Origin of the sequence: Modicisalibacter coralii (assembly GCF_004117855.1) — a bacterium.
In the GTDB taxonomy this organism is placed as follows: Bacteria; Pseudomonadota; Gammaproteobacteria; order Pseudomonadales; family Halomonadaceae; genus Modicisalibacter; species Modicisalibacter coralii.
In genome coordinates this window covers 1-56,995 of the sequence record NZ_QWBW01000027.1, presented here as the reverse complement: position 1 = coordinate 56,995, position 56,995 = coordinate 1, and the positions used below count along the sequence as shown (strand labels likewise).

The following is a 56,995-nucleotide window of genomic DNA, read 5'->3' as shown; positions in this document are numbered from 1 at the left end:
GACCAGGCTGGGGCCGTACTCCTCGCTCAGCCAGAAACTGCCGTCCGCCAGGCGCACCAGTCCTTCGGGGTCCAGGCCCTCGGGGTCGAGCGGCAGCTGTGTGCCGTGGGCGTCGTAGCCGTTCTCGGTGTCGGTCACCGTCAGGGGGTTGCCGATGCCGCTGATCGGCTGGCCCTGGCTGTCCTTGAGGTCGATGCGACGTTCGACCCGGGCGGTGAGGTGGCCGTCGGCGTCCGCGCCAAGGCGGATGGCCGTGATCTGCGGCGTGAAACCGGGCATCGGGAAGATCTTGCCGTCGTTGTCGACCCCCTGCGGCCCCTTGCAGAAATCCGCCACGCCGACGACCTTGCCGCTGTCGTCGCAGTGGATGTTGGGCCCGCGGTCGGTCAGTGCATAGACGAGATCGGCGGGATCGCCGTCGCGATGGGTGGCGCTGCTGGCGTAGCCCAGGGTGAGGGCGAGGGTCTTGCCGTTATCGAAGGCGATATCACCGAGCGGCGTGTCCAGGGCCGTGCTGCCCGTACCGATGCCGGCATCGCTGGCGTTCGGGGTGGCGGCCCCGGCGGTGCCAGCGATGGCCAGCGTCAGGGTCAGCGACAACAGGGGCGCGGCCCCCCGGGTGAAACAGGGCATGTGAGCTTCCTCTAATGGGGAGAAAGCGTCCAGCCTCGCCGAGAATCATGTCGGAACGATGGCAGGTTGATGTCGCGCTCAATCCCCGGTGCCGGGAATCCGCTCGGCGGCGGCGTCTGCCGCCGCTGCGCCGGGAAACGCGCCCAGGCTCTGCCCCATGCGCACGAAACTGCCGTCGGCCTGCAGGTCCTGACGAAAGGCCACGGGGTCGGCACAGCACAGGATCACCGTCGAGCCCAGCTTGAAGCGTCCCATCTCCTCGCCCCGGGCGAGGCGGATCGGTGCGTCGAAGCGCGTGGTCTGGATCTCCCCGGATTGCGGCGTGACCTGGCCGGCCCATACGGTCTCGATCGCCGCGACGATCATCGCGCCCACCAGCACCATGGCCATGGGGCCGTGGGGGGTATCGAAGAAGCACACCAGGCGCTCGTTGCGGGCGAACAGTCCCGGCACGTGATCGGCGGTGGCCAGGTTGACCGAGAACAGCCGCCCGGGGACATAGACGGTCTCGCGCAGGGTGCCGTCGAGCGGCATGTGCACGCGGTGATAGTCGCTGGGCGAGAGATACACCGTGGCAAAGCTGCCGTCGCGAAAGGGGGCGGCCTGGTCGGCGTTACCGCCGAGCAGGTGGGTCAGCGAATAGTGCTGCCCCTTGGCCTGGATCAGCGTGCCGCGCTCGATGCGCCCCGACTGCGAGAGGAAACCGTCGGCCGGCGAGACCAGACCGTCGCCGAGCGGCCGGGCATCGGGCTTCAGTGCGCGAGTGAAGAAGTCGTTGAAGCAAGGGTAGGCGCGCGGATCGGGTTCGACGGCCTGGCTCATGTCGACATCGAAGGCGCGGATGAAACGCTCGATGAAGGTGTTCTTGACCCAGGGGGTGCGACAGCGCGCCAGATAGCCGATCAGGCGCGAGATCAGGTGCTGGGGCAGGGGGTACTGGCTCAGGGCGAACAGCTTGGCGCGATCCACGGCTCGGCATCCACAGCAACGAAAGAGAGCCCGCCACCTTAGTCGCCGCAGCGGGGCGGTGCAATAGAGTGGCTACGGCGAACTGACACCGGCCCATGCAAAGCCCCTGTGCAAAAGGCCTCAGAGGCTAGGTGTTTGGTCCCGCAAAGAAGTGGCTTGGGTCCTCCTGCCTCGTCATCTCCCTTTTTAGCTGGGCATGAACGAATTTGGAGGTCTGATCCTCGGCGACGAACAGGTAGACCTTGCCCTCGCCGATACGGGGCTCGCTGATATCGATGTGCAGGTAGCCAATCGGGTAACGCTTAAACCTCTTCTTCTCGCCCTTCCGGCCGCCCACCAGGCGTAACTGACTGATGCCGTGGTGCGGTATAGCTGATGCAGGTTCGACCGGGTGAGCGAAGGGATCTCTCGCTGAAAGGCATGGAAGCAGTCATCGAGGGGCAGCAGGGTCTTCTGCCGGAAGGTGACGGCCGACGCTTCCTCCTGAGGTGTGAGTAATGTGGAGCAAGCCGCCTTGGGGCCATCCGAGAGTCTTCTACGGTAGCCCGGCTGCGTCACTTGCGGACCGTCTTGGGGTTGATGCCGTAGCGGCGGCTCAACGTCGCGAGCGAAGCTGTCGATCGTTGTATCTCTGCTCGGATGGTGTGCTTGGTTGTGGCACGTTGATGAAGAATCGGTGCCATGGGCCGTCCTCCGAGAGTGGCTCGTGAGATAGACCATCACTCCGCAGGACCACACATTAGGTTGAAGAGGTTTTCAGGGATAAATCTTTTTTAAATTCATTGGCTTATGACAATCATTTCGGGGCGTGTAGATTAGGGTTGATTCACGATTGTTTGAGTACTATCTTTTATTGAAACGATGCGCAGCGTATTGAATGTGCGAAATAAAGCTCATGCTTGGCAAAAGAGCGGGCACTGGCAAGGCCCTGGAATGAGTGGTGTTGCATTGCTCGGCGTTGGGTGGTTTTGGAGGCCGACGTAGAAACAAGATAGAAACGTGGATACTGTCTATTTAACTTTTAGTTATCAGGTTCTAGGAGGTGAAGGATGGTGGTTGGTTCTGGCACACCTACTCCTGCATATACTCTCTTTGACCCAATATGTAATGAATGTTTAGAGAAAGGAGACTTGATCAGGATTGCAAACGGGACGGCATCTGTATTGCGAGTAAAAAATTTCTTTGACCATGGCTTGTGTGGCACTATTAGTGCCAATCTAACAAAAGCTGAGCTTGGGGCTTATGATGAGAAAGTAGTAACGCCGCGCATCGCTAAATTAGGCCCGGCTGTTTATGACTACTACTTAGATGCTGAGCTTGGGGAAGATTACTGGCGTCATCGAGACCAATCTAATGATCATCGAGCCCGCCTCTTAGAAACTGGCGACCCACTAGATATTGCGATTAGGGGGTTGTCTAGGGCATGGGGGGGACCGGTAGAAAAGGCGACGATCGGAGGAGAAAAGCTGTTTGCCGGCATGGTTCGTGAGATAAATAGTAGTGCTCGCATTCATTTTGATGAAATCGAAAGAGAACTGCCGGGCAGTCTAGATTGCTCCCCATTAGTTCAGCTGGCTTTTAACTGTTTTATAGACATGCCCCGAGAGGGTGGTGAGGTAACAGTTTTTCGCCGTAAGTGGCTCCCGAGTGATGAGAATCATCGTGATGGATATGGTTATTCAGAATTCTTAGTAAAAAATGAGCCTGCTATTTCCATTCGGCCTGAAATAGGAGATGCCATCTTTTTCGATCCAAGGAATTATCATAGGGTTGAATCTAATAGGAGTGAAGGGAGGAGAATAACGCTGTCGTTCTTCGTTGGAATTAAATCCGACGGGAGTTTGATGATATGGTCTTGAGTAAAGAGGCTGAATAATAGGGTGTTTTTAAATGAGTTTTAATAATGCTCGCTGATGTTATCAACTGGGCCTTGGTTATGGCGCTTCCGGGGCCCGATATCTTAGCAATCGCTACGTGTGCGATTAAATATGGCCGTAGCGCTGGTTTTAGAGCTGCTGCTGGCGTTACTCTTGGGGTGGCTACTTGGTCCTTGCTTTCAATGATTGGAATTGCGGCTATCTTAAAGGCGGTTCCTGTTCTGAGAGAGATTCTACCTATCATAGGCGCTTTGGTCCTTGTTGGTCTGGGGTTTTTAAACCTTCTTAAGAATATTCCTTTGGCCAAGCATTCGAACGATAAAAGCGATGGTTCGCGTGTCTATGCACATGGTATCCCTAATGCATTTGGATATGGCCTGCTGACTAATGTTTCGAATCCAAAGGCTCTCGTTTTCTTTACGGCAATATTTACTCCAATGATGGCGAGCTACAGCGGGGTAGTGGATAAGCTGCTTGTGTTTTTAATACTTATTTCCGTTAGCTTTTTGGTCTTTGGTGTCATGGCGGTCATGTTTAGTCTTTTTTCATTAAATAGATTTTTCCATAATAATGTTTTTGGTGTAATTCCTGGTGTTGTTTTTGTTTTTATCGGGCTTTATTATTTGGTAGATATTTTGTAAGTTGGCCCGAGGTGTTGCTTGGTTTTAGCTATTGTCAGTGGTGGCTTTAGATTGTTTTATTTGGGGTTGAGTGTAATTTTACTGGTAGAAAATTGTTGTCGGTGCTCTAGTAGAATTTTTCAGTAATGGTGTTGCGGTGCTGTTTTTATTTTTATTATATTTAGCTATGTCTGATGTAAAAATCAAAGATTTGGGAGAGGTGATATGACTATACGGCGTTATCTTGAAAATTCAGCTCTGACCGGTGAAGTCACGGTCACTTCGGTCATAACCGGCGAAAAGGTAATTATAAGAACTTCCGAAACATGGTTCCATCCCCAGGGAGGAGGACAAAGAGGGGATCGTGGAAAGATCGGTGACGCTCAGGTTCTCGATACCCGTTTCTCAGCGGATGGACAGATCGATCATATCGTCAGTGATGCGGGGCGGATCCAGCCTGGCATGAAACTCCCCTTCACCATCGACGAAGAACAGCGCATGATCAACATGCGCATGCATAGTGCTGGTCATCTCATTGCGGGTGTCGTCGAAGCCAGCTTTCCTGGTCTGATCGCAGTTTCTGGACATCATTGGCCAGGGGAGGGGCGCGTCGAGTTTCGAGAAGAAAAGCAAACCGACATTACCCAGGCCGAGGTGGCGCGTTTGGTAGGCAAGGCAATTGAGGCTGATCTGAAAGTAGCCATCAGTGGTGACCCTTATACCAATCGTGTATGTTCTATCGAGAATTATCGTCCTATTCCATGTGGCGGTACACACGTTAGTTCAACGTCAGAGATTTTTGATATTGAAATAAAAGGAATTAAGAGAAAGAAAGGAAAGCTCAGGATTGGGTACGATATACTTGGGTGCTGACCTTTGCGTGTGGCAGAGAATGGAGCGGAGTATCACGTAACTATTGAGCACTTGTTGGTATTTGAATTCATTGGTTTACACCATTGGTGATTGCTTTTGCTTCAAGCGTAACGGAAAAATCTCATGACTTCGCTGTTAACGCTGACTCCTGTTTTTGGGCTTCTCTTTGCATCACTTATCACCCCAGGGCCCAATAATTTTATAGTGTTGTTTGCTGCTAAGAAACATGGGTTGGGGTTCGTCGCGAAACCAATTAGCGGTATCATTTTGGGTGGGGTGACAGTCATTATTTTGACATTGCTTGGGTTAGACAAGATAGTCCATGCTTATCCCGTCGTTAGAAAAGTCATGGTTATTGTTGGTGGCGGTTATCTTCTATATATGGGGTACCTTATGTTTCGAGAAACAGGTTCGACATCTGATGTTTATAACTCATATGGATTCTTCAGTCTTGCATTGTTTCAGATCATTAATGTCAAGACCTGGGTGATGGCTGTCACTGTATCCTCCTCCGCTATAACCGTCCTAAATATATGGCAAGCCGTCGTCGTTGTTTCTGCCATGTTGGTTGCCTTGGGGTATGTTTGTTTATATTTTTGGGCCTCTTTTGGTAGGCTTGTTGATCATTTGTTGAATTCTGAGAAATCGAGAAAAACAGTTAACCAAATGTTAGGGGGTGTATTGATGGTGTCATCTGCATGGCTTGTGGTGTCAGAAATTATTTAATTGAGGTTGTGTAAATATTTTGCGCTTTAATCAGACATGGAGAGCTGAGTGCAATGAAAGGCTTTGCGGATCGGAGGCGGTCTTTTCTAATGGGTTGCGGGCTTATGGCGCTGATGACACCTGGATAGCGTCGCTCATACTGTTCCCCTAATGACTTTGCTTATACCCTTTAAGCTTTGAGGTGGGCCGCATCATATATACAGAGCACTACTTCGGCAATGGCGCTAAATTAATCGCCAAGGCAATCGCGCAGGCGGTCCAGTATTATTTAATTGAGTTCACAGTACGCTGTAAGCGCGCCATCTCTCAGGGCAGGGAGCGCTCTGCCATAGACTGAGCACGGCATCACTTGCCGGGAATAGTGGCGTGGGGAGTGCTGCTTGCGGAAACCACGCCCAGCGGGCGAAGACATCTGGCTCGGTCACTTGCGGTTCGGCGAGGTTGTCCTCGAGGGATACTTGCGCCGCGCCGGTGATCGCCGTATGACGAGCGGTCAGTTGTTGCAGGATAGCGAAAATGTCGGCCGGCCGTTGCGTGACAATGCCGGTTTCTTCGCGAAGCTCGCGCAGGGCGGCGGTCTCGAATGTCTCGCCGGGTTCGACGTGGCCGCCCGGCAAACACCAACTGGGCGTTTCACCGGCCTTGATCCGGTAGCCGAGCAGGAGATTGCCATCGGCACGGGTGACGATGACACCGACGCCGACTCTTGAAGCAACTGGCGGAGACATTCAGGCATATTCCTCGAGTGTTTCCAGCACGGAGCTGGCTGCGTAGTGGCCACTGATGAAGGCCGCTACGATACCACGAAATAAGCCGCAGGCGTCGCCGACGACCCAGGTGGGGCGATTCGGGATGCGTAACGTGCCATCGACCTTCGGGTACCAGCCGATACCCTCCAGGGTCGGGCCGATCAGTTTGGTCTCGTCATGCTCGATGGCTGGGAATCTGTGAATGAGTTGCCGCAAGCCCTGGAGCATGGCTTGGGCCACCTCCTTGCCGTAAACGGTGTCCATCGTCGAGGTGGCGCCTTCTTGCCCTTCGAGCCATGCCTTGAGCGGCATCTCGTAATAGGCGCTGGGCTCGCGCAGTGCGGTCCTGATTGTTTCGATGGTACGCCTTGCCAAGGCTTCATCGAGAATGCGCGTGTTGAAGCCGACGTTGGAACGCTGCGAGGGCGGGCCATCGGAATGTCCGGAGACCGTCCACAACCCTTGTGTCTGGGTGAGAACGGTCCGGCCGTTGCGACAGGCACAGAAGGTTCGCCATTCGGTGGCATCGGATGCGGAACGCAGTGTCAGCTTGGGATCTAGATTGGAGAGAGGCCGAAAGAATGCGCGTTCGCTGGGTTGTTCGATGCGAAACCCGACCTCCAGCCGGCGGAAGGTTTTTTTGATGTCATCACCAATGTCGAGCGCGCCAAAACGACCGGTCGCCCAGATCAGCGTTCGGGTGACGATTTCGTAATGCCGTCGAGTGTCTTGCAGCCCTAGATGGTGTCGTTTCGTCGACTCATCATAGCGATCACTCGTCAGGCGAGTCCGTGGGGCGATGTCGGCCTCGAGCCCGCTCACCAGACCGAACACTAGCTCCAGGCGCGCTTGGAGTGAAAGATAGTCGGAAGGATAGTCCTTGAGCGCCCAGTCACCGACACCCGGGGTATAGGCATTGGCATCGACCGGGAAGGGCGGGGTATCCAGGCCATAGGCGTTGAGCAGTTCACAGGTCCAGGCATAGGCATCATGCAGCGCTTCATGCCTGGGTAGATGCCAAAGGTGAGTCGCGGAAGGGAAGAACGAGAACTTGCCGTCCGAATACAGCCCGGCGCCACCATGGCCTTGGGTCAGTTCGGCTTGCCTCGTCTTGTCCCGCTCGCCGATTTCGCGGCCCTGGTCGATGAGGATGACCCGACGCCCCTGGCGAGAGAGTCTTTGCGCGGCGGCCAAGCCTGCTGGGCCGGCGCCGATGATGGCGACATCGTAGCGCTGCATGATGGGCGCTCTCGGCTAGCTGATGGAGGTCATGAGCCCCGAAAAGGCGTGAAATGGCCGCTGCAAAGCGTGTCGTGGTATCGTTGAGCCGCTGACAATAGCATCGATACGAGCCGTTTCGTATCAGGAAGTATCCTAATCCTCTCGCGTGGCTTTCGGCAAGGGTGTCATCAATGTCTTCAGTTTCCTCTCCAAGACCGGGTCGGCCGCGCAGCGCCTCGGCGGCCCCGAAGGCCATGCGGGCAGCGTTGGACCTGGCGCTCGAAGGGGGCCTTCCGCATGCCACCGTCGAGCGCGTCTCCGCCGTGTCGGGGGTGGCCAAGTCGACCCTCTACCGGCGCTGGCCGAATGCCCCGGCGATCGTCATGGATGCCTTCTTCGACGAGGTGGGGCCGATGATCGCCTATGATGCGCAGTTGCCCATCATCGAGAGCTTCTGCCAGAGCGTCGGGGCATTGGTGGGGGCCCTGGAAGGGCCGCGCGGGCAGCTGCTGCGGGAGTTGTTGGGGACCGCACAGGCCGACCCCGACCTGCGCGAAGCGTTCGTGGAACGCTGGATCGCGCCCAGGCGCCAGTTGGGCCAAGAGGCCATCGAGGCGGCCATCGCGCGAGGCGAACTGCGCCCGGACATCGATCCCGCTTTGGCCCTGGATCTCATTTACGGAGCGGTTTACTACCACTTGACGGTGTCATTCAGCGATATCGACCGTTGCTTCGTGGCCACGCTGGTGGATCGGGTGCTGAGCCCCTATCTCACCGCCCGGGCATGATGTCCGTTCACTACGTCTCGATCGGCGTGTCGTCGCGGTTGCCCCATTCCTGCCAGGAGCCGGGGTAGCCGCGGATCTTCTCGAAGCCCAGCGCCTTGCCCACCAGCCAGGTGAAGCCGCTGCGGTGATGGCTCTGGCAGTGAGTGACGACTTCCATGTCGGGGGTGAGCCCCAGCGCCTCGAGTTCGGTGATCAGTTCGGCGTAGTCGCGGATACGCAGGTTGCGCTCGCGATCCATGGCGTCGGTCCACTGCATGTTGACCGCGCCGGGGATGTGCCCCAGGTGCTTGTTCTGGCCCTTCTCGCCGCGGTACTCCTCGGGCGAGCGGGCATCCCAGACCGCCAGCGTCCTGTCGGCGAGGCGCTCGGCGATTTCCTCGCGTTCGATCATCACCGCGGGGTTGAGGATCTCGGCGCGATAGTCGCTGGGCGTGGGCTCGTGCGGCGTGGTGGATTGTTCCAGGCCGGCGGCCCGCCAGGCCTGGATGCCCCCATTGAGGTAGGAGTAGCGGGTATGGCCGATCAGCTCGAGGGTCCACAGCAGGCGTCCGGCCCAGCCGCCGCCCTCGTCGTCGTAGGCAACGACGTGGGTGTCGCGGGTCAGCCCCAGCGACGCGAACAGCGCCGACAATGCCGCCTCGTCGGGCACGTCGTTGGGCACCTCGCCGCTGCCGACCATCAGCCGGCGATGATCGAGGAACACCGCGCCGGGTACATGGCCCTCGCCGTAGCTGTCGGCCTTGAGCGGTACGTCGACGATCAACAGCTGCGGTTCGTCGAGTCGCTCGGCAAGCTGTTCCGGCTCGACGATCAGGGGCAGCAGGTTGTCTTCGGAACTCATCGGTCACTCCTTTCCGGGAAGCGGAATCGCCAGGCAATGATGGGGATGATGGCACAGCCACCCGGGCCTCGCGAGGCCCGGTGTGGTTGCTGCCGGCCGGCGGGTCAGCGGTCGTCGAGGCCGTCGAGAATGCGCCGGTAGCTGGCGAAGCGCTCGGCACTGATCGCCTCGCGGTCGACGGCATCGAGCAGTGCACAGCCGGGTTCGTTGCGGTGGCGGCAGTCACGGAAACGGCAGCGGCCCAGGTAGTCGCGAAACTCGATGAAGCCGTCGGTGATCCGCGTCTCATCGAGATGGCCGAGGCCGAACTCGCGGATCCCCGGGGAGTCGATCAGTTCGCCGCCGGCGGGCAGCGTGTAGAGCCGGGCGGTGGTGGTGGTGTGGGTTCCCTTGCGCGACTCCTCGGAGAGCGCGCCGATGCGCAGGGCCTCGTCCGGCAGCAGGCGGTCGATGAGTGAGGACTTGCCGACCCCGCTCTGCCCGACGAACACCGACGTGCGCCCGGTGAGCTGCGCGTGCAGGGCATCGAGGCCGGTGGCGCCCCGGGTGGTGGCGCGCACCACCTGATAGCCCAGCGCGCGGTAGCGTTCCAGCAGCCGGCCCAGCTCGCCGCCGCCCTCGGGCAGCAGGTCGGTCTTGTTGAGCACCAGGACAGGCGTGATGCCGGTGGCCTCGGCGGCGACCAGGTAGCGGTCGATGAGGTTGGCGAACGGCGCGGGCTCCACGGCGAAGACGATCAGGATCTGATCGATGTTGGCGGCGACCGGCTTGAGCTGGCCGCGCGGATCGGGGCGCTCGAGCACGTTGTCGCGGGCATCGCGGGCCACCACCACGCCGCTGCCGTCGGTGGCCTGGCGCCATATCACCCGGTCGCCGGTGACCAGGCTGTCGAGGTTGGCGCGCAGGTGGCAACGATGCAGGGCATCGTCGTCATTGCCGCGGATGTCCAGGCTGCGGCCGAAGTGGGCGATCACCCGGCCGGGCTGCTCGTGGCCGTATTCGCCCGCCTCCAGCGCCTGGCTCTCGCGCTCGGTCTGCTTGTCGGCGCGTGCCGCGCGCTCGGCCTGGATCTTCTCGATGCGCCAGCGTTGCTGGCGGGTCAGCTTGCGTTTGCTCATGGGGCCTCGAGGGAGCGTACAATGGCCCCATTGTAACCAGCCATGCCGTGGCTGTCCGAGCCCCTGACGGCGTTGCCGCGAACGCACGCGCCATGGCCTCGTTCAGACCGGCGATGCGTCCCGTAATCAAGGAGCCCTCATGGCCGACTCTGCCGCCCCGCGCAACGATCTGCTGGTGTGGATCGATCTCGAGATGACCGGCCTCGATCCCGACAAGGAGCGGATCATCGAGGTGGCGACGCTGATCACCGACGGCGAGTTGAACCTCGTCGCCGAAGGGCCGGTGATCGCCGTCAAGCAGTCCGATGCCCTGCTCGGGGCGATGGACGAATGGAACACCAAGACCCACGGCGAGTCGGGGCTGATCGATCGGGTCAAGGCGAGCACGGTGGATACCGCGACCGCCGAGCGCCGGACGCTGGATTTCCTGGCGCAATACGTGGCGCCCAACTCCTCGCCGGTGTGCGGCAACAGCGTTCACCAGGACCGGCGCTTTCTCGAACGCGAGATGCCCGAGCTGCTGGCGTTCTTCCACTATCGCAATCTCGATGTCTCGACGCTGAAGGAACTCGCCAAACGCTGGAACCCCGAGGCGCTCAAGGGCTTCGAGAAGCGCAACACCCACCAGGCGCTCGACGACATCCGCGAGTCGGTGGCGGAGTTGCGTCATTACCGGCGGACCTTCCTCAATCTCGAGCCGCCCAGGGATGACGAAGAGGAGTGATGAAAGCGGTAAGCGATAAGCGGTAAGAAAAAACTGGCCGGGCCGGCGCATGGCAGACCCTCTGACTTACGGCTTACGGCTTACGGCTTACGGCTTACGGCTTACGGCTTACGCATCGCTGGCGATCCTGGCCTGCCGCTTGGCCCGCTGGCGCTCCAGCGCCCAGCGCACGTGCTCGCGGACCAGTTCCGACGGGTAGGCGAGCCGGGCGTGTAGCGCGCCCTCCACGGCGCGGCTCCAGGGGGCGTTGCCGAGCCCCACGGCGAGGTTGCGCAACCAGCGCTCGTAGCCGATACGGCGGATCGCGCTGCCCTGGGTCTTGTCGAGGAATTCCTCCTCGCTCCAGGCGAACAGCGTCACCAGGTCGGCACGGTCGAGGTCGTGACGCGGGGCGAAGTCCGGCTCGTCGCTGGCGCGGGTGAAGCGCGTGAACGGGCAGACCAGCTGGCAATCGTCGCAGCCGTAGACGCGATTGCCGATCGCCTCGCGAAAGCGCTCGGGGATGCTGCCGTGCAGTTCGATGGTCAGGTACGAGATGCAGCGCCGGGCGTCGATGACCTTGTCGTCGACGATCGCGCCGGTCGGGCAGGCGGTCTGGCAGGCACTGCAGGAGCCGCAGTGCTCGCGCTCGAACGGGGTGTCCACCGGGAGCGGCAGGTCGGTGTAGAGTTCGCCGAGAAAGAACAGCGAGCCGGCCTGGGGATTGAGCAGCATGGCGTTCTTGCCGAACCAGCCCAGCCCGGCCTTCTGCGCCAGGGCGCGTTCCATCACCGGTGCCGAGTCGACGAAGGCGCGATAGCCGTAGTCACCGACCTCGGCCTCGATGCGCTTGGCCAGCTCGGCCAGGCGCTTGCGGATCAGCTTGTGGTAGTCGCGGCCCAGCGCATAGCGCGAGACGTAGGCTTTCTGCGGCCGACCGAGCACCCTGGTGGTCTCGACCTCCGGCGGCAGGTAGTCCATGCGCACGCTGATCACGCGCAGCGTGCCGGGGACCAGTTCGGCCGGGCGGGTACGCTTGGTGCCGTGCTTGGTCATGTAGTCCATCTCGCCCTGGTAACCGGCGGCCAGCCAGCGCTCGAGATAGCGTTCATGGCTTGCCAGGTCGGTATCGGTGATGCCGACCTGCTGGAAGCCCAGTTCGCGGCCCCATTGCTTGATACGCGCGGCCAGGTCGGCGGGATCGTCCAGATCGCGAGCGTCGGGCTGTCGGAGGTGGCTGACGGTCATGAGTCCACGTCGGGTCGCTGGTGCTGCAGGGAGGCTGCAGGAAGAAAGGGGCGCAGCCTACACTATTCGCCAGATTCACCAAACCATGTTCCTAGTCTTTGTACGAAAACTGCCTGCGCTCGGCAATACGGCGTTAAAAATCGGCTCAAAATGCTCATTTACACTCCGTAAACTCCGCTTTTCGCCGATTTTTGCCTTGTCTTGCCTTCGCTCGCCGACTTTTCGTACAAACCCTACCGCGGAGGAGACAATGTCGAGCCATTCCAGTCGTTCGCTCTATCTGGCCGATCAGGTGCGCGAGATCGACCGGCGGGTGATCGCCGCCAGTGCGGAGCCGGGTGACGAGGCGGCGGGCTTCGCGCTGATGCGCCGGGCGGCCCGTGCCGCCTATGCCGAGCTGCGTCGTCGCTGGCCCGAGGCACGGCGACTGAGCGTGTTGTGTGGCGCCGGCAACAACGCCGGCGACGGTTACGTGATCGCCGCGCTCGCCGCCGGCGAGGGGCTGGCGGTGCAGTTGCTCGCGGTGCGCGAGCCCGAGGCGCTCAAGGGCGAAGCGGCGCTCGCCCACGAGACGGCGACGCTGGCCGGACTGCGCGCCGAACCCTGGCGCCCCGGCACACCGCTGAACGGCGATGTGGTGGTCGATGCCCTGCTCGGTACGGGGCTGGGTGGCGAGGTGCGCGAGCCCTACGCCGCGGCGATCGATGCCATCAACGACAGTGGTCGGCCGGTGCTGGCCGTCGACATCCCCTCGGGGCTGGCGGCGGACAGTGGGGCGGTCCTGGGCCGCGCGGTACAGGCCGATCTCACCGTCACCTTCATCGCCGACAAGCTCGGGCTGCATACCGGCCGGGCGCCGGATCACGTCGGCGAACTCATGTTCCGGGGGCTGGGCAGTCGGGCCGAGGCGATGCGCGACCTGCGGCCGGTGGCCGAGCTGCTCGAGGCGGCGATCGTCGGCGAGATGCTGCCGCCGCGCCCGCGCAGTAGCCACAAGGGCGATTTCGGCCACGTGCTGGTGCTCGGCGGCGCGCCCGGCTTCGGCGGGGCGGCGCTGCTCGCCAGCCAGACCGCCGCGCGCCTGGGCGCCGGCAAGGTCAGCCTGGCGACGGCGCCGGAGCATGTCAGCGCCAGTCTCACCCGCACCCCCGAGGTGATGGCGAGGGGCGTGCGCGGCGTGAGCGATGCCCGGGGCCTGATCGAGGCGGCCGACGTGATCGTCGTCGGGCCCGGGTTGGGCCAGGATGCCTGGGGGCAGGGGCTCTTCCAGGCGGCCCTGGAAGCCGGCAAGCCGCTGGTCGTGGATGCCGATGCGCTCAACCTGCTGGTCACGCACTGGCCCGAGGTCCGGCGCGACGACTGGATACTCACCCCGCACCCCGGCGAAGCGGGGCGCCTGCTGGGGCTGGGTGGCGCCGAGATCCAGGCCGACCGGCTCGCCGCGGTGCGCCAGTTGCAGGCGGCCCGTGGCGGAACGGTGCTGCTCAAGGGCGCCGGCAGCCTGGTCGCGGGGCCCGCCGGCATCGGCGTCTGCTCCTACGGTAATCCGGGCATGGCCAGCGGTGGCATGGGCGATGTGCTGTCGGGGCTGCTCGGGGCGCTCGTCGCCCAGGGGCTGTCACCGGAGACGGCGGCCCGGGTCGGCGTGGTCCTCCACGCCCGCGCCGCCGACCGGGCGGCGGACGAGCACGGCGAACGTGGCCTGCTGGCGGGCGATCTGGCATCCTATGCGCGAATCCTGGTGAATGGTTGAACCCCGACACGACAATGGATATCTCCCTGCCCGACGAATCCGCGCATGTCGCTTTCGGCGAAGCGTTGGGGCGTGCCCTGGCCGGGCGTGGCTGCGTCTATCTCGACGGTGAGCTGGGGGCCGGCAAGACCACCCTGGCGCGCGGCATCCTGCGCGCCTACGGCTACCAGGGCGCGGTGAAGAGCCCCACCTATACCCTGGTGGAGCCTTACGAGCTGGACGCGGCGCGGGTCCATCATTTCGATCTCTATCGGCTGGGCGATCCCGAGGAACTGGAGTTCATCGGCGCGCGCGACCTGCTCGACGGCGAGGCGCTGAATCTCGTCGAGTGGCCGAGCCGCGGCGAGGGGTTCCTGCCGCCGGCGGATCTGTACGTGGGGCTGCGCGTGGCCGCGGTCGGGCGTGAGGCGCATTTGCAGGCCGGGAGCCCGCTGGGCGAGACGGTGATCGCCCGTCTGTCGAGCGCCGACGTCGACAAGGATATCCGATAGTTCATGATTGGTTTGTTACGTTCAACGCGTCGCCGTCGCGGCGCCGGTACCGGGCGGCGGGCGATGGCGGCCCTGCTGGGTGTCGTCGCCGCGCTGGCCTGCGGGCTGGCCAGCGCCAACAGCGTCGACAATCTGCGCCTGTGGTCGGCGCCGGACCACGTGCGTCTGGTCTTCGACATGACCGATACCCCCAAGGCCAGCATCTTCACGCTGGACAACCCGCGACGTCTGGTGATCGATCTCAGCGATACCCGGCTCGATGCGAACACCGGCGACGTCGACCTGGCCGACAGCGCGATCGACGACATCCGTACCGGGGTGCGTCACGGTGACGACCTGCGCGTGGTACTCGACCTGAATCGTGCGGTCGAGCCCCACCATTTCGCGTTGCCGCCCAACGATCAGTACAGCCACCGACTGGTGGTCGACCTGGAGTACCCCGGCGAGAGTGCGGTCAGCGATCCGATCGATCCCATCGAGGCGATGATTCGCGAGCAGGAGATCGCCGCCGGCCTGGCCAAGGCCCAGGCCAAGGCGTCCGGCAAGGCCCAGCCGGCGACGGTCGATTCGCGTGAAAAGGCCAAGCCGCATCCCAAGCGCGACATCATCATCGCCGTGGATGCCGGCCACGGCGGCGAGGACCCCGGTGCCACCGGTGCCGACGGCACCCACGAGAAGGACATCACGCTGGCGATCGCCCGCAAGCTCAAGGCGATCATCGACAACACGCCCGGCTTCAAGGCGATATTGACCCGCGACGGCGACTATTATGTCGGCCTGCGCCAGCGAACCCTGCTGGCGCGGCAGCAGAAGGCGGACTTCTTCGTCTCGATCCATGCCGATGCCTTCAAGAGCCCGCGGCCCACCGGCAGCTCGGTGTTCGCGCTGTCGCAGAGCGGGGCGACCTCGGAAACCGGCAAGTGGCTGGCCGCCAAGGAGAACCGCTCGGACCTGATCGGCGGTGTCGACGGCAACCTGAACCTGGCCGACAAGGACGAGACCCTGCGCGGGGTGTTGCTGGACCTGACCATGACCGCCACGCTCAACGACTCGCTGGCCGCCGGCGGTCAGGTGCTGGATCAGCTCGACAAGATCAACAGCCTGCACAAGTCGCGGGTCGAGCAGGCCGGCTTCGTGGTGCTCAAGTCGCCGGACATTCCCTCGCTGCTGGTCGAGACCGGGTTCATCTCCAATCCGCGCGAGGAGCGCCGGCTCAAGGATCCCGGTTACCAGCGCAAGCTGGCACAGTCGATCTTCGCCGGGCTCGACGCGCACTTCCATCAGAACCCGCCGCCCAGCAGCCTGCTCGCCTGGCAGCGCGACCAGCAGCGTGCCCAGCAGGCCAACGAGTACCGCATCCAGCCGGGCGACACGCTCTCCGAGATCGCCTCGCGTCACCGGGTCTCGCTCAGCGCCCTGCGCCAGGCCAACGAGCTCGACGGCGACGTGATCCGCGTGGGCCAGGTGCTGAGGATTCCCAGTGGCTGACGGCACAGCGAGCGACATGACGATGACCTCATCACGACGCATCCAGATCCTCGCCCCCCGGCTGGCCAACCAGATCGCCGCCGGGGAGGTGGTCGAGCGCCCCTCGTCGGTGCTCAAGGAGCTGGTGGAAAATGCCATCGACGCCGGTAGCCGGCGTATCGAGATCGAGATCGAGGCGGGCGGGGCGCGCCTGATCAAGGTGCGTGACGACGGCAGCGGCATCGCCGAGGCCGACCTGCCGTTGGCGCTGTCACGCCACGCGACCAGCAAGATCGCCTCCCTCGAGGAACTCGAGGGCGTCGCCAGCCTGGGCTTTCGCGGCGAGGCGCTGGCCTCGATCAGTTCGGTGTCGCGGCTGGAACTGGTCTCCAATACCGTCGAGGATCCCACCGCCGGCTGGCGCGTGGTCGCCGAGGGTCGGCAGATGGAGCCGCGAGTGTCGCCGGCGCCGCATCCGCGGGGCACCTCGGTGACGGTCCGCGACCTGTTCTTCAACACCCCGGCGCGGCGCAAGTTCCTGCGCACCGAGAAGACCGAGTTCGGCCATCTCGAGGAGGCCTTTCGCCGGCTGGCGCTGTCGCGCTACGACATCGGCTGGGTGCTGCGCCACAATCAGAAGACCGTGCACCAGTTGCGTCCGGCCGGCGACGGGGTGGCCAGCGAGCGCCGCGTGAGCGGCTTGCTGGGCGACAAGTTCCTCGCCAATGCGCTGCACCTGGACATCGAGGCCTCCGGTCTGCGGCTGTGGGGCTGGGTGGGGCTGCCGACCCATTCGCGGGCCCAGGCCGATCAGCAGTACTTCTTCGTCAACGGCCGGGTGGTGCGCGACCGGCTGGTGGCGCACGCCATACGCCAGGCCTATCGCGACGTGCTGTTCCACGGCCGTCACCCGGTGTTCGTGCTCTATCTCGAGCTCGACCCCACGGTGGTCGACGTCAACGTCCATCCCACCAAGCATGAAGTGCGCTTTCGCGACGGCCGTCTGGTCCACGATTTCCTGTTTTCCAGCCTGCACCGGGCACTCGGTGAGGTGCGCCCCGACGCCAGCGGTCAGGCGCCGGTCTCGGTCGAGGAATCCAGCGCCGCGGCGCCGGCCACGACCCCGGCCGAGCCAGCCCCGTCCGAGACGCCCCGGCCCGCCTGGCAGCAGCAGCCGATGGCGCTGCGCGGTGGCGATCGCGACGGCGGCGCACCGCCGCGGGCCGCGTCGCCCGGCGCGGCGCGGGTGCGCGAATTCATGGCCGGGTATCACGCCCTGCACCCCGATCACGAGGCGCAGCTGCTGACCCCGCAGGCCGACCCCGCGGTGGGCGGTGCCGCCGCCGGCACCGCGCTCGACGAACGGCGTCAGGCTGCCGAGCGGCACCAGACGCTGCCCGAGGACGACCCCACCCAGGCGCCGCCGCTCGGCTATGCCATTGCCCAGTTGCACGGTGTCTACATCCTGTCGCAGACCGCCCGCGGGCTGGTGGTGGTCGACATGCACGCCGCCCACGAACGGATCACCTACGAGCGCATGAAGACCCAGGTCCATGGCGGCGCGCTCGACGCCCAGCCGCTGCTGGTGCCGGTCTCGCTGGCGGTGAGCGCCAACGCCGTGGAGACCGCCGAGCAGTGTCCCGAGGCCTTTCGGCGGCTGGGGGTCGAGCTCGACGTCGCCGGTCCGGAGACCTTGCTGGTTCGTCAGGTGCCGGCGCTGCTCGCCGATGCCGACGTCGAGCCGCTGGTCCGCGACATGCTCGGCGATCTCGAGCGTTACGGCCGCTCCGACCGCCTGGAGGCGCACATCAACGAACTGCTGTCGACCATGGCCTGCCATGGCAGCGTGCGGGCCAACCGCCGGTTGACCATCCCCGAGATGAACGCCCTGTTGCGCGACATGGAGCGCACCGAACGCAGCGGTCAGTGCAACCATGGCCGGCCCACCTGGACCGAGATGTCGATGCACGACCTCGACAAGCTGTTCATGCGGGGGCAGTGAACGACGCATGCGACAAGACGACGCACGCCCGACGGTGATCCTGCTGATGGGGCCCACCGCCTCGGGCAAGACCGACCTGGCGATGGCGCTGCACGAGCGGCTCGACGTCGAGTTGATCAGCGTCGACTCGGCGATGGTCTATCGCGGCATGGACATCGGCACCGCCAAGCCCTCGGCCGAGGAACTGGCCCGGGCGCCGCACCGGCTGATCGACATTCGCGACCCGGCCGAGCCCTATTCGGCGGCCGAGTTCCGCGACGACGCCCGCCGCGAGATCGACGAGATCCTCGCGGCGGGGCGCACGCCGCTGCTGGTGGGCGGGACCATGCTCTACTTTCGCAGCCTGATGGGCGGGGTGGCGCGGCTGCCCTCGGCCGACCCGGCCGTGCGCGCCGAGCTCGAGGCCTGGGCGGCCCGCGACGGGCTCGGCGCGCTGCACGACGAGCTCGCGAGGGTCGATCCCGAATCGGCGGCGCGCATCCATCGCAACGATCCGCAGCGCACGATGCGGGCCCTGGAGGTCCAGCGCCTGAGCGGGCGGCCGATGAGCGAACTGTGGCGCGAGCAGCCCGAGGAAACTCTGCCGTGGCGGGCGTTGTCCATAGGCCTGGCGCCCTTCGACCGTCGGGTATTGCACGCGCGGATCGCCGAGCGTTTCGCCATGATGCTCGAGGCCGGGTTCATCGACGAGGTGGCGGCGCTCCGGCGTCGCGCCGACCTGCATGCCGATCTTCCCGCGATGAAGAGTGTCGGCTATCGTCAGGTCTGGGAATACCTCGAGGGCCGCCACGACATGGCGAGTTTGCGCGACCGGGGCGTGGTGGCGACCCGTCAGTTGGCCAAGCGTCAGATCACCTGGCTGCGCGGCTGGCCGGCCCTGAACTGGATCGATTCCCGGGGCGACGATCCGCTTGCCGAGGCCTTGAAAATCGTGCGCCAATGCAGCACTTAGCGTAGTATGGAGGCTTGGGTCTGGCGGTGGCGGCGTGCCCGCGGCCAAGGCTCCTGCCCTGCGGGGCAAACCATTAAAATGACATCAACATTAGAGACAGTTAGGGAGAGCAAAATGTCCAAAGGGCAATCCCTCCAGGATCCGTACCTGAACATCCTGCGCAAGGAGCGCATTCCGGTGTCCATCTTCCTGGTCAACGGGATCAAGCTGCAGGGCCAGATCGAGTCCTTCGACCAGTTCGTGATTCTGCTTCGCAACACGGTCAGCCAGATGGTCTACAAGCATGCCATCTCCACGGTGGTGCCGTCGCGCAACGTGCGTCTGCCGGCCCAGGATCCCAATGCGGCCCAGGAAAGCTGATCGCGAGGCGCTGATTGTTTTTCGAACGTCCCGACGCCGGTGAAACGGCGGTACTCGTCCATGTCGACTTTCAGGACGACCAGGAGCGCGAGGATCCGGGTGAATTCCTGGAACTGGTGCGCTCCGCCGGGGCCGAGCCGGCGACCCTCATGCAGGGGAGCCGGCGGCGTCCCGATCCCCGCGCCTTCATCGGCAGCGGCAAGGTCGAAGAGCTGCGTGAGCTGCTCGCGATCCATCATGCCGAGCTGGTGATCTTCAATCATGCCCTGAGCCCCTCCCAGGAACGCAACCTCGAGCGCGCCCTGAAGTGCCGGGTGCTCGATCGCACCGGCCTGATCCTGGACATCTTCGCCCAGCGAGCCCGAACCCACGAGGGCAAGTTGCAGGTCGAGCTGGCTCAGCTGGAATACATGGCCACGCGCCTGGTGCGCGGTTGGACTCACCTCGAGCGTCAGAAGGGCGGCATCGGCCTGCGCGGGCCGGGCGAGACCCAGCTCGAGACCGACCGTCGTCTGCTGCGCGCGCGGATCAAGGCGATCCACAAGCGTCTCGACAAGGTGCGCAGCCAGCGCGAGCAGAACCGACGCGCCCGCTCGCGGGCCGAGATCCCCAGCGTTTCACTGGTCGGCTATACCAACGCCGGCAAGTCGACGCTGTTCAACACCCTGACGGCCTCGGACGTCTATGCCGCCGACCAGCTGTTCGCGACCCTGGATCCCACCCTGCGTCGTCTCGAGGTCGCCGATGTGGGGCCGGTGGTGATGGCCGATACCGTGGGTTTCATCCGTCATCTGCCCCACAAGCTGGTCGAGGCCTTCCAGGCCACCCTGCAGGAGGCCGCCGAGGCCTCGCTGCTGCTTCACGTGATCGATTGCGCCGACCCGGACCGCGAGCAGAACGTCGCCGAGGTCGAGGGCGTGCTGGCGGAGATCGGCGCCGACGAGGTGCCGTGTCTGCGGGTCATGAACAAGATCGACCTCCTCGACAGCGCGCCGCGTATCGAGCGCGACGGCCACGGCGTGCCCGAGGTGGTGTGGCTGTCGGCCCAGCAGAACCGGGGGCTGGATCTGCTCGCCCAGGCGCTCTCGGAGCGCCTTGCCGAGGATCTGATCGAACTGGACCTGACGCTGGCGCCTGAACAGGGTAGGCTACGGGCGGGGCTGCATGCGCTGGATGCGGTCCAGGACGAACGCTTCGACGAGCAGGGCCGGACTCTGCTGTCGATTCGTCTGCCCCGGCGCGAGTTCATGCAACTGCTCGCCCGTCAGGGCGAGAAAGCCGAGGATTACCTGCCACCGGAGGAACTCATGCCCCCGGCCTGGGCGGACGGTATCCGGGAATGAATCGATCGTGGACGCCCCCGACGGGGTGCCCCGGCAATCGACGCACATCGCAACATGCTTAGTGGAGACGACGTATGGCTTGGAACGAGCCAGGTGGGGGCGGCAACCAGCACGACCCTTGGAGCGGCGGCGGCCGACGTGGCGGCGGCGGCAATGGCGGTAACAACCAGGGGCCTCCCGATCTCGACGAGGCGCTGAAGAAGTTTCAGGACAAGCTCAACCGCATGCTCGGCGGCCGTGGCAAGCGCGGCGGCAGTGGCGGCAACGGCGGCGGTGGTGGCAAGCGCAGTACCTTCGCCTTGCCGGGGCTGCTGGCGGTGATCGCCCTGGCGATCTGGGCGGCGTCCGGCTTCTATCTGGTCGACCAGTCCGAGCGCGGCGTGGTGCTGCGATTCGGCAAGTTCCAGGACGTGGTCACTCCCGGCCTGCACTGGAATCCGCCGATCGTCGATGACGTGCGCATGGTCAACGTGACGCGGGTGCGTTCGATCTCCCAGACCAAGTCGATGCTCACCAAGGACGAGAACATCGTTCAGGTCGAGATTTCCGCGCAGTATCAGGTCGCCAATCCCCGCGATTACCTGCTCAACGTGCGTACCCCGGAGCTGTCGATCGAGAACGCCCTGGATTCGGCGCTGCGCCACGTGGTGGGCGGCACCGAGATGGACGACATCCTGACCTCGGGCCGTGAACTGCTGGCGGACACCGTGTCCACGCGTCTGCAGTCGTACCTCAACAACTACGGTATCGGCGTGCGCATCCAGGCGATCAACGTCGAGTCGACCTCGGCGCCCGACGCGGTACAGGACGCCTTCGACGACGTGATCAAGGCGCGCGAGGATCGCCAGCGCATGATCAACGACGCGATCGGCTATGCCAACGCCATCATCCCCGAGGCGCAGGGCCAGGCGCAGCGCATGATCGAGCAGGCCCAGGGCTATCGCGAGTCGGTGGTGGCCAAGGCGCAGGGGCAGACCAACCGCTTCAACTCGCTGCTCAGCGAATACAAGCAGGCGCCGCAGGTCATGCGCGATCGCATGTATCTCGACACCCTGTCCGAGGTGCTGAGCAAGACCAGCAAGGTGCTGGTGGATATCGACAAGGGCAGCCCGCTGATGGTGTTGCCGCTCGACAAGCTGGGGCTCCAGGGCGGCCAGTCCTCGAATGCCTCGAAGGATGTCGACGTCTCGCCGTCACTGATCGAACAGATGCGCAACAATGACGCCAGCCGTTCCTCCAGTAGCAGTTCGTCGTCCAGCAGCATCCGCAGGGAGGGTCGTTAATGATCAATAACCGTTCCCTGCTCATCGTCGCCGGCGTCGCCGTGGTCGCCTGGGTGGGCAGCAACAGCCTCTACATCGTCAACGAGACCGAGCGGGCCATCAAGCTGCGCTTCGGCGAGATCGTCGAGGCCAACATCCAGCCCGGCCTGCACTTCAAGGTGCCGATCACCAACACGGTGCGCACCTTCGATGCCCGCGTGCTGACCCTCGATACCGACACCAGCCGCTACCTGACGCTGGAGAAGAAGGCGGTCATCGTCGATTCCTACGTCAAGTGGAAGATCGTCGATCCGGCGCGTTACTACGAGGCGACCTCGGGCAACGAGCAGGCCGCCGAGCGCCTGATCTCGCCGCGGGTCGACGAGGCCCTGCGCAACCAGTTCGGCAAGCTCGAGCTGCAGGAGATCATCGCCGAGCGGCGCGACGAGCTGATGTCGGGGCCGACCCAGGAACTCGACAAGATCATGCGCAAGGAGCTCGGGGTGGCGATCCTCGACATCCGGATCAAGCGTATCGATCTGCCCGACGAGGTGACCCAGGCGGTCTACGAGCGGATGCGCACCGAGCGTCATCGCGAGGCCCGCGAGTATCGCGCCCAGGGGCAGGAGCAGGCCGAGAAGATCCGCGCCAACGCCGAGCGGCGCCGTCAGGTGCTGCTCGCCGAGGCGCAGTCGAAGTCCGAGACCCTGCGCGGGCAGGGCGATGGCGAGGCGGCCTCGATCTACGCCCAGGCCTATCAGCAGGATGCCGAGTTCTTCCGCTTCTATCGTAGCCTGGATGCCTACCGCAACAGCTTCGACGGCAAGGACGACCTGCTGGTGCTCGAGCCCGACAGCGACTTCTTCCGCTATCTCAACAGTCCCGCTCCGCAGCCCGCCGAGGGCGACGGATCCTGACCGGCGGGCGGCCTCCCGGGGTACACCCGGGGGGCAAACATGATAGAATCCGTTGACCGGGCGTCGCCCGGTTTTTTTGTGGCCATTCATCTCTGGCAGGACGGGCAAATGACCATCGCTGATCGCTGGCTGCTCCCTGACGGCATGGACGAAGTGCTTCCGCCGCAGGCGAGTCGCATGGAGGAGCTGCGCCGTGCGCTGCTCGACCTCTACCATCGCTGGGGCTATGACCTGGTGATGCCGCCACCGGTCGAATTCCTCGATTCCCTGCTCACCGGTACCGGCACCGACCTGGACCTGCAGACCTTCAAGCTCACCGATCAACTGACCGGGCGCATGATGGGTGCCAGCGCCGACGTGACCCCGCAGGTGGCGCGCATGGACGCCCACTCCCTCAAGCGGCGCGGGCCGGCGCGATTGTGCTACTGCAGCCACGTGCTGCGGGCCAAGGCCGATCCGCACCAGGGGGGACGCAGCCCGGTGCAGGTCGGCGTCGAGCTGTTCGGCCATCCCGGGCTGGAGGCCGACCTCGAGATCCTGCGTCTGGCGCTGGACAGCCTGGTGACCGCCGGGGCCGGCGAGATTCACCTGGCGCTGGGCCATATCGGCATCTATCGGGCCCTGGTGCAGGCCGCCGACCTGTCGCGGGACGCCGAAGCCAGCCTGTTCGAAGCCATCGAGCGAAAGTCGCCGGCCGAGACCGACGCGCTGGTCGGCGCCCATATCGACGACAGCGGGATTGCCCGGATGGTGCGCGCCCTGCCACAGTTGCACGGTGGCCTCGAGGTCCTCGACGAGGCGCGGCAGGTCTTCGCCGAGGCACCGGCCGCGGTGAGCGACGCCCTCGACCAGCTCGAGGCGCTGTGCCGGGGCGTGGCCGGGGGGCACGACGATGTCACGCTGTACCTGGACCTGGCCGACCTGCGCGGCTACCAGTATCACACCGGGATGATGTTTGCCGCCTACGTGCCCGGTTATGGTCAGGCACTGGCCAAGGGCGGGCGCTACGACGATACCGGCCGCGCCTTCGGTCGCGCCCGTCCGGCCACCGGCTTCTCGATGGACCTCAAGCTGCTGGCCACCCTGGTTCAGCAGCAGCCGACCTGCGACGGGATCTGGGCACCCGCCCTGGAAGTCGGCGAGACCCAGGCCGCGGCGCGACTCAACGAGGTGGCCGGTCGCCTGCGTGCTGCCGGCGAGCGCGTGGTGCAGGCCCTGCCGGGACAACAGACCGGCCCGGCCGAGCACCGCTGCAACCGCCGCCTGGTGCGCATGGGGGACGACTGGCAGGTGTCCCCGCTGGAGTGACGACGACCGGGGACGGTGTTGCCTCTCCACGGTCAGCGGATTCTTCGATCACAGAGACGAGAGTAATGGGCAAGAACGTAGTCGTACTGGGCACCCAATGGGGTGACGAAGGCAAGGGCAAGGTCGTCGACCTGCTCACCGAATCGGCGTCCGCCGTGGTGCGCTTCCAGGGCGGTCACAACGCCGGCCACACCCTGGTCATCGATGGCGAGAAGACCGTCCTGCACCTGATCCCCTCGGGGATCCTGCGCGAGGACAAGACCTGCGTGATCGGCAACGGCGTGGTGCTGTCCCCCGAAGCGCTGATCAGCGAGATTCGCGAACTGGAGGCCAAGGGCGTGCCGGTTCGTCGGCGTCTGCGCCTGTCGCCCGCCTGTCCGCTGATCCTGCCGTACCACGTGCGTCTCGACCAGGCCCGCGAGAAGGCTCGCGGCGTGGCCAAGATCGGCACCACCGGGCGCGGCATCGGCCCTGCCTACGAGGACAAGGTCGCGCGTCGCGGACTGCGCCTGGGCGACCTGCTGCACCGCGAGCGCTTCGCCTCCAAGCTGGGCGAGGTGCTGGACTATCACAACTTCGTCCTGCAGCACTACCACGGCGAGGCGCCGGTGGACTTCCAGCAGATCCTCGACGAGGCCATGACCATGGCCGAGGAACTGCGGCCGATGGTCTGCGATGCGGTGAGCCTGGTCCACGAGATCCGCAAGGCCGGCGAGAACATCCTCTTCGAGGGCGCCCAGGGCTCGCTGCTCGACATCGACCACGGCACCTATCCGTTCGTCACCAGTTCCAACACCACGGCGGGTGGCACGGCGACCGGTTCCGGGGTTGGGCCCTTGTACCTCGACTACGTGCTGGGGATCACCAAGGCCTACACCACTCGCGTCGGTTCGGGTCCGTTCCCCACCGAGCTGTTCGACGAGTTCGGCCGTCACCTGGCCGAGAAGGGCCACGAGTTCGGTGCGACCACCGGCCGCCCCCGGCGTTGCGGCTGGTTCGATACGGTGGCGCTGCGCCATGCGGTGCAGATCAACTCGGTCTCGGGGATCTGCCTGACCAAGCTCGACGTGCTCGACGGCCTGGAAAACATCCGCGTCTGCGTCGGCTATCGCAGCAAGGATGGCGAGCGGCTCGATACCCCGGTGGATTCCGAAGGCTACGAGGCGGTCGAGCCGATCTACCAGGACCTGCCGGGCTGGAGCGAGTCGACGCTGGGGATCAAGCGCGTCGAGGACCTGCCGGCCAACGCGCGTGCCTACATCAGCTTCCTGGAGGAGCAGACCGGCACCCCCATCGACATCATCTCCACCGGCCCGGACCGCAACGAGACCATCGTGCTGCGCAACCCGTTCGACTGAACCGCGTCGCTCGCGTCCGCCGAGTCACGAACCCGCCATCCTGCGATGGCGGGTCTTTTCGTTGCAGGGGATAGCTGCGCCGGGTCAGTCGCTGCCTGCCGGGCTGCGCCGAGAACGCAGCAGGCTGGCCACGGTGGTGGCCAGCAGGGTGGCGCCAGAAGGGAAACGGGCAAGCGGTCAGTCGTACCGCGACCCTTGCCCTGGTCAGGTCAACGGGTACCGGTGCTGCTGGCCGCTTCGGCGGCACTCTCGTTGGCGAGCAACTGGCGCATGGTCTTCAAGCCGAGATTGCCCCCCGAGTCGAGGGTACTGTCGAGCCAGACGATGGCCTGTTCCTGACTGACGTTTTCGAGCCCGTTGGCCCGCAGATAGGCCTTGGCCAGGGCCAGTCGCGCCGTCGGATGACCCTTTTCGGCGGCCTCGTAGAGATACTCGGCGCCCTTGGATCGATTCATGGGCAGCAGGTCGCCGCGCAGGTACTCGCGGCCCAGCGTGGCCATCGAGCCGGCGTGGCCCTTTTCCGCCGCATCGGCCAGCAACTGCTTGCCCCGGTTCACGTCCTGGGTGACGCCGAAGTCGCCATACAGCAGTGTCCGGCCCAGATACTGCTGGGCGGTCAAGTCGCCTTGGTCGATCGCCTTGTTCAACCACTGCCGGGCCTTTTCCGCGTTCTGAGTGACTCCGACCCCTTCCATGTAGTCCTTGCCGAGCAGTTGTTCGGCATAGGCGTTGCCGCTTCGCGCTGCCGAGCCGAGATACTTTTCGCCGGCCTCGACATCCCGTTGCACGCCGGTGCCGGCGAGATAGGCCTGACCCAGGGTGATTCGCGCGGAGGTCACGCCGTGTGCGGCGGCACGCTTCAGCAGGCGGACCCCTTTCTCGGGATCGGCCGGCACGCCCTGACCTTTCAGATAGATCTCGCCGAGCGTGGCGCCGGCGCTGTCGTGGCCGCCGGCGACGGCTCTTTCCAGGTAGTCGATCCCTTTCTGCCGGTTGCGCGCGACGCCCTGGCCCTGCAGGTACATGTCGCCCAGCGTGGCCAGGGCCCCGGCGTTGCCGTTGCGTGCCGCGCGGTTCAGCCAGGTTCTCGCCAGCTTGCCGTTGGCCTGCACTCCCCGGCCATTCAGGTAGGCGCGGCCCAGATCGACCATGGCCGGGGTATCGCCCATCTCCGCCGCCTTGCGAAGCGCGCTGATATCGCCCCGACGCCCGGCTTCACGATACGTGCGTGCCAGCGCTTCGGTCGCGGAAGGATGGCCGCTCTCCCGAGCCTTCCGGAGCCAGTATTCCGATTTCTGGAAATTCCGGGATACCCCCCGGCCTTCACGATAGGCGCGGCCCAGCACGACCATGGCGTAACCGTCGCCTTTGTCAGCCGCTTGCTCGAGCATGCTGACGGCGTCGGCAGGGTTGCCGTGATTGAGCTTGCCGTTCAGGTAGGCGTCGGCCAGCTCGGTCGCCGCGGTCATGTCACCCTGATCCGTGGCCTGGCGAAGCCATTTTTCCGCCTGATCGGGGTTGAAGGGCAGCACCTGGCCCTCGAGATAGGCTTCGCCGAGTTTCCGGGCCGCCGTCGTCTGCCCTTGATTGGCGGCTTCCTCGAGGAGGCGTTGCGCGCGAGTGGGGTCGGCGGTCACGCCGGAGCCGGTGAGGTAGGCTTCACCCAGTTGCTGCGTGGCGTACGCGTGGCCCGCCTGATGGCCTTTCTCGAGGTAGTGCACGGCACGCTCGGGTTGAGCCCGGACGCCGTCGCCTTCCATGTAGACCCGGCCTAGTGCCGCATAGGCCAGGGGATCGCCTGCGTCGGCGGCCTTTTCCAACAGGGTGATGCCGCGCTGGGTCGACTGAGGCAAGGTGTCTCCGCTCAGATAGGCGCGTCCCAGCGTGACGGCGGCATTGACCGATCCTTCCTGAGCGGCGGTCTCCAGCCAGTGGCGTGCCTTTTCGGGATTGCTGCTGACGCCGTAGTCGCCCAGATAGGCCTTGCCGAGCTTGGTCATCGCTTCGACATCGCCGCCCTCGGCGGCCTTGTGCAGCATGCTCAGACCGCGTTGCTGACGGTCGGTCTCGAGCATCATCTCGCCGGCTTCGCCGAGCGCATCGGGTTGCCCCGAATCGGCGGCCTTCAGCAGCCAGTTTTCGTGCTTTTCGGGTTGCGGCCCCAGCAGGCCATCTTCAGCGTAGAGCCGGGCCAATTGAACCATCGCCCCGCTATCACCCGCTTTGGCCTCGACGCGTAACGTATCCGCGTATTGTTGCGCGTATTGCCTGGCCCGTTCGGGATCGGTCTCCAGCCAGCCTCCCGGGGCATGCGCGGCGGCGAGCGCCTTCAGGGCATGGCTGCTGCCTTCCCGGGCAGCGGTTTCGTAGAGTTGCCTGGCGCGCTGCGGATCCGGCTCGGTACCGACGCCTTCGACGAGCATGTCGGCCAGGTCGTTTCTGGCGCTGTTCATGTCGCCGTTCTCGACGGCCTGCTGGAACAGGAAATACGCCAGCACCGGATTGCGCTCGACACCCTCGCCGTCGCGATAGAGGCGACCCAGTCTCGCCGACGCATTGTCGAGGACGGAAGAGGGGTCGTGCAGCGCCTTGGCATAGAGCGTTGCGGCACGGCCGGGGTCGCGGGGGACTTGTTCGCCATCGTCATAGAGCTTGCCGAGTTCGTAATAGGCCGGCTCGAACCCTTCGCGGGCCAGGGCCTGCAGGCTGCTGATGCCCTTTTCCGTCTTGCCGCTTTCCAGCGCCTGACGGGCGAAGTCCATGCGGTTCCATGTCAGGTTGTCGGCCTGGACCGGCGTGCCGCCATCGAACCAGTCGTGATATTGCGCGGGAAGTGTCGATTCGACCGCGCTCATGTGTTGACTCTGACCGACCGCGCAGCCACCCAGCCAGGCCAGGCCAAACGCCAGCGCCAGCGGCGTCACGCCGGCCCTCAGCAGCCGGCGGTCGGATGGAAGAGTGGGGGTGAGATATTTCATGCTTGCCTCCCTGGCCTTGAAAGCTCGTTTCCTGGGCCCGTCATTCAGTTGCGTTCGGGAATCGCTATGTCGGCTCTTTCCTGCTTTTCCTGGGATTCTTCGTATCGGGCGCGTTGCTGCTTGCCCGGTGGCATGAAGTACAGGGTGATATAGCCACCGGCGCCGCGGTTGTAGACGGGGCGATATTGCTCGAGGAATTTTTCCAGATCCGGCTGCTGGAAATGGGTCAGGTAGATTTCCATCCAGGTGAAATACTGGTCGTACTTCATGAAGCCCTGATACTGCTCGTGAGGCGCATAATCCTTGAGCTGTGACGGGTCTTCGATGATAGCCATGAGATAGTTGACCGCGTCTCTGATGGAGTGCCCGTTGACTTCCAGGTTGAAGACGTCATAACCCTGACGGGAAATGATCTGCATGTTGGTGATGAGATACAGGAGCGCGTAATTCTGGTAGTGCGTAGCACGCCGCCCCCTGGAAAGTTCCAGTGGGAACCCGCCTTCCGGCGTCATGTCGTTCAAGGCCGAGTAGATCGCGCTGACGCCGAACTGGAAGAGCTCGTCGTCATCGGTCAGGATGCCGATCATGGAGGCATACAGCGCCCGGCGATAGAAGTGGTTGTTGCAGCAACTGCCCTTGAGACCGCCCTGGATGGCGGAGTGGCGCTTGGCCAGGCGATTCAACCAGGCGTCGATATTTTTCTTCTCCTCCTCCATGCCCTCGATCCTCGGCCGCACGATGGAGTAGGCCATGGCGGCACCGAACATCATCGACTCCGTGGAGTACCAGGCCTGGCGGTCATCCAGGGAATAATAGAATTTCCACAGGGCATTGGCTTCTGCCCATTTGTTCAGGTAATTGATCAGGCATTCACCATAGTAATTGTCCTGTGTGGCCACGTAGGCGCCCGCAAGCTGGCTGACATCCTCCGAGAAGTCGAACATCGGCTGCGAGGCCTCACGCCAGGCCTTGGGGCTGGGATAATAACCCGGGATCCGGATGCGATTGTCCAGCGGAGGCTTGGACAGCATGGATTTGCAGCTTTCGGTCATCTGAAGATGATCCATGCGCTCGAGCAGCATCGAATTGTCCGTGTTCTCGAGCGTTTTCATGCGAGCATCGACATCGAAAAAGGAGGCGTTCGGATCCGTCACCGTGTATTTCGAGAAATCGATGTTCTGTCGTTCCTCATAGCTGTAAGCCATGGCCTGCTGACAAGCCATGGCGGCCAGTACCAAGAGGAAGAGCGTATGCAACCAATGCCGGTTGCCTGTCTTCCTTGTCGGACAAGGTTTTTCGAAAATCATTCTTTCATCCCTGAATCGAAATACGATGGAGGCGGCAAGGCTCGATCAGCTTTGGGGAATATAAATGTTGAAGTCGCCGAAATCCGCATGCTGGTCTTTCGGTGTTCGCCAGTCCTTGCCATGGCCGCCAAAGAACGTCGAGAACATGACGCCATCGATGGTGACGGCCGGTGTCGTCCGATAGACGATGCCGTGCTGTTCGAGCATCGGCTTGCCGTCGATCCAGACTCTGGCGATGCCGTTCTGCTTGTCGGGATCGTTGAGGATGATTTCCTGCTCTATCGTGGTCCACTGGCCGGTGGGAAAGATCCACTTCCCGCGTCCCACGGACTCGCCGTAGTCGCTGTCCTTGTTGACGACATATTCGTAGAGTTCGCCCTGACCCTGCTTGCGCCACATGAAGCGCATGGAAAAGCCATTCTTGCCGGTGACGGCGTCGCCGCCGCTGGGGGCGTCGCCCCCGTACAGGCCCGGCAGCTTGCCGCCCTTGACGAAATCGAAGCCCGGTTCGAAGCGAACGCGATAGGTCAGGCAGGCACGTTCGCTGCCTTCCAGGGCCTTGAACCTGGCGTAGAAGCCCGCCCCGCCTTCTTCGGTGTCGCTGGGCGCGGAGGTCCCCTTCGGATAGGCGACCCGAATGGCGGGCTCCTGCAGGCCGCTTTCGGCTTTCGACAACAGCGTCACGTTCTTGTCGATGCCCCAATGCTTGTCGGCCGTGAACTGCTCTTCGATATCCTTTTCCATGGATCGGGCCGCGGGCCTGGGCGTGGGAGACGCGATCAGCGTATAGCGCTCGGAACATTCCGCGACACGGGGCACGGATAAGCCGTCATCGGCCTTGCTGTCCGCGATCGCCAGTGTCGAAAAGCCGCCGAGCAGGCCTGACAGACCCAGGGAGACGACCAGCGGTGCCATCAAGGATCGCCGACGTGAACGAGCACCGCCTGGAGATGATGCACGGGCGGAAAGAGGGGAGTTGGCCTTAAGCATGTCTGCAGACTCCTCGCGTTGGAAAACGCTTCGGGTTGCTTTCTTCATCGGGTATCGAGCAGAAGCGACCCGTGAAGATTCCTTGTCTTCACGGGTCGATCAGCCCGGGCGTCGATGCTCTCAATCGACCTGTGCGGTGGCTTTGTTCAGAGCCGTGTCGAACCATTGTTCGACTTGCTGGGCGGCGGCTCTGGCACCCTGCCAGACCCATTCGGCGGTATTGTCGATGAACGGGACCTCGGAAAAGCGGACATCGACGGGCTTGCCGACATCGCTGGCCGAGAGCGGTTCTTCGGGGACCAGCAGAACGCTCGCCACGTTCTGTTGCTGGCGTACCCACTCGGGGAAGCCGGCGCGCGGCTGGCGCTCCACGTCGAGGGCCACGGAGCGCACGCGGGCGGGGATGGGTTCCGAGGCGTTGGGCAGGGCGATATAGGCCTTCTGATGGGGCTGGATGTCGCCGATCTGACTCATGTGGACCAGGGCCTCGACCATGATGTCGTTGTTGCCGGTACGCACCAGCGTCATGATCCGGTCGCCCTTGTTGATGAAGGTCTCGCCGCTGCTGCCCAGCGCCCAGGCCACGACACAGTTGCAGGGGCTGTAGAGAACGTTGGCCGCGGAGCGTGTCTGCAGGGCATCGACGCGCGACTGCTCGTAGTCGCGCGCCTGGACGAACTGCTTGATACGTATCTTGGCGACCTCGGGGGAGACCGTCTCGAAGCTGGGCGGGCGACCGTTGGACGGGGTCGTCGACTGAGCCATGCTGATCTGCTGGCTGCCCGCGTCGTCGATCCGTTCGCGCATGTTCTCGATGAGACGCGAGTTGTAGTTGTGCGCCGCCTTGGCCTGGATCAGCTCCGACTGCAGGTCGCTATTGATGACCTTGGCCAGACGTTCATCGCGCTGCACCTTGTCGCCGGGCTGCAGCGAGTGTTCGCTGAGCTGCCCGGCCCCGGGGGCCAGGACATCGATACGCGGGGCCGTCACCGCGGCGAAATCCGGTTCGATGAGCATGAAGTTGCGATAGGCCGTGGCGGCGGCGACGGCCACCAGGGTGACGGCGGCAAGCAGCAGGGCCGCGTAGCGTCCCCAGGGCTTGCGCGACTTGGTCTTCGCCTGGGTCGGGGTCGCCGTCTTGCGCTTGCGCGGTGTCTGCGGGTCCTCGCTGTCGACCAGGTTCTCCACCGAGGCATGGTTGCCGCTGAGATAGGCGCGAATCACCCGCCGCAGCAATTCGCGATGACGCCGCTCGATGCGGGTGATCTCGAAAGCGACTTCATGTTGCTTGCTGCCTTTTTCACCATGCTCGCGCAGCACCTTGGCATCCACCGGGACGATCAACTCGGCGGCGCCGGCGACCAGCAGCAGCGAGACCGACATCACCTGGTCGGCCTGCATCGGCGTGTCGCTGTAGACCGAGAACCCGCCCAGTGACAGATCGTGACCCGTCAGGGTACTGCCATCCGCGAAGCGCGCCTCGAAGGGAACGTCGACACGGACGTGCCGGCGTTCGTCGCGGCGCTCGTGGTTGAGTTGTTCGCTGGTGTCGCGCTTCGCCTCGCCATCGCTCGATGCGCCTGTCGCCGAACTCGGCTTCTTTCCCGTCGGGCCCTCGAGTGTGGGCTCGGTACGGCCTGGGTTGCGCGGGTTATCGTCGCTCATGTTGGGGTCCTCCCTGTCCTTTGATCCTTGTCCTGGCTGTCATCAACCGTTGTGCCGAGCGATGCGGCGGACATCCATGTCTTTGAGGGTGACGGTCCCCGAGGCCGTTTCCAGCCGGCAGGGGGTGGCCGTGGGGCAGGCCAGACGGTCGACGTCATCCAGTGTTCGGTCACTTGCGTCGTGCACTCGGCCGGCGAGACCGGGGCTCAAGCGCATCACGGTCGGGCGTTCGCCACCATGGCCGCGAAAGCCCTGTGCCCTGACGCCGCCCACCTCGAAGAGCTTCTCGGTAAAGCGCTGGCCGACGCGCAGCGTTCCCGAGGGGAGCTGCACGGTGGTGTCCTCGGGGGCATCGGCCAGCGCCAGTGCCAGCCAGTAGCCGTCGTCCCGGGCATGCTCGGACGACGTTTCCAGGGCGCCGCTCTGATCCTCGAGAATCGCGAAGGCCATGCGATCGGGAGGGGCCACGACGCCGACCGCAATCGCCAGGCAGAGCAGCAGCGAGCCGACATAGACGCCGTGCATGATGTGACCCATGCGACGCTGGCGACGGGCGGCCCTGGGGTCGTCGGGCTCCCCGGCCGAGATGCCCTGACGCGACCAGGACTGGCGGTTGAAGCGAAAGCTCACGTAGGTCTTGAGGATCCCGCCGCCCACCTGGTTGTAGTAGAGCATGGGGATCCACAGCAGGCTGAAGCGGCCATGCTGCAGGGCCAGTACCGTGGCGGTGACGCTGCGGGTAAAGAGGATCCACAGCAGATAGGCGAAGATGAACGAGGGCCGCACGAACAGCGTCAGCATGATCGCCACCGAGGGGCCGATCAGCGTCGTCCACATCGACAGTCGTTGATCGACGAGGCTCCACCAGGTGAAAAGCCCCATGCGCCGGGGCCCCAGCGCAATGGCACGTCCGCTGGTGCGCAGCATGTTGCCGTACCAGCGGCGCATCAGGTCGATGCTGGACTTGAAGAAGCGATTCTTGTCGGGCAGTTCCTCGAAGCCCGTGACATAGACGTCCGGTATGTAGAGCATCTTCCAGCCGTTCTTGAGCAGCCAGAACCAGGTCGACTTGTCGTCGCCGGACAGGAACTTGAAGTTGCCGAAGCGCCAATGTTCGATATGGTCGTTCTCGACCAGGTCGATGAAGCCGGGCTGAATGGCCAGTTCGGCGCGGAAGGCGCTGTAGCGGCCGGTCAGGACCAGCAGACGCTCGGAGACCGACATCGAGCTCATCATCAGATGACGCTGGGCGTAACGCAGGTCGTACCATTCCTTGGTGACGTCACCGCCGTTGACGATGGCGCGGTTGTTGGTGGTCAGGGCGCCGAGGTCATCCTTGATGAAGAAGAACGACAGCGAGCGGGCGAGGGTGCCCGGCTCGATCTGGATATCGCCGTCCATCGAGATCAGCAACGAGCGATGACTGGGCATGCGCCGTGAAATGGCGCGCAGGACTTCCGCCATGGCGGAGCGCTTGCCGTCGCCCTTCTGGAACATGTAGGAGACTTCGACATTGCTCGGCCAGTCGTTCTCGGCCATGACATGATCGATGACGTCGACATCGCTGCGGTCGGCGATTGCCGCGAAGATCGTCGTGGGCACGCCGTAATCGGCCGCATCGCGGATCAGCGCGTCATAGACGGAAAAGGTCACCTCGGGTTCGATCCGGAACGAGGTGCACAGCACATACAGCGCATCGGGACGCTGGTCGGCGCCCTCGCTATCCGCGCGGCGACGCAGCGCCGGGAAGACGTGGCGGTTGTACCAGACTGAGCGGCTGGCGAGGGTGAACCACCAGGAATAGCGCCAGGCGCCGATGACGCCGATGGCGAGGATGAAGCTCTTCGAGCCGGGCGAGAAGACCTCGGACGGTAGTTCGAAGACGAGTATGACGATCAATGACAGCAGGAACAGCAGCGTCGTCAATTCGGTGATCCGGCTGGCCCTCGAGCTCCCGGAGCTTTCTTTCAGCGACATGACGAACCTTCCTTGTGCGACGAGGGGCGGTGACGCCGATGCGGCACCGCCCGTCGCTCTTCACTCTCGGCGCCTGTACGACAAGCGCCTCACGGGACCACGCAACGACGAATGGCCCTGCAGGCCCGTTGGTCGTGGGTCGGTCGTGATTGCGTTTCGGTGAATGGCGTCGGCCCGCTGGGGGCCGACGCGCGACGATCGCCGCCTCAGGCGGCGTCGCGGCGCAAGGAATCGCCCCGACCCATGGCGAAGTAGAGCAGCCCGGCGGCCTTGACGCTCTGCGGGTCGAAGAGGTTGCGGCCGTCGACCACCACCGGGGTGTGCAGGGTCTGCTGGAGACGTTCGAAGTCCACCGCGCGGAAGGCCTTCCACTCGGTGCAGATCACCAGGGCATCGGCGCCTTCGAGGGTCTCGTCACGGCTGTCGGCGAGGCTGAGGTCGTCTCGCTCACCATAGATGCGGCGGCACTCCTCGGCGGCTTCGGGATCGAAGGCCTGGACCCTGGCACCGCTGTCCCAGAGCGCTTCCATGAGTTCGCGGCTGGGCGCTTCGCGCATGTCGTCGGTGTTGGGCTTGAAGGCCAGCCCCCACAGGGCGATGGTCTTGCCCGCCAGGTCGCCGTCGAAGGCCTGGCTGAGTTTTTCGAAGAGTCGCGTCTTCTGGCGCAGATTGACGGACTCGACCGCGCCCAGCAACTGGGCATCGTAGCCGATGTCCGTGGCGGTCTGGCTGAGCGCCTTGACGTCCTTGGGGAAGCAGGAACCGCCATAACCGCAGCCCGGATAGATGAAGTGGTAACCGATACGCGGATCCGAGCCGATCCCGTGGCGCACATGCTCGACGTCGGCGCCCAGATGCTCGGCTAGGTTGGCGATCTCGTTCATGAAGCTGATCTTGGTGGCGAGCATGGCATTGGCCGCGTACTTGGTCAGCTCGGCACTGCGCACGTCCATGAACATCAGCTTTTCATGGTTGCGGTTGTAGGGGGCGTAGCACTCGCGCATGGCCTTGCGCACGGCTTCCGAGTCGGTGCCGACGATGATGCGTGCGCCCTTGGAGAAATCCTCGATCGCCGCGCCTTCCTTGAGGAATTCCGGGTTCGAGCAGACGTCGACGTCGATCTCGGCGCCGCGCGCCTCGAGCGTGCGGTGCAGGGTATCGCGCACCTTGTCGGCCGTGCCCACCGGCACCGTGGACTTGTCGACCACCACCTTGTACTCGTTCATGTGCTGGCCGATGGTCTCGGCGACCTTGAGCACGTACTTGAGGTCGGCGCTGCCGTCTTCGTCGGAGGGAGTTCCGACGGCGATGAACTGGAGCTTGCCGAAATGGACGGCGTGTTCGGCGTCGGTGGTGAACTGCAGGCGCCCGGCATCGCGATTCTTGCGAATCATCGATTCCAGACCCGGTTCGTAGATGGGAATCTCGCCGCGGTTGAGGCGGGCGATCTTGTCGGCGTCGACATCGACACAGATGACGTCGTGACCGACGTCGGCAAGGCAGGTCCCGGTGACCAGGCCGACATAGCCCGAACCGAAGATGGTTATCCTCATTTCAACACCTCTCCATGGTGGTTGTGCAATTTCACGTTGCCGTAATGAGCCACGGACCCTCGAGTCGGGTGGCTGGCTGGCGTGCCGGGCTGCGATGCTTGTCCATTCCTTGGGGCCCGGGGGTGACGAGCGGTCGGCGATGTCGATGCCGTCGTCGGTCGGCGTGGCTTGTTTGCCGCCTCGGAGGTCGTCTTGTCTGGCTATTTCTTCATGACGCCCACAATGGCCGTCTCATGACAAAACGCTCCGCATCCCGCTAATTTAGCGCGGTTAAGATTTGTAATTGCCGGGTAACGGGTCCTAGCGTAGAGCGCACCGGCCCCGTTGGTCAAACATTCCGGGCAGTTTTTTTGTACAGCGTTTTCTTACCTCGCGTCGGTGCAAGGGCCGGCGCTTCACATCGCGTCTATTGAGGACTAAAATGGTCCTCAATCGCCGACAGGCCGGAGTGCAGCGATGCTGAAACTGTCCAAGCTGACCGATTACGCGGCGGTGGTCATGGCGCAGATCGCCCGCCATCCGGATCGCGCGCATGCCGCGGGCGATCTGGCCGAGGCCGTGCAACTGCCGCATCCCACCGTCAGCAAGACGCTGAAGATGCTGGTGCGTGCCGGGTTGCTGACCTCGCGGCGGGGCGCCCAGGGCGGGTATCGGTTATCGCGGCCGGCGGCGCAGATCACCGCCAGCGACATCATCGCGGCCATCGAAGGGCCGGTGGCGATGACCGAATGCAGCCATGCCGATGGCGACTGCGACCTGATCAGCAGTTGCGGGGTGGCCGACAACTGGCAGCGCGTGACCCTGGGGGTGCGCACCCTGCTCGACAGCGTGACCCTGGCGCATCTGGCGCAATCGACGCCGCTGAAGTTACCCGTGCAGTTACCCATACAAAGCGTGACCCTGGCCGCCACGGCCGAGGTCTGAACGCCGACCAATGCTTGACGAGGGGCGCGATCTGGCGTGCCCGGAGGGGAGAATCATGGCTACAGAGGAAATGGAGCGACTCGTTCGTCGCGAGTACACCCAGGGGTTCGTCACCGACATCGAGAGCGATACGGTGCCGCCGGGGCTGGACGAGAGCGTCATCGCCTTCATCTCGCACAAGAAGGGCGAGCCGGAGTGGATGCTCGAGTGGCGACTCGAGGCCTATCGCCAGTGGCTGACGATGAAAACGCCCTCCTGGGCGCATCTGGACTATCCGCCCATCGACTATCAGGCGATCTCCTACTACAGCGCCCCCAAGAAACCCGAGGATCGCCCCCAGAGCCTCGACGAGGTCGATCCCAAGCTGCTCGAGACCTACGAGAAACTGGGCATTCCGCTGCACGAGCGGGCCGCGCTGGCCGGGGTCGCGGTCGATGCGGTCTTCGATTCGGTGTCGGTGACCACCACCTTCAAGGAGAAGCTCGCCGAGGCCGGGGTGATCTTCTGCTCGATCTCCGAGGCGATTCGCGACTATCCGGAACTGGTCAAGCAGTACCTGGGCAGCGTGGTCCCGCAGGGTGACAACTACTTCGCGGCACTCAACTCGGCGGTCTTCACCGACGGCTCCTTCGTCTATGTCCCCGAGGGCGTGACCTGCCCGATGGAGCTGTCGACCTATTTCCGCATCAACGCCGCCAACACCGGCCAGTTCGAGCGCACCCTGATCGTCTGCGACAAGCGCGCCCAGGTGTCCTATCTCGAGGGCTGCACGGCGCCGCAGCGTGACGAGAACCAGTTGCACGCCGCGGTGGTCGAGCTGGTGGCGCTGGAAGACGCCTACATCAAGTACTCCACGGTGCAGAACTGGTATCCGGGCGACGAGGACGGCAAGGGCGGTATCTACAACTTCGTCACCAAGCGTGCCGATTGCCGTGGCGATCGCTCCAAGGTGTCGTGGACCCAGGTCGAGACCGGCTCGGCGATCACCTGGAAGTACCCGTCCTGCATGCTGCGCGGCAAGGACAGCGTCGGCGAGTTCTACTCGGTGGCGGTGACCAACGGCCGTCAGCAGGCCGATACCGGCACCAAGATGATCCACATCGGCGAGAACACCAAGTCGACCATCGTCTCCAAGGGTATCGCCGCCGGGCGCAGCGATCAGGCCTATCGCGGTCTGGTCAAGATCGGTCCCCGGGCGAAGCGGGCGCGCAACTTCACCCAGTGCGATTCGCTGCTGATCGGCGATCGCTGCGGGGCGCACACCTTCCCGTACCAGGAGATCGGCAACAGCACAGCGACCGTCGAGCACGAGGCCACGACCTCGAAGATCGGCGAGGACCAGCTGTTCTACTGCCGGCAGCGCGGGATTGCCGAGGAGGACGCGGTCAACATGATCGTCAACGGCTTCTGCAAGGACGTCTTCCAGGAGCTGCCGATGGAGTTCGCCGTGGAGGCAGAGGCACTGCTCAACGTCACCCTCGAAGGCGCCGTGGGGTAAGCGGGAAACGGCTGCGCGACGCCTGCGCGGCGTTGGCAGCGGGTTCGAGAATGTTCATTGACAGTCGTCAACTCCGCTTCTCGCGCCCGCTGCCGCCTGGCTCAGACGCCGCTCGCGCGTTTCTCGGCAGTGACAACATATTCTTCGCAGGGCGTGGTAGCGCTCTCGAATCCAGATTGAAGGTGGCAACACATGCTCGAAGTCAAAGATCTGCACGTCACGGTGGAAGGCAAGGAAATCCTCAAGGGCCTGGACCTGACGGTCAACGCCGGCGAGGTCCACGCGATCATGGGGCCCAACGGGGCGGGTAAGTCGACCCTGTCGGCGGTGATCGCAGGCAAGGAGGGCTACGAGGTCACCGCGGGCTCGATCACCTTCGAGGGCGAGGACGTGCTGGAGATGGAGATCGAGGAGCGCGCCCGGGCGGGGCTGCTGCTGGGCTTCCAGTACCCGGTGGAGATCCCCGGCGTCAAGAACATCTATCTGCTCAAGGCGGCGCTCAACGCCAGCCGCGAGGCGCGCGGCGAGGGCGAGATCCCGGCGCCTGAGTTCATGAAGCTGGTCAAGGAAAAGCTGGCGTTCATGAAGATGGACCCGAGCTTTTTGCAGCGTGCCGTCAACGAGGGTTTCTCCGGCGGCGAGAAGAAGCGCAACGAGATCCTGCAGATGCTGGTCCTCGAGCCCAGGCTGGCGATGCTCGACGAGATCGACTCCGGCCTCGACATCGATGCCATGAAGATCGTCGCCGACGGTGTCAATTCGCTGCGCAGCGAGGAGCGGGCAGTGCTGATGGTCACCCACTATCAGCGACTGCTCGACTACATCGTGCCCGACAAGGTTCACGTGCTGCTCGATGGGCGCATCGTCAAGTCCGGTGACAAGGACCTGGCCATCGAACTCGAGTCACGGGGGTATGAATGGGTACAGGAGGAGTCCGCGGCGTGAGCGAAGACATTCAACCGAGTGCAGAACAGCGCTTTCTGGAACGCCTGAAGGCCCGGGATGCGGTGCGCGGCGCCGAGCCGACCTGGATCGCCGCGCGGCGCCAGGCCGCGGCGGCGCGTTTCGAGGCAATCGGCTTTCCCTCCAAGCGGGTCGAGCAGTGGAAGTACACCGATGTTCGCCGCATCCGTGACGGCGAGTTCGCGCTGACCGACGACGCCGACTTCTCGCCGGCCCAGGCCGCCGCGCTGACCCTGCCGATCGAGGCGATCCGCCTGACCTTCGTCGACGGCGTGTTCTCGCCGGAGCTGTCCGATCTCGCCGACCTGCCGGACGGCGCGAGTGTCGAGCCGCTGACCCAGGCGCTCGCCGACAATCACGAGGCGGTCGGCGCCGTGCTGGGACGCCTGACCGGCGTGGAGTTCTCGGCGTTCGCCGCGCTCAACATGGCCTTCGCCGAGGAAGGCGCGGTGATCCGTCTGGCGCCGGGCACCGTGGTCGAGCCGCCGATCGTCGTGCAGTTTCTCTCGCGGGCCAACGAGCAGGCCGTGATGAGCCACCCCCGGGTGCTGATCCAGGCCGGCGCTCGCAGCCAGGCAACGGTGCTCGAGCACTTCGTCGGCGAGCGCGATGCCGCCAACTTCACCAACGTGGTGGCCGAGGTCTTCCTCGAGCGCGGGGCGATCCTCACCCACTACAACCTGCAGGAAGCGCCGCTGGGCGATGCGCTGGTGCAGAGCCTGCAGGTCGAGCAGGACAGGGACAGCCGTTTCGTCTCCTTCAACGTCGACCTGGGTGGCGCCCTGGTGCGTCACGATCTGGTCGCCGAGCTCAATGCCGAAGGCGCCGAGGCGCAGTACTACGGGCTGTTCTTCGCCCAGGGCCGGCAGCACGTCGACAACCACACCCTGGTCAACCACAACGCGCCGCGCACCTTCTCCGACGAGAACTACAAGGGCATCCTCGGCGACCGCGCCCGCGGCGTGTTCAACGGCAAGGTGGTGGTCAAGCGCGACAGCCAGCAGATCGAGGGCAACCAGAGCAACGCCAACCTGCTGCTTTCCGATCGCGCCGAGATCGATGCCAAGCCGGAACTCGAGATCTACGCCGACGACGTCAAGTGCGCCCACGGCACCACCACCGGCCAGCTCGACGAGGACGCGGTGTTCGCGCTGCGCTCGCGGGGCATCGACGAACAGACCGCACGCGGGCTGCTGACCCTGGCCTTCGCCGGCGAGGTGATGGACAAGGTCGGACTGGACGCCATCGCCGAACGGGTCGAACTGGCCGTGGCCGGCAAGCTGCCCGAGCGCTTCAACCTGGGGAGCCTGGTCGAGACGGGCCTGCTCGAGGAGGGCGCGTCACAAGGGGGTGTCGCCGATGACCGCAACGACTGACCTGACCCTCGACGTGGCGGCGATACGCCGCGACTTTCCGATCCTCGAGCGCGAGGTCCACGGCAAGCCGCTGGTGTATCTGGACAACGCGGCGACCAGCCAGACGCCGCGTCAGGTGCTCGAGACGCTCGATCATTACTACCGTCACTACAACGCCAACATTCACCGCGGCCTGCACACCCTGGCGGACGAGGCGACGGCGGCCTACGAGGCCACGCGCGAGACCGTGCGCCGGTTTCTGGGGGCCGGTCAGGCGCGCGAGATCGTCTTCACCCGCGGCACCACCGAGGCGATCAACCTGGTGGTTCATAGCTGGGGCCGGCACAACCTGGGGCCCGGCGATGAGGTGCTGATCTCGCGTCTCGAGCACCACTCGAACATCGTGCCCTGGCAGTTGCTGGCCAAGGAGCGCGGCTTCACCATCCGGGTGATCCCGGTCGACGAGCGCGGGGCCCTGGACATGGCGGCCTATCGCGACCTGGTCGGCGAACGCACCCGCCTGGTCGCCGTCAACCACGTGTCCAATGCCTTCGGCACCATCAACCCGGTCGCCGAGATGGCGCGCATCGCCCACGAGCAGGGCGCACTGATCCTCGTCGACGGTGCCCAGGCCGCGCCTCACGAGCCGGTCGACGTGGTCGCCATCGATGCCGACTTCTACGCCTTTTCGGGGCACAAGGTCTATGGCCCGACCGGCGCCGGGGCACTCTACGGCAAGGCGCATCTGCTCGAGGCCATGCCCCCCTGGCAGGGCGGCGGCGAGATGATTCGCACGGTTTCCTTCGAGGAAGGCTCGACGTTCGCCGACGTCCCCCACAAGTTCGAGGCCGGTACGCCGTCGGTGGCCGACGTGATCGCACTCGGGCGTGCCCTCGAGTGGGTCGACGAGATCGGCATCGCGCTGATCCGCGACTGGGAACACGGCCTGCTGGCACATGCTCATCGGGAGCTGGGCCGCATCGATGGCCTGCATATTCTGGGGACCGCGCCGCAGAAGGCCGGGGTGGTGTCCTTCGTCGTCGACGGTGCCCATGCGCAGGATATCGCCTTGCTGATCGATCAGCTCGGCGTGGCGATCCGCACCGGCAATCACTGTGCCCAGCCGCTGCTGCATCACTTCGGCGTCGAGGCGACCTGCCGGGCCTCCTTCGCCGCCTACAACACGCCGGAGGAGATCGATATCTTCGTCGCTGCGCTCACGCGCGTCATCGGAATGGTACGCTAGGGGCATGGCAGACGCGCAGATGGATCAACTGGAAAGTCTCCACAAGGGGCAGGAAATGCCCCTGCAACGAGACGTGGACGCAATCTCGATTCCCTTCGGCAAGACCGTCACCCTCGTCGAGGATTCGGTCGTCTCGGTGATGCAGGCCAAGGGCAGCACCGTCAGTGTGTCCTTCGAAGGGCGCTTGTATCTGATCGAGGGCAGCGACCTCGACGCCCTGGGGCTCGAGGCGTTGCCACGGCCGACCCTGCCCGCGGACGCCGACGACGAGACGCTAGAGCGCTTCGTCTGGGAGCAGTTGCGCACCTGCTACGATCCCGAGATCCCGGTCAACATCGTCGATCTGGGACTGGTCTACGGCTGTCGTATCGAGCACCTGCTGAGTGGCGAGCGCGTGGTCACCGTGCGCATGACCCTGACCGCGCCGGGCTGCGGCATGGGGGACGTGATCGCCGAGGATGCCCGCCGCAAGATCCTCGGCGCGGCGCAGATCTCCCGGGTGCACATCGACATCGTCTTCGACCCGCCCTGGAGCCGCGAGATGATGACCGAGGAGGCCAGGCTCGAACTGGGGTTGTTCTGAACGGAGCGCTCTTCCGGGCGATCCGGTCGCTTGAGGGAGGCGTGCGCCCCGGTTACGATTCGAGCGCTGATGATCCCTTGAGGCCGGAGAGACGATGGCGCCGAGGCGTGCGATGGGCTGGCTGAAACGAGTGTCGCTGCTGGGCGGCGCCCTGCTGCTGACGGCCGCCGGCGTGGTGCTGGCGGCCAATCTGTGGGTGCTGGCCCGCACCCGCGGGGTCATCGAAGACGATCTGCTGCTGTGCCGCGCGGCACCGGTGGGCATCGTCTTCGGCACCTCCTACTGGGCACGTGGCGGCGGCCGCAACCCGCACTACATGGCACGCCTCAATGCCGCGGCGCGTCTGTTGCGCATGCACCGCGTCCAGCATCTGCTGCTTTCCGGCGACAATCGCACCCGCTATTACAACGAACCGGTCACCATGTGGCGCGACCTGCGCGAGGACAACGTGCGCGATGCCGACATGACCCTCGATTACGCCGGGTTCAGCACCTTCGATACCGTGGTGCGGGCCCGCGAGATCTTCGGCGTCCACCGGGCCTTGCTGATCACCCAGGGCTGGCATCTTCCCCGGGCGCTCTACATCGCCCGGGCAATGGGCATCGAAGCCTACGGATGCGCGGCACCCTCGGGGCCGGTGGAGGGCGAGTGGCGGCTGCGGGCGCGCGAGTGGCTGGCCCGCGTGGCGATGCTCGGCGACCTGTACCTCTGGCAGCGCGAGCCCTATTTCCTGGGGCCCCGCGAACCATTGCACATCGCTCCTCAGGGGTGACACGCTGACGGCGTCACTCTCTGCCAACACGGGAACCGCAAGCGTTCCTGTCATTCACTCGGGAAGGATCCCGGCATGCGAGTTCTTTTCATCATGGCGCTGGGTGGGCTGCTGGCGAGCCTGACGGCCCGGGCCGGTGAGCCCCGTTTCATCACTTACCCGCCGGACGCGCTGGCCGCCAGTCAGGCGGCGATCGTCGATCGGCAAGCATCGGCCGTGGCCGCGCTGCGCGCACTGACCGACGCGGCCGACGACGCGCTGGATGCGCCGCTGTATTCCGTGACCGACAAGACGCAGTTGCCTGCCAGCGGCGACCCGCACGATTATTTCAGCTTCGCCCCTTACTGGTGGCCCAACCCGGACACGCCGGATGGCTTGCCCTATGTGCATCGGGACGGCGAGTACAACATGGCCACCAAGTCCGGTGCTACCGACAAGCAGCGGATGCTCGATTTCGCCAGCGACGTCGAGGCCCTGGGGCTGGCCTACCATTTCACGGGCGAGATCGCCTACGCGAAAAAGGCGGCGCGCCAGCTGGTGCACTGGTTCGTCGCCGACGATACCCGCATGAACCCCAACATGCGCTACGCCCAGGCGATTCCCGGTCGCGTCGCCGGCCGCGACATCGGCATCATCGACAGCCGCGTGCTGATTGCGGTCGCCGACAGCATAGAGCTGATTCGCCCGGCCGGGGTGTTGGCCCCCGAGGAATACCGGGCGGTGCAGGACTGGTACCGGGCGTTCCTGAATTGGTTGCTGACCAGTGACCACGGTATCGAAGAGGGGCGGGCGACGAACAATCACGGCACCTGGTACGACGCTCAGGTCGTGGCCTTCGCGCTGTTCACCCATCAGCCCGGGGTCGCCAGGGAGCAGTTGGACAAGACCCGTGAACGGATCGTGACGCAATTCACGCCGGCGGGGAAGCAGCCCGAGGAACTGGCGCGTACGCGTCCCTGGCACTACAGCAATTTCAATCTGCAAGCCTATGCTAAGCTGGCACGCTACGCCGACGGCCTCGGTGAAGACCTCTGGCATTACCAGAGCCATGGGCGGAGCCTGCAGGCGGGATTTCGGTTCGTTGCCGGTTACGCGACGGATCCCCGGGCCTGGCCTTACGACGGCATCGGAACGTTCGACGGCAGCGAAGCGCTGGGCAATCTACTCGCCGCGGCGCACGCTTACGAGGACCCGCTGTTTGCCCGCGAGGCCGGGCGGTTGCTCGCCGAGACGCCGGAGGCGATAGAACGGCTGCTGCACGGCTTGCCGTCCGGGGGCTGATCGGGCCGGGTGGCCGCGTCGAGCGGCCCTCGGGATGTCAGCGCCGCGCCTTGGGCTTCTGCAGCTTGTAGAGTTCGCGGATCAGCGCTCGGCACCCTTTCCAGCAGCGCTCGATAACCGGCTCGATCTCGTCGGGCAGCGGGTGGGTATAGAGGGTCGACAGCGACTGCATGACCACGCGCTCCTGCTCGAGGAGTTCGCCGACCAGCACCTGGCTGTCGTCGCCGACGAAGCTCTTCAGGCGGCTCCACAGCCAGAGGTAGTCGTCGCGCTCGACGTCGGCGTCGCGGGGCAGGAGGTTGAGGTGCCGCTTGGCCAGCGTCTGGAGCTCGCGCATCGCCTCGCTGCGTTCGTCGTAGTGGGACTCGAGGGCTTCGCGCAGCGTCGGGCGCAGGCGTTCGAGATTGTCCTGGAAGTAATCCAGGCTGTCGGCCAGCGCTTCCAGTACGTTGTCCATCGCCACTTGGCGATTATCGAGAAACATGAGCGGTCACCTCCTCCGGTGACGCAGATTGTGCGGCCCGAAACACTGTTTTGCTACCCCTGCCGCGAAGAAATTGTGTGTTTCCAAAGTCGGGGTGATAGCCCCGATTATCGGCAGGGGGCGAGCAGACTTAACCCTTGGGCTTGGGTGGCGCCTTGCGCGGTGTCACGGCGTGCTTTTCCAGGTGCTCGATGACCAGCCCGGCGATATCGCGGCCGGTGGCCGTCTCGATGCCCTGCAGGCCTGGCGACGAGTTGACCTCCATGATCACCGGGCCGTGGTTGGAGCGCAGCAGGTCGACGCCCGCCACGCGCAGGCCCATCGCCTTGGCGGCACGAATCGCCGTCGAGCGCTCTTCGGGGGTGATGCGGATCACGCTGGCGCTGCCGCCGCGGTGGAGGTTGGACCGGAATTCGCCCTCCGCCGCCTGACGCTTCATCGAGGCCACCACCTTGTCGCCGATCACCAGGCAGCGGATGTCGGCGCCCTTGGCTTCCTTGATGTACTCCTGGACCATGATGTTGGCCTTCATGCCCATGAAGGCCTGGATCACGCTTTCCGCCGCCTGGTTGGTCTCGGCGAGCACCACGCCGATGCCCTGGGTCCCTTCGAGCAGCTTGATGACCAGCGGCGCGCCCTTGACCATGGTGATCAGATCGGGGATGTCGTCCGGGGAATGCGCGAAGCCGGTGATCGGCAGGCCCAGTCCCTTGCGCGACAGCAACTGCAGCGAGCGCAACTTGTCCCGCGAGCGGGTGATCGCCACGGAATCGTTGAGCACGTAGGTGCTCATCATCTCGAACTGGCGCAACACGGCACAGCCGTAGAAGGTCACCGAGGCGCCGATGCGCGGGATCACCGCGTCGAAGCGCTCGAGTTCGGCGCCCTTGTAGTGAATCGACGGGCGGTGCGAGGCGATGTTCATGTAACAGCGCAGCGTGTCGATCACGCGCACGGTATGGCCGCGATTCTGTGCCGCCTCGATCAGCCGGCGAGTGGAGTACAGGTTGCGATTGCGCGAGAGCAGGGCGAGATGCATTGCGGTCTCCGGAGCGGGAGAGAAGGGGGAGCGCGCGAGGCGCAGAGATCAGGGTTCGCCGTGCAGGAAGGCGGCGCCAGGGGCGACCAGTAGCCGGCGCATGGCGCGCCGCCCCAGCAACATAGGGTGGCGCATGTCGCGCCGGTCGGCCAGGGTCAATTCCACCGGATATTCGAGATCGCCGAGTTGCATGGGGGTACGGATCACGTAGCGCCACTCGGCCTGGCCGTTGGAGCTGGTCACCCGACGCCGGTCGTGGAGGTGCAGACGCACCGGGTGCGGCGGGCTGTCGGGACCGCTGCCGCGGGTCACGAAGCTGACCCACATGTGGCCGTCCTCCTCGTAGGTCTCGATCTCTTCGGCATGCAGCGAGGACGTGCGGGCCCCGCTGTCGGCCTTGCAGCACAGTGTCAGGCCGAGCGCCGGCAGGGTGACCATCTCGCGGCGACCGATTACCGCTTTGGCATGATAGGGCAGTGCTTTCATCGGGCGTACGCTCGCGTCAACGATGGAGTGGGCTCAGGCGTCGGCCGACCGCGGAGTCCGGCGGCGCCTGACGCAGCGTCATCAACAACGGTAACCGCAGGCGAGGCACCAATGCCAGGTCCCGTACCACGCTGACGAAGCCTTCGCCGGACTGGCGAGCCAGGGCGTCGAGGAACAGCGGCAGGCGTCGCTCGTCCTCGAGCTGGGCCCAGCCGCGGGCGGCGATCGCCGCCAGCAGGTCCGGCCCGCAGGCCGCGGGATCCTGCAGCAGCGCGTCGTACCAGGGGCCGACACGCTCGCCGGCGCCGTGCCCGACGGCGCGCACGCAGGCGCAGAAGGTTTCCAGATCGCCCGCCCGGGCCGCTGCCTCGCCCCGCGCGATCAGGGCATCGACCAGCGCCGGCGCCGGGGCGACGTGTTCCAGACACTGGCACAGGGGGCGCAGCACGTCGACCGGCAGGCTCGCCAGGCGCGCGGCAAGAGCGCTTGCCTGGTCGCTGTCGTGGCGCACGCAGAAGTCGGCGATACCCTGCAGGCCCAGGGCCTGCCAGGCTGCGTCCGGCGTCTGGCCGGTCAAGAAGGCTTCGACCGGCTCGATGTGCTCGCTGGCGGGGCACTCGAAATCGGCATTGGCCCGGGCGTGGAGCAGGGCACGCTGGGTCAGCTCGGGGGTGAACGCCAGCGGATTGTCCTGCATGAGATTGTCGATGGGCGCCTTGTCGCCGTCCTCGAGCTGCCCCGCGGTGCGGCCCAGCGTTTCCAGAAGACGTTGCAGGAAGGCATCGCGGGGGGCAGGATCGAGATGGCCCTGTTCGTCGAGCGGCAGCGAAAGAAACCACACCAGCGGGTCGCTCTCCGGTCGCCACTGGAAGACACAGGCCAACTGCGCGCGGCCTAGCCAGGGTGCCGGCCAGGCCCGTTCGCCGGCCTCGAAGGCGGCGAGGGTCTCGGCGTCACAGGGGGCGACACGGCGGCCCAGGGTATAGAACCGGCTGCGCGCACCGCTGCGCGTGAAGAAGTCGCAAAGCGTGAGTATCGGCTGCATGGCGTCCTCGTATCTGGCGGCGCGCACTGTAGCGCGTCGTCGGTCGGCTTTCCAGCCTTGTCGGACCGAGGGGTGGTCAATCCTTGATCGCTGGCCGCCGGCCGGCATGTTTCGGGCGCAGGCGCGGCTTTTCCCACGCTTATCCACAGGGTCTTTCAGGGATTCTGTGAATTCTCCCGGGGCTCGGCGTCATCGGCTGTCCGCGCTCGCCCGTCTGGCCAGCACCGCCGTGAGTTCGGATAATGGGGCGTAGACCAGAGACACGCAAAGGAAAGACCATGACTGCCCATCACGAACTCGAGCAGGCCCTCGAGAATCTCGAGTCGACCCTGCGCAGCGTCGATCTGTGGAATACCGCGCGTCCGGAACCCGAGGCCTTCGACAGCCGCGAGCCCTTCTGCGTCGACCGCATGGAACTGCCCCAGTGGCTGCGCTACGTCTTCATTCCGCGTCTTCAGGCGCTGATCGACGCCCGTGCCACGCTGCCGGCGACCTGCCAGGTCGCGCCGGCCGCCGAGGCCTATCTGCAGGCGTCACGGACCAGCACCCGTGCGGTGGTGGTGGCGGCCGTCGCCGAGGTCGACCGAATCGTCACGGAGGCCTGACATGGCCTACTACTTCGCCTATGGCAGCAACATGAACGTGGCCCGGGTCGATGCCCGGATCGGCGAGACCCGGCGGGCCCTGCCCGGCGTGCTCGAGGATTATGCGCTGCGCTTCGACAAGGTCTCGCGGATTCCCGGCATCGCGCATGCCAACGTGGCCTATCAGCCCGGTTGCCGGGTCGAGGGGGCACTTTTCGAGCTGATGGAGCCCGCCCAGATCGAACTCATGGATCCGTTCGAGGGCGTCCCCCGCGACTACCAGCGCCAGTCGCGCATCGTGCAGACCGCGGAGGGGCCGATCGAGGCCTGGGTGTATATCGCCCTTCCGGAACGTACCCGGGTCGCGTTGCGTCCGGCGCGGGAGTATCTCGATCATCTGCTGGCCGGCAAGCCCTTCCTCTCCGAGGCCTATCATGCCCGCCTTGCCGAGGTCGACGCCGTCGAGGGGCTGGGCGATGCCACCCTGACGGTCCTGGGGCTGTCGCGCTTCAGCCCCCGCTGAGCGGCGGCGGTTGGCCGACCGTTCGCCCCGGCGAGTGCGATACAACGCAAAACGCCGGGGCAGGTGCCCCGGCGTCGTGGTTGCCGCGATCGTCGGATGGCGCTCAGAAGCTGAGTGTCACACCACCGCCGACCATGACCGGATCGGTATCGAGTTCGCCGCTGTTGCCGGCGTAGCTGTAGTCGGGATCGACATCGGCGTAGGACGCAAAGCCGTTGAACGACAGGTTCTTGGTGACCACCAGATCGACACCGACCTCGCCCTTGGGCGCCCAGGTGTTGTCGATGGACAGGCCGTTGCTCTCGTCGGAGAAACGGGTGTAGTTGGCACCCACGCCGGCATAGGGCTGAATGCGCGAGTCCAGGCCGCCCAGCGGGTAGTACTCGACCATCAGGTCGATCGGACGGCTGCTGTAGTCGGCATCGACGCCGTCGCCGGACAGGCTCTGATCGAACTTGTCGCTGCTGCCCAGGGTCACGCCGATCTTGTCGTGAACCATGTAGCCGACGCTGCCGGTGAAGGCGCGGTCGTCGTTGATGTCGATGCCGTCGTTGTCACCGTCGGAATGATTCTCGGCATAGCCGCCGCGAATCAGGATGTCGCCGGCTTCATAGGCCAGGGTCGCCTGTGAAGCGACGAGCAGGCCGCCAGCGATCAGAGACGCGGAAAGCAGTTTGAGCTTGGTCATGGGAATTCTCCTTGAGTCAGGTAGGGGTAACGTCCGGTGTTCTTGATATGTTGCCTTCGCTCATATAGGAAACAGTGTTTCCTAATCGGTGAGTGGATTATAGGAAACGCTGTTCGATTATGTCACGTAAAATTTTGTATCCCGACACCGAGAGACATTGGCGAGGCGATGGCGGCGTTCGACGACGAGCCCGGACGTGGCAGGGTGGCGGTCTAGCGGCTTAACTGGAAGGCAATCGACGCGAGGAGAACGAGCATGCTGCGGGCCGACTACCGACAAGGCGCGAAGTTGCTGGCGCTGGGCTGGGCATCGCTGATGGCGCTGGCGCTGTTGCTGCGCCCCGAGATCATCAGCGGCCTGACCCTGCCCTGGCGATTGCCCCTGTGGCTGTTGGGCATCTGGGCGCTGGGCGCGGGATTTGCCTATGGCGCGGGGCTGACCGTCAGGCCGGGATTGCTGCGACGCTGGCTGGGCGCCCCGGGGTGCTGGATCCTGATGGGCCTCTTCGCCGTCATGCTCTTGTTACGACTATGAAAAAAGGGCTCCCGCGGGAGCCCTTCGGCCTGCCACGGCGCGACGCTGAAGACGTCGCGCGCGGGGATCAGCGATGGATGTGCTGATATTCGCCGGCGTCGGCGGTGATGCTGCTCACCACCATGATGGCGATGAAGGCGGCGATGAAGCCGGGGATGATCTCGTAGACGCCCGGGCCGCCCATGAACGAGGCGTTCCAGCCCAGCGAGATCCAGACGATGACGGTCAGGGCGCCGACGACCATGCCGGCGATCGCCCCGGCGCCGTTGGTGCGCGGCCACATCAGCGACAGGATGATCAGCGGGCCGAACGCCGCGCCGAAGCCGGCCCAGGCGTTACTGACCAGACCGAGTACCTGGGAGTCGGGATTGGACGCGATGATCGCCGCCACCACGCCGACCGCGACCACGCTCAGGCGACCCACGGTGACGGTCTCCTTGTCGCTCGCTTCCTTGCGCAGGAACAGGCGATAGAAGTCCTCGGTCAGCGACGAGGAGGACACCAGCAGCTGGCTGGAGATGGTGCTCATGATCGCGGCCAGCAGGGCGGCGTACAAGAAGCCGGTGATCAGCGGGTGGAACAGCAGGTTGGCCAGGATGATGAAGATGGTTTCCGGGTCCTCCACGTCCATGCCGTTGCGGATCGCATAGGCGCGGCCGAAGATCCCCAGAGAGACGGCGCCGATCAGGGAAATCAGCATCCAGCTCATGCCGATGTTGCGCGCGGTGGGAACCTCCTTGAGCGAGCGGATGGCCATGAAGCGCACGATGATGTGCGGCTGGCCGAAGTAGCCCAGCCCCCAGGCGACCGCGGACAGCCAACCGATGAAGGTCAGCCCGGAGGTCCAGGAGAGCAGGTTGGGATCGGTCTCGTTGAGGGTCTGCGAGGCCTGGGCGAAGCCGCCGCCGCCCTCGCCGAAGAGCACGACCGCCGGCATGATCACCAGCGCCAGCATCATGATGCAGCCCTGCACGAAGTCGGTCATGCTCACCGCCAGGAAGCCGCCGACCACGGTATAGACCAGCACCACCCCGAGGGTGAGGATCACGCCGGTGGCGTAGTCGCTCAGCCCGCCGATGTTGATCACGCCGGAGAAGGCGCTCTCGAACAGCTTGCCGCCGGCCACCAGGCCCGAGGCCGTGTAGACCGCGAAGAAGATCACGATGACGATGGCCGAGACCGTGCGCAGCGACAGGGCCCGGGTCGGGAAGCGATTGGCCAGGAACGACGGGATGGTGATCGCATTGCCGTAGTGCACCGTCTGTTCACGCAGGCGCGGCGCGACCAGCGTCCAGTTGAAGAACGCCCCCACCAGCAGGCCGATGCCGATCCAGGCCGAGCCCAGGCCGGAGACGAACAGGGCACCGGGCAGGCCCAGGAGCAGCCAGCCACTCATGTCCGAGGCGCCGGCGGAAAGCGCCGCCACCTTGGGACTGAGGCCGCGACCCCCCAGCATGTAATCTTCCGACGACGACGTGGCTCTGCGCATGGCGTAAACGCCGATGGCGATCATGAGCGCAAAGTACGCGAACAGGCTGATCCAAACACCAATAGCCATGAAAACGTCTCCAGTTTATTGGGCCGGGCGCGATGCCGGCGGATTGTTGGTACGCATGCCGGCCAGCGCGATGCGGGAGAGGGCGCCTGTCGCGCCCATGGCCGTATTGTTGTCAACCATCAGGGACTTCCTTCAGCTTGCAGCTTGTTATCGTTGATGACGAGGACGTATCACTCGTCTCCCAGCGCGAGTAGTGACGCGTTGCCGCCCAGCGCGGCGGTGTTGATGGTCAGGGCCTTCTCGGTGGCGAAGCGCAGCAGGTAATGCGGGCCACCCGCCTTGGGCCCGGTTCCCGAGAGTCCCTGACCACCGAAGGGCTGAACGCCGACCACGGCACCGATGATATTACGGTTGACGTAGACGTTGCCCACCCGAATCTTCTGGGCGATGGCCTTGGCGAACGATTCGTTGCGGCTGTGCACGCCGAATGTCAGACCATACTGCTTGGCATTGATGGTCTCGATCACCTGGTCGATGGCATCGGCCTTGTAGCGCACGATGTGCAGGATCGGCCCGAACTGCTCGCGATCCAGGGCATCGATGCCATCGATCTCGAAGGCCGTCGGCGCGACGAAGGTGCCATCCGCGGTCTTGGCCGGGTCCAGCTCGGTCTCGGCGATCAGCCGGTTTTCGCCCTTGAGGCGCTCGATGTGCTCGAGCAGGCTGCGGCGCGCGTCGTCGTCGATCACCGGGCCGACGTCGGTGCCCAGTTCGCGTGGATCGCCGACGCTCAACTCGGCCATGGCGCCCTTGAGGATCTCGATGACCCGATCGGCGACATCGTCCTGGAGATAGAGCACGCGCAGCGCCGAACAGCGCTGGCCGGCACTCTGGAACGAGGAGCGAATCACGTCGGCGACCACCTGTTCCGGCAGGGCGGTGGAGTCGACGATCATCGCGTTGAGACCGCCGGTCTCGGCGATCAGCGTGGGCAGCGGCGCGCCTTCGCGATCGGCCAGGGAGCGGTTGATGATCTGCGCGGTGTCGGTGCCGCCGGTGAAGGCGATGCCGGTGATGCGCGCATCCGAGCTCAGCACGCTGCCCACGGTGGGGCCGTCGCCGGGCAGTAGCTGCACCACGTCGCGCGGCATGCCGGCCTCATAGAGCAGTTCGACGACGCGATGGGCGACCAGCGAGGTCTGTTCGGCCGGCTTGGCCAGCACGCTGTTGCCGGACACCGCCGCGGCGACCATCTGGCCGCAGAAGATCGCCACCGGGAAGTTCCAGGGGCTGATACAGGCGAAGACCCCCTTGCCGCCCATCATCAGCTGGTTCGACTCGCCGGTCGGTCCGGGCAGCGGCATGGGCTCGGCGAAGATCTCGCGGGCGCGGTTGGCGTAGTAACGGCAGAAGTCCACCGCCTCGCGAATCTCGTCGACGCCGTCGGTGAGCAGCTTGCCCCCCTCGCGGGAGCAGAGCGCCATCAACTCGGCGAGGTTGGCCTCCATCAGGTCGGCGAAGCGCTCGAGGATCTGCGCGCGCTCCTCGACCGGGGTGGCTTCCCAGCGCGGGAAGGCGGCCCAGGCCGCGGCGACGGCCTTCTCGGCCTGCTCGCGGGTGGTCCACTGCACGCTGCCCACCGCCTGGCGGCGATCATAGGGACTGAGCACCTCGTGACGCTGCTCGTCGAGCGTCTCTACGTCGAAGGCCAGCAGCGGCTTGACATGGTATTGCTTGTCCATGAATTGATGCATTGCGTCCATGAGTGGCCGGTAATGGCTCCAGATGTTGAGGTTGACCCCGTGGGAGTTGCGCCGCCCGGCGCCATAGATGTCCTTGGGCAGCGGAATTCGCGGGTTGGCGTAGCGTTCGTACTGACGCAGGGTGTCGACCGGGTGGACGCACAGCGACTCCACCGGCACCCGCGGGTCCACCAGTTGGTGGACGAACGAGGAGTTGGCGCCGTTTTCCAGTAGCCGGCGTACCAGGTAGGGCAGCAGGTCCTTGTGGGCACCCACCGGCGCGTAGATACGGCAGTAGGTGCCCTGGGGCGCGCGCTTCAGGGCCGCATCGTAGAGGGCCTCGCCCATGCCGTGCAGGCGCTGGAACTCGAACGCCCGGTCGGTCTCGTTGGCCAGCTCGAGAATGGTGCTGATGGTGTGGGCGTTGTGGGTGGCGAACTGCGGGAAGATGCGTCCCCGCGTGTTGTCCGAAAGCAGGAAGTGCGCGCAGACCAGGTAGGCGACATCGGTGTTGGCCTTGCGGGTGTATACCGGATAGCCGTCGATACCCAGTTGCTGGGACTCCTTGACCTCGGTATCCCAGTAGGCGCCCTTGACCAGCCGCAGCGGAATCTCGTCGCCCTGGAGATCGGCGATGCGGTTGATGTACTGCAGCACCGGCAGGGCGCGCTTGGCATAGGCCTGGACGACCAGACCGAAGTGACCCCAGCCGCGTGCGGCCTCGCTTTCGTAGACGGCGCGGAAGACCTCCAGCGACAGCTCCAGGCGGTCGACCTCCTCGGCATCGATGGTGATCGCCACGTCGCGCTCGCGGGCCATGCTCACCAGTTGCTTCACGGAGTCGACCAGTTCGACGAGAATCTGCTCGCGACGCCCGAACTCGTAGCGCGGATGCAGCGCCGAGAGCTTGATCGAGATCGACGGGGCGGGAGTCCTGGCGTCGAGCTTCTGGCTGACCTCGCCGACGCGCTTGATCGCCTTGGCGTAATCGTCGAAGTAGCGCCGGGCGTCCTCGCGGGTCCGCGCGGCCTCGCCGAGCATGTCGTAGGAGTAGGTATAGCCCTTGTCGAACAGCGGCTGGGAACGCTTGAGCGCCTCGTCCACGGTACGCCCGAGAACGAACTGGCGGCCCATGATCTTCATCGCCTCGACCATGGCGCGGCGGATCACCGGCTCGCCCATGCGATTGACCAGCTTGTTGATGAAGTTGGCCGGCTTGCCCTCGCGGGGCTTGTCCAGCTGGATCACCCGCCCGGTCATCAGCAGGCCCCAGGTGGAGGCGTTGACGAACCAGGACTCGCTCTGCCCGACATAGGACTTCCAGTCGGCCGGCCCCAGCTTGTCCTCGATCAGGGCATCGGCGGTGGCCTTGTCGGGGATTCGCAACATGGCCTCGGCCAGACACATCAGCATCAAGCCCTCGTGGGTGTCGAGGCTGTACTGCTGGAGCAGTTCGTCGATGGAGTCGACGGCGGTGTCCATTTCGCGGACTTCGCGAACCAGATCGGCTGTCTTGTCGGCGATGCGTTGGAAATCTTCCTCGTCGGCCTGGAGGAAGGCGACGAGCTCGGCCATGAAGGCGTCTTCGTCGACGATGTAGTGATCGCTCACATGCGTGAGCAGCGTATCCGGATCCTGTTGCCAGGTCCGCTTGTCCAGCATGGTCTTGGCATCGAGCATGTGAAGACCCCGTTAGCAGAGGGTGACTCGGGCGCAGCCGGGCCCGGCGACGGCAAGACCGTCAGCCCGTCGTCCATGAGGGGGCTGTGCACGCCGGAAGCCCCGGGCAGCGAACACCAGGGTGAGAGAAGCTTTCTCGGTAATGCCCTGAATTTAGGGTGGGAGAAGTTACGGCGTCTTGCCAATTTCCCGGGTGGCGTTGTGAAAAAATCGGGTTTTGCCGGAAACGGGGGCGATCCTTAGACCTTGGTTGAATGGGCGAGGTGGTGCCGCGTGTCTTCCGGTCCACGTCTGTCCTGTAACGTGCCACGCCGGCGCAGTTCGCCCGGGGACTGGTGATAGACGCGGCGAAAGGCATGCGACAGGGCGCTCTGGCTGGCGAAGCCGGTCCGGGCGGCGATCTCGTTCAGCGGTAGTCGCGATTCGGCGAGCAGCCGCCGGGCTGCGGTCAGGCGATGACGCAGTAGATACTGGTAGGGCGTCACCCCGGCCTGTTCGCGAAAGCATTCGCTGAAATGGGCGACGCTCAGGCAAGCGCGGTCGGCGAGATCGGCGACACTCAGGCGCCGCTCGAGATTACGCTGGATGAAGTCGTCGAGGGCGGCCAGGTCGAGGCTGCGTCGCCGGCCCGGCGCGGCGTTGGCGGAGCCCTGAGGCAGACGGGCCCGCAGGCAACCGAGGAAGGTGGCCGCCAGCAGATCGCCCTGGGCCGCCTGGGGCTGGGCGAGCTCCTGAACCAGGAAGTTCAGATAGGTATGCAGCGGTTCATCGAGGGCAAAGAAGCGCGGGGCATCGAAGAGGCGGGCGTGCTCGCGGTGGATGCCGGACAGGGCGGGCGTGTCGTCGGGTAGATCGAAGATCAGCTGGCGGTTGGTGCCGATCCCCTCGTAGTAGTGCACGTGATTGGCCGGCACGATGCAGCCCGACAGCGCGGCGATGCGCCCGCCGAGACCCTCGATCTCGAATTCGGCGTGACCATCCAGGCCGATCACGATCTGATGGAAATCGTGATCGTGGTGCTTGATGGTGTTGTCGAGGGGCGTCAGGCGAATGGCGCTGGTCATGGCATGGCCTCGTGACGACGAACCCGGCCATTGTAAGCCGTGAACGGATGACTGGCGAGGAACCCGGGAGGCGTCGCGGGTCTTCAGAACTCGCGTCGGCCTTCTTCGAGGGCGGTATGCGAGGCGAGGTGATCGCGCAGTGTGGCCAGTTCCTCGCGGCCGGTGCGCGACAGCAGCGAGCCGCCGTGGGCGAGCTGCCAGGGTCGACCGTGCTCGTCCATGATCTGCTGGGCGCTGCGTCGCACGCCCTCGAGGTATTCGTCGTGGCGCACCGGATAGCCGACCACGGTGTGCCATTCCGACTCCGACACCTTGCCCTCGAGTACCCGGTCGAACAGCCGCAGCAGATGCTGGGGCTCGGTACGATAGCGCGGCGTCCGCGCCATCATCAGCAGGGCGATGCTGCCACCCAGGACCACCAGGGTGACGGCAAAGATCAACAGGTAAAGGGCCATGTCGTCGGCTGACTCCTTGCCCGGGGCGAGCGTTGTGCGTGTCTTGTCGAGACGCGGGGAAGCCGGTGCCCCCAGAGCCTAACGCAAGAACGGCCGGCCGTTAACGCGTGGCGGGCAACCGCGGCCCGACGGGCCAGCGCAGCACGGCAGTGACGAACAACGGCGAGTGGCCACGAAGCGAGGAAAGGAAATCTGGAGCGGGCAACGCGCTCCTAACAAGCCCGAAATATAGGGCTTCATTAGGGGCAGGGTGGCGTCACCATACATCACGCCATACACGATGCTCGCTGCTGGGTTGTTGCTAGCACACCACGAGGAGAGAAAGCAATGAGCAACATGCATAGTCAAGAAGGCTGGAAGTGGTACGGGTTCCCCGGCCATCACATCTGCGGTGCTAGGTGCCAATTCCACTTGGCAACCAGTATCAACGGCAAGTATCTCGTATCAACAGTCGGGAGACTTATTCTTGACCCACTCCGGGAGCCGGGAAAGGCCGGGAAAG

50 protein-coding genes (1 of these 50 cut by a window edge) are annotated in these 56,995 nt (G+C 64.6%); 28 read left to right on the top strand and 22 right to left on the bottom strand.

Going from position 1 to position 56,995, the window contains the following annotated elements:
• Positions 1-633, bottom strand: the start of a protein-coding gene (locus D0901_RS15000; protein ID WP_129141116.1) for an esterase-like activity of phytase family protein. It extends 747 nt beyond the left edge of the window; only the first 633 of its 1,380 coding nucleotides appear in the window; its start codon is at positions 631-633; the stop codon falls past the left edge of the window.
• Between the two features lie 78 nt (positions 634-711).
• The gene (gene asd, locus D0901_RS14995; RefSeq protein ID WP_129141115.1) at positions 712-1,602 is read right to left on the bottom strand and encodes an archaetidylserine decarboxylase; all 891 of its coding nucleotides are present in this window, start codon (positions 1,600-1,602) and stop codon (positions 712-714) included.
• 1,049 nt (positions 1,603-2,651) lie between these two features.
• Here asd and D0901_RS14990 point away from each other — a divergent pair.
• From D0901_RS14990 to D0901_RS14975, 4 genes are all read left to right on the top strand, one after another.
• Entirely contained in the window at positions 2,652-3,461 is an 810-nt protein-coding gene (locus D0901_RS14990) for a 2OG-Fe(II)-dependent halogenase WelO5 family protein (RefSeq protein ID WP_129141114.1), read from the top strand.
• Positions 3,462-3,505: 44 nt separating this feature from the next.
• A complete protein-coding gene (locus tag D0901_RS14985) occupies positions 3,506-4,120 on the top strand; it encodes a LysE family transporter (protein ID WP_129141113.1) in 615 nt (204 codons plus the stop codon).
• Between the two features lie 204 nt (positions 4,121-4,324).
• The gene (locus D0901_RS14980; RefSeq protein ID WP_129141112.1) at positions 4,325-4,972 is read left to right on the top strand and encodes an alanyl-tRNA editing protein; all 648 of its coding nucleotides are present in this window, start codon (positions 4,325-4,327) and stop codon (positions 4,970-4,972) included.
• Positions 4,973-5,095: 123 nt separating this feature from the next.
• The gene (locus tag D0901_RS14975; RefSeq protein WP_129141111.1) at positions 5,096-5,698 is read left to right on the top strand and encodes a LysE family translocator; all 603 of its coding nucleotides are present in this window, start codon (positions 5,096-5,098) and stop codon (positions 5,696-5,698) included.
• 278 nt (positions 5,699-5,976) lie between these two features.
• Here the strand turns inward: D0901_RS14975 and D0901_RS14970 are convergent, their stop codons facing one another.
• Together D0901_RS14970 and D0901_RS14965 are read right to left on the bottom strand one after the other, a co-directional pair.
• The gene (locus D0901_RS14970) at positions 5,977-6,426 is read right to left on the bottom strand and encodes a nucleotide triphosphate diphosphatase NUDT15 (RefSeq protein ID WP_129141110.1); all 450 of its coding nucleotides are present in this window, start codon (positions 6,424-6,426) and stop codon (positions 5,977-5,979) included.
• A complete protein-coding gene (locus D0901_RS14965; protein ID WP_129141109.1) occupies positions 6,427-7,686 on the bottom strand; it encodes an FAD-dependent oxidoreductase in 1,260 nt (419 codons plus the stop codon).
• 236 nt (positions 7,687-7,922) lie between these two features.
• On the opposite strand from D0901_RS14965, the gene D0901_RS14960 reads away from it, so the two are divergent.
• Positions 7,923-8,456, top strand: a complete 534-nt coding sequence (locus D0901_RS14960; RefSeq protein ID WP_162500881.1) for a TetR-like C-terminal domain-containing protein — start codon at positions 7,923-7,925, stop codon at positions 8,454-8,456.
• 10 nt (positions 8,457-8,466) lie between these two features.
• Here D0901_RS14960 and D0901_RS14955 read toward each other — a convergent pair whose 3' ends face one another.
• Positions 8,467-9,297 carry a sulfurtransferase gene (locus D0901_RS14955; RefSeq protein WP_129141107.1) on the bottom strand — a complete coding sequence of 277 codons (831 nt, stop codon included), beginning with the start codon at positions 9,295-9,297 and terminating at the stop codon, positions 8,467-8,469.
• A gap of 104 nt (positions 9,298-9,401) precedes the next feature.
• Complete coding sequence (rsgA, locus tag D0901_RS14950; RefSeq protein ID WP_129141106.1) at positions 9,402-10,415, bottom strand: small ribosomal subunit biogenesis GTPase RsgA; 1,014 nt, start codon at positions 10,413-10,415, stop codon at positions 9,402-9,404.
• A gap of 139 nt (positions 10,416-10,554) precedes the next feature.
• Here rsgA and orn point away from each other — a divergent pair, with 139 nt between their 5' ends.
• A complete protein-coding gene (gene orn, locus D0901_RS14945; protein WP_129141105.1) occupies positions 10,555-11,139 on the top strand; it encodes an oligoribonuclease in 585 nt (194 codons plus the stop codon).
• A gap of 108 nt (positions 11,140-11,247) precedes the next feature.
• Here orn and queG read toward each other — a convergent pair whose 3' ends face one another.
• Positions 11,248-12,366: a tRNA epoxyqueuosine(34) reductase QueG gene (queG, locus tag D0901_RS14940; protein WP_129141104.1), complete on the bottom strand. Its 1,119-nt coding sequence runs from the start codon at positions 12,364-12,366 to the stop codon at positions 11,248-11,250.
• Between the two features lie 250 nt (positions 12,367-12,616).
• Here queG and D0901_RS14935 point away from each other — a divergent pair, with 250 nt between their 5' ends.
• The 11 genes from D0901_RS14935 to D0901_RS14885 all read left to right on the top strand — a co-directional run bounded on the left by D0901_RS14935 (position 12,617) and on the right by D0901_RS14885 (position 25,579).
• On the top strand, positions 12,617-14,119 hold the full coding sequence (locus D0901_RS14935) for an NAD(P)H-hydrate dehydratase (RefSeq protein ID WP_129141103.1): 1,503 nt from the start codon (positions 12,617-12,619) through the stop codon (positions 14,117-14,119).
• Positions 14,120-14,133: 14 nt separating this feature from the next.
• Positions 14,134-14,610: a tRNA (adenosine(37)-N6)-threonylcarbamoyltransferase complex ATPase subunit type 1 TsaE gene (gene tsaE, locus D0901_RS14930; RefSeq protein WP_129141102.1), complete on the top strand. Its 477-nt coding sequence runs from the start codon at positions 14,134-14,136 to the stop codon at positions 14,608-14,610.
• A 63-nt stretch (positions 14,611-14,673) separates the two neighbouring features.
• Positions 14,674-16,098, top strand: a complete 1,425-nt coding sequence (locus tag D0901_RS14925; RefSeq protein WP_129141133.1) for an N-acetylmuramoyl-L-alanine amidase — start codon at positions 14,674-14,676, stop codon at positions 16,096-16,098.
• Positions 16,099-16,120: 22 nt separating this feature from the next.
• Positions 16,121-18,079 (top strand): DNA mismatch repair endonuclease MutL, encoded by a 1,959-nt coding sequence (gene mutL / locus D0901_RS14920; protein ID WP_129141132.1) that lies wholly within the window; start codon positions 16,121-16,123, stop codon positions 18,077-18,079.
• A gap of 7 nt (positions 18,080-18,086) precedes the next feature.
• Positions 18,087-19,031 (top strand): tRNA (adenosine(37)-N6)-dimethylallyltransferase MiaA, encoded by a 945-nt coding sequence (miaA, locus tag D0901_RS14915; RefSeq protein WP_129141101.1) that lies wholly within the window; start codon positions 18,087-18,089, stop codon positions 19,029-19,031.
• Positions 19,032-19,145: 114 nt separating this feature from the next.
• Positions 19,146-19,391, top strand: a complete 246-nt coding sequence (gene hfq / locus D0901_RS14910; protein WP_129141100.1) for an RNA chaperone Hfq — start codon at positions 19,146-19,148, stop codon at positions 19,389-19,391.
• A 14-nt stretch (positions 19,392-19,405) separates the two neighbouring features.
• Positions 19,406-20,734, top strand: a complete 1,329-nt coding sequence (hflX, locus tag D0901_RS14905; protein ID WP_129141099.1) for a ribosome rescue GTPase HflX — start codon at positions 19,406-19,408, stop codon at positions 20,732-20,734.
• A 74-nt stretch (positions 20,735-20,808) separates the two neighbouring features.
• Positions 20,809-22,017: an FtsH protease activity modulator HflK gene (hflK, locus tag D0901_RS14900; protein WP_129141098.1), complete on the top strand. Its 1,209-nt coding sequence runs from the start codon at positions 20,809-20,811 to the stop codon at positions 22,015-22,017.
• Positions 22,017-22,913 (top strand): protease modulator HflC, encoded by an 897-nt coding sequence (gene hflC, locus D0901_RS14895; RefSeq protein WP_129141097.1) that lies wholly within the window; start codon positions 22,017-22,019, stop codon positions 22,911-22,913. The genes hflK and hflC overlap by 1 nt, the downstream gene beginning before the upstream one ends.
• A gap of 108 nt (positions 22,914-23,021) precedes the next feature.
• The gene (locus tag D0901_RS14890; RefSeq protein ID WP_129141096.1) at positions 23,022-24,221 is read left to right on the top strand and encodes an ATP phosphoribosyltransferase regulatory subunit; all 1,200 of its coding nucleotides are present in this window, start codon (positions 23,022-23,024) and stop codon (positions 24,219-24,221) included.
• Positions 24,222-24,286: 65 nt separating this feature from the next.
• Positions 24,287-25,579, top strand: coding sequence for an adenylosuccinate synthase (locus D0901_RS14885; protein ID WP_129141095.1), 1,293 nt, complete (start codon positions 24,287-24,289; stop codon positions 25,577-25,579).
• A gap of 209 nt (positions 25,580-25,788) precedes the next feature.
• On the opposite strand, the gene D0901_RS14880 is transcribed toward D0901_RS14885, so the two are convergent.
• The 6 genes from D0901_RS14880 to D0901_RS14855 all read right to left on the bottom strand — a co-directional run bounded on the left by D0901_RS14880 (position 25,789) and on the right by D0901_RS14855 (position 36,049).
• The gene (locus D0901_RS14880) at positions 25,789-28,557 is read right to left on the bottom strand and encodes an SEL1-like repeat protein (RefSeq protein WP_129141094.1); all 2,769 of its coding nucleotides are present in this window, start codon (positions 28,555-28,557) and stop codon (positions 25,789-25,791) included.
• A 44-nt stretch (positions 28,558-28,601) separates the two neighbouring features.
• Entirely contained in the window at positions 28,602-29,864 is a 1,263-nt protein-coding gene (locus D0901_RS14875; protein ID WP_233440441.1) for an alginate lyase family protein, read from the bottom strand.
• A 45-nt stretch (positions 29,865-29,909) separates the two neighbouring features.
• Positions 29,910-30,779, bottom strand: a complete 870-nt coding sequence (locus D0901_RS14870) for a polysaccharide lyase (protein WP_129141093.1) — start codon at positions 30,777-30,779, stop codon at positions 29,910-29,912.
• Between the two features lie 195 nt (positions 30,780-30,974).
• Positions 30,975-32,519: an alginate biosynthesis protein Alg44 gene (locus D0901_RS14865; protein WP_129141092.1), complete on the bottom strand. Its 1,545-nt coding sequence runs from the start codon at positions 32,517-32,519 to the stop codon at positions 30,975-30,977.
• A 42-nt stretch (positions 32,520-32,561) separates the two neighbouring features.
• Positions 32,562-34,496, bottom strand: a complete 1,935-nt coding sequence (locus D0901_RS14860; protein ID WP_129141091.1) for a glycosyltransferase — start codon at positions 34,494-34,496, stop codon at positions 32,562-32,564.
• Positions 34,497-34,702: 206 nt separating this feature from the next.
• Positions 34,703-36,049: a UDP-glucose dehydrogenase family protein gene (locus D0901_RS14855; protein ID WP_129141090.1), complete on the bottom strand. Its 1,347-nt coding sequence runs from the start codon at positions 36,047-36,049 to the stop codon at positions 34,703-34,705.
• Positions 36,050-36,505: 456 nt separating this feature from the next.
• Here D0901_RS14855 and D0901_RS14850 point away from each other — a divergent pair, with 456 nt between their 5' ends.
• The 8 genes from D0901_RS14850 to D0901_RS14815 all read left to right on the top strand — a co-directional run bounded on the left by D0901_RS14850 (position 36,506) and on the right by D0901_RS14815 (position 44,671).
• Positions 36,506-36,973, top strand: a complete 468-nt coding sequence (locus tag D0901_RS14850) for an SUF system Fe-S cluster assembly regulator (protein WP_129141089.1) — start codon at positions 36,506-36,508, stop codon at positions 36,971-36,973.
• A 55-nt stretch (positions 36,974-37,028) separates the two neighbouring features.
• Positions 37,029-38,471, top strand: a complete 1,443-nt coding sequence (gene sufB / locus D0901_RS14845) for a Fe-S cluster assembly protein SufB (RefSeq protein ID WP_129141088.1) — start codon at positions 37,029-37,031, stop codon at positions 38,469-38,471.
• Between the two features lie 192 nt (positions 38,472-38,663).
• A complete protein-coding gene (gene sufC / locus D0901_RS14840; RefSeq protein WP_129141087.1) occupies positions 38,664-39,416 on the top strand; it encodes a Fe-S cluster assembly ATPase SufC in 753 nt (250 codons plus the stop codon).
• Positions 39,413-40,810 (top strand): Fe-S cluster assembly protein SufD, encoded by a 1,398-nt coding sequence (gene sufD, locus D0901_RS14835; protein WP_233440440.1) that lies wholly within the window; start codon positions 39,413-39,415, stop codon positions 40,808-40,810. Before sufC ends, sufD begins: the two co-directional genes overlap by 4 nt.
• Positions 40,794-42,035 (top strand): cysteine desulfurase, encoded by a 1,242-nt coding sequence (locus D0901_RS14830; protein WP_129141085.1) that lies wholly within the window; start codon positions 40,794-40,796, stop codon positions 42,033-42,035. The genes sufD and D0901_RS14830 overlap by 17 nt, the downstream gene beginning before the upstream one ends.
• 19 nt (positions 42,036-42,054) lie before the next feature.
• Entirely contained in the window at positions 42,055-42,618 is a 564-nt protein-coding gene (gene sufT / locus D0901_RS14825) for a putative Fe-S cluster assembly protein SufT (protein ID WP_129141130.1), read from the top strand.
• A 94-nt stretch (positions 42,619-42,712) separates the two neighbouring features.
• Positions 42,713-43,390, top strand: a complete 678-nt coding sequence (locus D0901_RS14820) for a SanA/YdcF family protein (RefSeq protein ID WP_129141084.1) — start codon at positions 42,713-42,715, stop codon at positions 43,388-43,390.
• 75 nt (positions 43,391-43,465) lie between these two features.
• Positions 43,466-44,671: an alginate lyase family protein gene (locus D0901_RS14815; RefSeq protein WP_233440438.1), complete on the top strand. Its 1,206-nt coding sequence runs from the start codon at positions 43,466-43,468 to the stop codon at positions 44,669-44,671.
• A 37-nt stretch (positions 44,672-44,708) separates the two neighbouring features.
• On the opposite strand, the gene D0901_RS14810 is transcribed toward D0901_RS14815, so the two are convergent.
• From D0901_RS14810 to D0901_RS14795, 4 genes are all read right to left on the bottom strand, one after another.
• Entirely contained in the window at positions 44,709-45,155 is a 447-nt protein-coding gene (locus D0901_RS14810) for a hypothetical protein (protein WP_129141083.1), read from the bottom strand.
• Positions 45,156-45,285: 130 nt separating this feature from the next.
• Positions 45,286-46,194, bottom strand: a complete 909-nt coding sequence (gene rimK, locus D0901_RS14805; protein WP_129141082.1) for a 30S ribosomal protein S6--L-glutamate ligase — start codon at positions 46,192-46,194, stop codon at positions 45,286-45,288.
• A gap of 48 nt (positions 46,195-46,242) precedes the next feature.
• Positions 46,243-46,680, bottom strand: a complete 438-nt coding sequence (locus tag D0901_RS14800; RefSeq protein WP_129141081.1) for an ATP-dependent zinc protease family protein — start codon at positions 46,678-46,680, stop codon at positions 46,243-46,245.
• 16 nt (positions 46,681-46,696) lie between these two features.
• On the bottom strand, positions 46,697-47,725 hold the full coding sequence (locus tag D0901_RS14795) for a DUF3549 family protein (protein WP_129141080.1): 1,029 nt from the start codon (positions 47,723-47,725) through the stop codon (positions 46,697-46,699).
• 278 nt (positions 47,726-48,003) lie between these two features.
• Between D0901_RS14795 and D0901_RS14790 the strand changes: the two genes are divergently transcribed.
• Together D0901_RS14790 and D0901_RS14785 are read left to right on the top strand one after the other, a co-directional pair.
• Entirely contained in the window at positions 48,004-48,330 is a 327-nt protein-coding gene (locus tag D0901_RS14790; protein WP_129141079.1) for a YqcC family protein, read from the top strand.
• A gap of 1 nt (position 48,331) precedes the next feature.
• Positions 48,332-48,832: a gamma-glutamylcyclotransferase family protein gene (locus D0901_RS14785; protein WP_129141078.1), complete on the top strand. Its 501-nt coding sequence runs from the start codon at positions 48,332-48,334 to the stop codon at positions 48,830-48,832.
• 103 nt (positions 48,833-48,935) lie between these two features.
• Here D0901_RS14785 and D0901_RS14780 read toward each other — a convergent pair whose 3' ends face one another.
• Positions 48,936-49,520: an OmpW/AlkL family protein gene (locus D0901_RS14780; RefSeq protein WP_129141077.1), complete on the bottom strand. Its 585-nt coding sequence runs from the start codon at positions 49,518-49,520 to the stop codon at positions 48,936-48,938.
• 255 nt (positions 49,521-49,775) lie between these two features.
• Between D0901_RS14780 and D0901_RS14775 the strand changes: the two genes are divergently transcribed.
• Positions 49,776-50,054 carry a hypothetical protein gene (locus D0901_RS14775; RefSeq protein WP_129141076.1) on the top strand — a complete coding sequence of 93 codons (279 nt, stop codon included), beginning with the start codon at positions 49,776-49,778 and terminating at the stop codon, positions 50,052-50,054.
• A 67-nt stretch (positions 50,055-50,121) separates the two neighbouring features.
• On the opposite strand, the gene putP is transcribed toward D0901_RS14775, so the two are convergent.
• The 4 genes from putP to D0901_RS14755 all read right to left on the bottom strand — a co-directional run bounded on the left by putP (position 50,122) and on the right by D0901_RS14755 (position 56,493).
• The gene (gene putP, locus D0901_RS14770) at positions 50,122-51,612 is read right to left on the bottom strand and encodes a sodium/proline symporter PutP (protein WP_129141075.1); all 1,491 of its coding nucleotides are present in this window, start codon (positions 51,610-51,612) and stop codon (positions 50,122-50,124) included.
• 170 nt (positions 51,613-51,782) lie between these two features.
• On the bottom strand, positions 51,783-54,974 hold the full coding sequence (gene putA / locus D0901_RS14765) for a bifunctional proline dehydrogenase/L-glutamate gamma-semialdehyde dehydrogenase PutA (protein WP_129141074.1): 3,192 nt from the start codon (positions 54,972-54,974) through the stop codon (positions 51,783-51,785).
• 239 nt (positions 54,975-55,213) lie between these two features.
• Positions 55,214-56,038 carry an AraC family transcriptional regulator gene (locus tag D0901_RS14760; protein WP_129141073.1) on the bottom strand — a complete coding sequence of 275 codons (825 nt, stop codon included), beginning with the start codon at positions 56,036-56,038 and terminating at the stop codon, positions 55,214-55,216.
• An 83-nt stretch (positions 56,039-56,121) separates the two neighbouring features.
• Positions 56,122-56,493, bottom strand: coding sequence for a hypothetical protein (locus D0901_RS14755; RefSeq protein WP_129141072.1), 372 nt, complete (start codon positions 56,491-56,493; stop codon positions 56,122-56,124).
• Positions 56,494-56,995 lie beyond the last annotated feature (502 nt).

Excerpts from the sequence above, each read along its gene's own strand:
- rimK (WP_129141082.1), bottom strand. The coding sequence starts at position 46,194 with ATGCATCTCGCCCTGCTCTCGCGCAATCGCAACCTGTACTCCACTCGC.
- D0901_RS14925 (WP_129141133.1), top strand. The coding sequence starts at position 14,674 with ATGGCGGCCCTGCTGGGTGTCGTCGCCGCGCTGGCCTGCGGGCTGGCC.
- orn (WP_129141105.1), top strand. The coding sequence starts at position 10,555 with ATGGCCGACTCTGCCGCCCCGCGCAACGATCTGCTGGTGTGGATCGAT.
- D0901_RS14965 (WP_129141109.1), bottom strand. The coding sequence starts at position 7,686 with ATGCAGCGCTACGATGTCGCCATCATCGGCGCCGGCCCAGCAGGCTTG.
- D0901_RS14960 (WP_162500881.1), top strand. The coding sequence starts at position 7,923 with ATGCGGGCAGCGTTGGACCTGGCGCTCGAAGGGGGCCTTCCGCATGCC.
- queG (WP_129141104.1), bottom strand. The coding sequence starts at position 12,366 with ATGACCGTCAGCCACCTCCGACAGCCCGACGCTCGCGATCTGGACGAT.
- tsaE (WP_129141102.1), top strand. The coding sequence starts at position 14,134 with ATGGATATCTCCCTGCCCGACGAATCCGCGCATGTCGCTTTCGGCGAA.
- D0901_RS14970 (WP_129141110.1), bottom strand. The coding sequence starts at position 6,426 with ATGTCTCCGCCAGTTGCTTCAAGAGTCGGCGTCGGTGTCATCGTCACC.
- D0901_RS14815 (WP_233440438.1), top strand. The coding sequence starts at position 43,466 with ATGCGAGTTCTTTTCATCATGGCGCTGGGTGGGCTGCTGGCGAGCCTG.
- miaA (WP_129141101.1), top strand. The coding sequence starts at position 18,087 with ATGCGACAAGACGACGCACGCCCGACGGTGATCCTGCTGATGGGGCCC.
- D0901_RS14875 (WP_233440441.1), bottom strand. The coding sequence starts at position 29,864 with ATGATTTTCGAAAAACCTTGTCCGACAAGGAAGACAGGCAACCGGCAT.
- D0901_RS14985 (WP_129141113.1), top strand. The coding sequence starts at position 3,506 with ATGCTCGCTGATGTTATCAACTGGGCCTTGGTTATGGCGCTTCCGGGG.
- D0901_RS14880 (WP_129141094.1), bottom strand. The coding sequence starts at position 28,557 with ATGAAATATCTCACCCCCACTCTTCCATCCGACCGCCGGCTGCTGAGG.
- D0901_RS14870 (WP_129141093.1), bottom strand. The coding sequence starts at position 30,779 with ATGGCACCGCTGGTCGTCTCCCTGGGTCTGTCAGGCCTGCTCGGCGGC.
- D0901_RS14775 (WP_129141076.1), top strand. The coding sequence starts at position 49,776 with ATGCTGCGGGCCGACTACCGACAAGGCGCGAAGTTGCTGGCGCTGGGC.
- D0901_RS14800 (WP_129141081.1), bottom strand. The coding sequence starts at position 46,680 with ATGAAAGCACTGCCCTATCATGCCAAAGCGGTAATCGGTCGCCGCGAG.
- sufT (WP_129141130.1), top strand. The coding sequence starts at position 42,055 with ATGGATCAACTGGAAAGTCTCCACAAGGGGCAGGAAATGCCCCTGCAA.
- putA (WP_129141074.1), bottom strand. The coding sequence starts at position 54,974 with ATGCTCGATGCCAAGACCATGCTGGACAAGCGGACCTGGCAACAGGAT.
- hflK (WP_129141098.1), top strand. The coding sequence starts at position 20,809 with ATGGCTTGGAACGAGCCAGGTGGGGGCGGCAACCAGCACGACCCTTGG.
- D0901_RS14955 (WP_129141107.1), bottom strand. The coding sequence starts at position 9,297 with ATGAGTTCCGAAGACAACCTGCTGCCCCTGATCGTCGAGCCGGAACAG.
- D0901_RS14810 (WP_129141083.1), bottom strand. The coding sequence starts at position 45,155 with ATGTTTCTCGATAATCGCCAAGTGGCGATGGACAACGTACTGGAAGCG.
- D0901_RS14980 (WP_129141112.1), top strand. The coding sequence starts at position 4,325 with ATGACTATACGGCGTTATCTTGAAAATTCAGCTCTGACCGGTGAAGTC.
- hflC (WP_129141097.1), top strand. The coding sequence starts at position 22,017 with ATGATCAATAACCGTTCCCTGCTCATCGTCGCCGGCGTCGCCGTGGTC.
- D0901_RS14855 (WP_129141090.1), bottom strand. The coding sequence starts at position 36,049 with ATGAGGATAACCATCTTCGGTTCGGGCTATGTCGGCCTGGTCACCGGG.
- hfq (WP_129141100.1), top strand. The coding sequence starts at position 19,146 with ATGTCCAAAGGGCAATCCCTCCAGGATCCGTACCTGAACATCCTGCGC.
- D0901_RS14850 (WP_129141089.1), top strand. The coding sequence starts at position 36,506 with ATGCTGAAACTGTCCAAGCTGACCGATTACGCGGCGGTGGTCATGGCG.
- D0901_RS14820 (WP_129141084.1), top strand. The coding sequence starts at position 42,713 with ATGGCGCCGAGGCGTGCGATGGGCTGGCTGAAACGAGTGTCGCTGCTG.
- D0901_RS14785 (WP_129141078.1), top strand. The coding sequence starts at position 48,332 with ATGGCCTACTACTTCGCCTATGGCAGCAACATGAACGTGGCCCGGGTC.
- D0901_RS14755 (WP_129141072.1), bottom strand. The coding sequence starts at position 56,493 with ATGGCCCTTTACCTGTTGATCTTTGCCGTCACCCTGGTGGTCCTGGGT.
- D0901_RS14790 (WP_129141079.1), top strand. The coding sequence starts at position 48,004 with ATGACTGCCCATCACGAACTCGAGCAGGCCCTCGAGAATCTCGAGTCG.
- D0901_RS14990 (WP_129141114.1), top strand. The coding sequence starts at position 2,652 with ATGGTGGTTGGTTCTGGCACACCTACTCCTGCATATACTCTCTTTGAC.
- D0901_RS14760 (WP_129141073.1), bottom strand. The coding sequence starts at position 56,038 with ATGACCAGCGCCATTCGCCTGACGCCCCTCGACAACACCATCAAGCAC.
- D0901_RS14795 (WP_129141080.1), bottom strand. The coding sequence starts at position 47,725 with ATGCAGCCGATACTCACGCTTTGCGACTTCTTCACGCGCAGCGGTGCG.
- sufC (WP_129141087.1), top strand. The coding sequence starts at position 38,664 with ATGCTCGAAGTCAAAGATCTGCACGTCACGGTGGAAGGCAAGGAAATC.
- D0901_RS14890 (WP_129141096.1), top strand. The coding sequence starts at position 23,022 with ATGACCATCGCTGATCGCTGGCTGCTCCCTGACGGCATGGACGAAGTG.
- D0901_RS14830 (WP_129141085.1), top strand. The coding sequence starts at position 40,794 with ATGACCGCAACGACTGACCTGACCCTCGACGTGGCGGCGATACGCCGC.
- D0901_RS14975 (WP_129141111.1), top strand. The coding sequence starts at position 5,096 with ATGACTTCGCTGTTAACGCTGACTCCTGTTTTTGGGCTTCTCTTTGCA.
- rsgA (WP_129141106.1), bottom strand. The coding sequence starts at position 10,415 with ATGAGCAAACGCAAGCTGACCCGCCAGCAACGCTGGCGCATCGAGAAG.
- D0901_RS14935 (WP_129141103.1), top strand. The coding sequence starts at position 12,617 with ATGTCGAGCCATTCCAGTCGTTCGCTCTATCTGGCCGATCAGGTGCGC.
- putP (WP_129141075.1), bottom strand. The coding sequence starts at position 51,612 with ATGGCTATTGGTGTTTGGATCAGCCTGTTCGCGTACTTTGCGCTCATG.
- D0901_RS14885 (WP_129141095.1), top strand. The coding sequence starts at position 24,287 with ATGGGCAAGAACGTAGTCGTACTGGGCACCCAATGGGGTGACGAAGGC.
- D0901_RS14780 (WP_129141077.1), bottom strand. The coding sequence starts at position 49,520 with ATGACCAAGCTCAAACTGCTTTCCGCGTCTCTGATCGCTGGCGGCCTG.
- D0901_RS14865 (WP_129141092.1), bottom strand. The coding sequence starts at position 32,519 with ATGAGCGACGATAACCCGCGCAACCCAGGCCGTACCGAGCCCACACTC.
- D0901_RS14860 (WP_129141091.1), bottom strand. The coding sequence starts at position 34,496 with ATGTCGCTGAAAGAAAGCTCCGGGAGCTCGAGGGCCAGCCGGATCACC.
- mutL (WP_129141132.1), top strand. The coding sequence starts at position 16,121 with ATGACCTCATCACGACGCATCCAGATCCTCGCCCCCCGGCTGGCCAAC.
- sufB (WP_129141088.1), top strand. The coding sequence starts at position 37,029 with ATGGCTACAGAGGAAATGGAGCGACTCGTTCGTCGCGAGTACACCCAG.